The sequence below is a fragment of the Streptomyces sp. NPDC015171 genome (genome assembly GCF_043079545.1).
Taxonomy (GTDB): Bacteria; Actinomycetota; Actinomycetes; order Streptomycetales; family Streptomycetaceae; genus Streptomyces.
Genome location: NZ_JBIBUO010000005.1, coordinates 160566 through 216995, shown reverse-complemented (window position 1 = coordinate 216995; position 56430 = coordinate 160566). Strand labels below are relative to the sequence as shown.

At 73.3% G+C, this 56430-nt stretch carries 51 protein-coding genes and 1 pseudogene (1 of these 52 cut by a window edge); 20 read left to right on the top strand and 32 right to left on the bottom strand.

The window, feature by feature from the left end; genetic code table 11:
• On the bottom strand, positions 1–139 hold the 5' end (the start) of the coding sequence (locus tag ACF073_RS16220; protein WP_392070381.1) for a transcriptional regulator. 1247 nt of this gene lie to the left of the window's left edge; the window shows 139 of its 1386 coding nt (coding positions 1–139); its start codon is at positions 137–139; the stop codon falls past the left edge of the window.
• A gap of 258 nt (positions 140–397) precedes the next feature.
• Here ACF073_RS16220 and ACF073_RS16215 point away from each other — a divergent pair, with 258 nt between their 5' ends.
• A complete protein-coding gene (locus tag ACF073_RS16215; protein ID WP_392070379.1) occupies positions 398–1063 on the top strand; it encodes a bifunctional DNA primase/polymerase in 666 nt (221 codons plus the stop codon).
• Positions 1064–1138: 75 nt separating this feature from the next.
• On the opposite strand, the gene ACF073_RS16210 is transcribed toward ACF073_RS16215, so the two are convergent.
• Positions 1139–2038: an alpha/beta fold hydrolase gene (locus tag ACF073_RS16210; RefSeq protein ID WP_392070377.1), complete on the bottom strand. Its 900-nt coding sequence runs from the start codon at positions 2036–2038 to the stop codon at positions 1139–1141.
• A gap of 270 nt (positions 2039–2308) precedes the next feature.
• On the bottom strand, positions 2309–3001 hold the full coding sequence (locus tag ACF073_RS16205; RefSeq protein ID WP_093475752.1) for a metal-dependent transcriptional regulator: 693 nt from the start codon (positions 2999–3001) through the stop codon (positions 2309–2311).
• A gap of 192 nt (positions 3002–3193) precedes the next feature.
• Between ACF073_RS16205 and ACF073_RS16200 the strand changes: the two genes are divergently transcribed.
• Positions 3194–3949, top strand: coding sequence for an SIS domain-containing protein (locus ACF073_RS16200; RefSeq protein WP_392070374.1), 756 nt, complete (start codon positions 3194–3196; stop codon positions 3947–3949).
• On the opposite strand, the gene ACF073_RS16195 is transcribed toward ACF073_RS16200, so the two are convergent.
• From ACF073_RS16195 to pdxH, 3 genes are all read right to left on the bottom strand, one after another.
• On the bottom strand, positions 3937–5376 hold the full coding sequence (locus ACF073_RS16195; protein WP_392070372.1) for a PAS domain-containing protein: 1440 nt from the start codon (positions 5374–5376) through the stop codon (positions 3937–3939). The genes ACF073_RS16200 and ACF073_RS16195 overlap by 13 nt on opposite strands.
• Before the next feature lie 113 nt (positions 5377–5489).
• Entirely contained in the window at positions 5490–5948 is a 459-nt protein-coding gene (locus tag ACF073_RS16190) for a GNAT family N-acetyltransferase (protein ID WP_392070370.1), read from the bottom strand.
• A gap of 329 nt (positions 5949–6277) precedes the next feature.
• Complete coding sequence (gene pdxH, locus ACF073_RS16185) at positions 6278–6964, bottom strand: pyridoxamine 5'-phosphate oxidase (RefSeq protein ID WP_392070368.1); 687 nt, start codon at positions 6962–6964, stop codon at positions 6278–6280.
• A gap of 177 nt (positions 6965–7141) precedes the next feature.
• Between pdxH and ACF073_RS16180 the strand changes: the two genes are divergently transcribed.
• Positions 7142–8242 (top strand): citrate synthase 2, encoded by a 1101-nt coding sequence (locus ACF073_RS16180; RefSeq protein ID WP_392070366.1) that lies wholly within the window; start codon positions 7142–7144, stop codon positions 8240–8242.
• 61 nt (positions 8243–8303) lie between these two features.
• Here ACF073_RS16180 and ACF073_RS16175 read toward each other — a convergent pair whose 3' ends face one another.
• The 13 genes from ACF073_RS16175 to ACF073_RS16115 all read right to left on the bottom strand — a co-directional run bounded on the left by ACF073_RS16175 (position 8304) and on the right by ACF073_RS16115 (position 26663).
• On the bottom strand, positions 8304–9338 hold the full coding sequence (locus ACF073_RS16175) for an isopenicillin N synthase family dioxygenase (protein ID WP_392070364.1): 1035 nt from the start codon (positions 9336–9338) through the stop codon (positions 8304–8306).
• A gap of 229 nt (positions 9339–9567) precedes the next feature.
• The gene (locus ACF073_RS16170) at positions 9568–10203 is read right to left on the bottom strand and encodes a TetR/AcrR family transcriptional regulator (RefSeq protein WP_392070362.1); all 636 of its coding nucleotides are present in this window, start codon (positions 10201–10203) and stop codon (positions 9568–9570) included.
• Between the two features lie 4 nt (positions 10204–10207).
• Entirely contained in the window at positions 10208–10945 is a 738-nt protein-coding gene (locus ACF073_RS16165) for an enoyl-CoA hydratase family protein (RefSeq protein WP_392070360.1), read from the bottom strand.
• Positions 10942–12510 carry a 4-coumarate--CoA ligase family protein gene (locus tag ACF073_RS16160; protein WP_392070358.1) on the bottom strand — a complete coding sequence of 523 codons (1569 nt, stop codon included), beginning with the start codon at positions 12508–12510 and terminating at the stop codon, positions 10942–10944. The genes ACF073_RS16165 and ACF073_RS16160 overlap by 4 nt, the downstream gene beginning before the upstream one ends.
• A gap of 23 nt (positions 12511–12533) precedes the next feature.
• The gene (locus ACF073_RS16155) at positions 12534–13694 is read right to left on the bottom strand and encodes an acyl-CoA dehydrogenase family protein (protein WP_392070355.1); all 1161 of its coding nucleotides are present in this window, start codon (positions 13692–13694) and stop codon (positions 12534–12536) included.
• A gap of 53 nt (positions 13695–13747) precedes the next feature.
• Complete coding sequence (locus ACF073_RS16150) at positions 13748–15601, bottom strand: biotin carboxylase N-terminal domain-containing protein (protein ID WP_392070353.1); 1854 nt, start codon at positions 15599–15601, stop codon at positions 13748–13750.
• 8 nt (positions 15602–15609) lie between these two features.
• Complete coding sequence (locus tag ACF073_RS16145; protein WP_392070351.1) at positions 15610–17208, bottom strand: acyl-CoA carboxylase subunit beta; 1599 nt, start codon at positions 17206–17208, stop codon at positions 15610–15612.
• Positions 17205–18929, bottom strand: coding sequence for an acyclic terpene utilization AtuA family protein (locus ACF073_RS16140; protein ID WP_392070349.1), 1725 nt, complete (start codon positions 18927–18929; stop codon positions 17205–17207). Before ACF073_RS16140 ends, ACF073_RS16145 begins: the two co-directional genes overlap by 4 nt.
• Positions 18926–19720 (bottom strand): TIGR03084 family metal-binding protein, encoded by a 795-nt coding sequence (locus ACF073_RS16135; RefSeq protein WP_392070347.1) that lies wholly within the window; start codon positions 19718–19720, stop codon positions 18926–18928. Before ACF073_RS16135 ends, ACF073_RS16140 begins: the two co-directional genes overlap by 4 nt.
• Positions 19721–20092: 372 nt before the next feature.
• Complete coding sequence (locus ACF073_RS16130; protein WP_392070345.1) at positions 20093–21076, bottom strand: DMT family transporter; 984 nt, start codon at positions 21074–21076, stop codon at positions 20093–20095.
• Between the two features lie 120 nt (positions 21077–21196).
• On the bottom strand, positions 21197–22333 hold the full coding sequence (locus ACF073_RS16125; RefSeq protein WP_392070344.1) for a lipid II:glycine glycyltransferase FemX: 1137 nt from the start codon (positions 22331–22333) through the stop codon (positions 21197–21199).
• A gap of 86 nt (positions 22334–22419) precedes the next feature.
• Positions 22420–23166 carry a metallophosphoesterase family protein gene (locus ACF073_RS16120; protein ID WP_392070964.1) on the bottom strand — a complete coding sequence of 249 codons (747 nt, stop codon included), beginning with the start codon at positions 23164–23166 and terminating at the stop codon, positions 22420–22422.
• A gap of 500 nt (positions 23167–23666) precedes the next feature.
• Positions 23667–26663: an FAD-binding and (Fe-S)-binding domain-containing protein gene (locus ACF073_RS16115; RefSeq protein WP_392070342.1), complete on the bottom strand. Its 2997-nt coding sequence runs from the start codon at positions 26661–26663 to the stop codon at positions 23667–23669.
• 156 nt (positions 26664–26819) lie between these two features.
• Between ACF073_RS16115 and serC the strand changes: the two genes are divergently transcribed.
• Positions 26820–27938 carry a phosphoserine transaminase gene (gene serC / locus ACF073_RS16110; protein ID WP_392070340.1) on the top strand — a complete coding sequence of 373 codons (1119 nt, stop codon included), beginning with the start codon at positions 26820–26822 and terminating at the stop codon, positions 27936–27938.
• A 232-nt stretch (positions 27939–28170) separates the two neighbouring features.
• Positions 28171–28920, top strand: a complete 750-nt coding sequence (locus ACF073_RS16105) for a hypothetical protein (RefSeq protein WP_392070338.1) — start codon at positions 28171–28173, stop codon at positions 28918–28920.
• Positions 28921–28928: 8 nt separating this feature from the next.
• Here the strand turns inward: ACF073_RS16105 and ACF073_RS16100 are convergent, their stop codons facing one another.
• On the bottom strand, positions 28929–29915 hold the full coding sequence (locus tag ACF073_RS16100) for a WD40 repeat domain-containing protein (RefSeq protein ID WP_392070337.1): 987 nt from the start codon (positions 29913–29915) through the stop codon (positions 28929–28931).
• Between the two features lie 112 nt (positions 29916–30027).
• On the opposite strand from ACF073_RS16100, the gene ACF073_RS16095 reads away from it, so the two are divergent.
• From ACF073_RS16095 to ACF073_RS16085, 3 genes are all read left to right on the top strand, one after another.
• Entirely contained in the window at positions 30028–30711 is a 684-nt protein-coding gene (locus ACF073_RS16095) for an SGNH/GDSL hydrolase family protein (protein WP_392070335.1), read from the top strand.
• Between the two features lie 88 nt (positions 30712–30799).
• Positions 30800–31387 (top strand): Uma2 family endonuclease, encoded by a 588-nt coding sequence (locus ACF073_RS16090; protein ID WP_392070333.1) that lies wholly within the window; start codon positions 30800–30802, stop codon positions 31385–31387.
• A gap of 74 nt (positions 31388–31461) precedes the next feature.
• Entirely contained in the window at positions 31462–32457 is a 996-nt protein-coding gene (locus ACF073_RS16085) for an aldo/keto reductase (RefSeq protein ID WP_392070331.1), read from the top strand.
• Positions 32458–32615: 158 nt separating this feature from the next.
• On the opposite strand, the gene thpR is transcribed toward ACF073_RS16085, so the two are convergent.
• Positions 32616–33188 carry an RNA 2',3'-cyclic phosphodiesterase gene (thpR, locus tag ACF073_RS16080; RefSeq protein WP_392070329.1) on the bottom strand — a complete coding sequence of 191 codons (573 nt, stop codon included), beginning with the start codon at positions 33186–33188 and terminating at the stop codon, positions 32616–32618.
• Between the two features lie 40 nt (positions 33189–33228).
• Here thpR and ACF073_RS16075 point away from each other — a divergent pair, with 40 nt between their 5' ends.
• Positions 33229–33753 carry a GNAT family N-acetyltransferase gene (locus ACF073_RS16075; RefSeq protein ID WP_392070328.1) on the top strand — a complete coding sequence of 175 codons (525 nt, stop codon included), beginning with the start codon at positions 33229–33231 and terminating at the stop codon, positions 33751–33753.
• A 112-nt stretch (positions 33754–33865) separates the two neighbouring features.
• Here the strand turns inward: ACF073_RS16075 and ACF073_RS16070 are convergent, their stop codons facing one another.
• Positions 33866–35203, bottom strand: coding sequence for an MFS transporter (locus tag ACF073_RS16070; protein ID WP_392070326.1), 1338 nt, complete (start codon positions 35201–35203; stop codon positions 33866–33868).
• Between the two features lie 24 nt (positions 35204–35227).
• Entirely contained in the window at positions 35228–35665 is a 438-nt protein-coding gene (locus ACF073_RS16065) for a MarR family winged helix-turn-helix transcriptional regulator (RefSeq protein ID WP_392070324.1), read from the bottom strand.
• A 154-nt stretch (positions 35666–35819) separates the two neighbouring features.
• On the opposite strand from ACF073_RS16065, the gene ACF073_RS16060 reads away from it, so the two are divergent.
• Positions 35820–36002 (top strand): ribbon-helix-helix protein, CopG family, encoded by a 183-nt coding sequence (locus ACF073_RS16060; RefSeq protein WP_392070322.1) that lies wholly within the window; start codon positions 35820–35822, stop codon positions 36000–36002.
• A 16-nt stretch (positions 36003–36018) separates the two neighbouring features.
• Here the strand turns inward: ACF073_RS16060 and ACF073_RS16055 are convergent, their stop codons facing one another.
• On the bottom strand, positions 36019–37470 hold the full coding sequence (locus ACF073_RS16055; RefSeq protein WP_392070320.1) for an NCS2 family permease: 1452 nt from the start codon (positions 37468–37470) through the stop codon (positions 36019–36021).
• Positions 37471–37642: 172 nt separating this feature from the next.
• On the opposite strand from ACF073_RS16055, the gene ACF073_RS16050 reads away from it, so the two are divergent.
• Both ACF073_RS16050 and ACF073_RS16045 read left to right on the top strand, forming a co-directional pair.
• Positions 37643–37909 (top strand): DUF2530 domain-containing protein, encoded by a 267-nt coding sequence (locus ACF073_RS16050; protein ID WP_392070319.1) that lies wholly within the window; start codon positions 37643–37645, stop codon positions 37907–37909.
• A 59-nt stretch (positions 37910–37968) separates the two neighbouring features.
• Positions 37969–40365 (top strand): HAD-IC family P-type ATPase, encoded by a 2397-nt coding sequence (locus tag ACF073_RS16045; RefSeq protein ID WP_392070317.1) that lies wholly within the window; start codon positions 37969–37971, stop codon positions 40363–40365.
• Between the two features lie 130 nt (positions 40366–40495).
• On the opposite strand, the gene ACF073_RS16040 is transcribed toward ACF073_RS16045, so the two are convergent.
• On the bottom strand, positions 40496–41278 hold the full coding sequence (locus ACF073_RS16040; RefSeq protein ID WP_392070315.1) for a calcium-binding protein: 783 nt from the start codon (positions 41276–41278) through the stop codon (positions 40496–40498).
• A 125-nt stretch (positions 41279–41403) separates the two neighbouring features.
• Positions 41404–44532, bottom strand: coding sequence for a sacsin N-terminal ATP-binding-like domain-containing protein (locus ACF073_RS16035; protein ID WP_392070313.1), 3129 nt, complete (start codon positions 44530–44532; stop codon positions 41404–41406).
• Between the two features lie 153 nt (positions 44533–44685).
• Between ACF073_RS16035 and ACF073_RS16030 the strand changes: the two genes are divergently transcribed.
• Entirely contained in the window at positions 44686–45177 is a 492-nt protein-coding gene (locus ACF073_RS16030) for a hemerythrin domain-containing protein (protein WP_392070311.1), read from the top strand.
• 67 nt (positions 45178–45244) lie between these two features.
• Here ACF073_RS16030 and ACF073_RS16025 read toward each other — a convergent pair whose 3' ends face one another.
• Complete coding sequence (locus tag ACF073_RS16025; RefSeq protein WP_392070309.1) at positions 45245–46207, bottom strand: YihY/virulence factor BrkB family protein; 963 nt, start codon at positions 46205–46207, stop codon at positions 45245–45247.
• Between the two features lie 169 nt (positions 46208–46376).
• Here ACF073_RS16025 and ACF073_RS16020 point away from each other — a divergent pair, with 169 nt between their 5' ends.
• Positions 46377–48008, top strand: a complete 1632-nt coding sequence (locus ACF073_RS16020) for an alkaline phosphatase D family protein (protein ID WP_392070307.1) — start codon at positions 46377–46379, stop codon at positions 48006–48008.
• A 2-nt stretch (positions 48009–48010) separates the two neighbouring features.
• On the opposite strand, the gene ACF073_RS16015 is transcribed toward ACF073_RS16020, so the two are convergent.
• On the bottom strand, positions 48011–48256 hold the full coding sequence (locus ACF073_RS16015; RefSeq protein WP_392070305.1) for a DUF397 domain-containing protein: 246 nt from the start codon (positions 48254–48256) through the stop codon (positions 48011–48013).
• Entirely contained in the window at positions 48253–49098 is an 846-nt protein-coding gene (locus ACF073_RS16010; RefSeq protein WP_392070303.1) for a helix-turn-helix domain-containing protein, read from the bottom strand. Before ACF073_RS16010 ends, ACF073_RS16015 begins: the two co-directional genes overlap by 4 nt.
• Positions 49099–49212: 114 nt before the next feature.
• On the opposite strand from ACF073_RS16010, the pseudogene ACF073_RS16005 reads away from it, so the two are divergent.
• Positions 49213–49494 (top strand): annotated as a pseudogene (locus ACF073_RS16005) (ATP-binding protein); the annotation flags it as partial.
• 119 nt (positions 49495–49613) lie between these two features.
• On the opposite strand, the gene ACF073_RS16000 reads toward ACF073_RS16005, so the two are convergent.
• The gene (locus ACF073_RS16000) at positions 49614–50537 is read right to left on the bottom strand and encodes a DUF3027 domain-containing protein (RefSeq protein ID WP_392070301.1); all 924 of its coding nucleotides are present in this window, start codon (positions 50535–50537) and stop codon (positions 49614–49616) included.
• Between the two features lie 290 nt (positions 50538–50827).
• Here ACF073_RS16000 and ACF073_RS15995 point away from each other — a divergent pair, with 290 nt between their 5' ends.
• The 4 genes from ACF073_RS15995 (at position 50828) to ACF073_RS15980 (ending at position 54339) form a co-directional block, all read left to right on the top strand.
• The gene (locus ACF073_RS15995) at positions 50828–52231 is read left to right on the top strand and encodes an MFS transporter (RefSeq protein WP_392070299.1); all 1404 of its coding nucleotides are present in this window, start codon (positions 50828–50830) and stop codon (positions 52229–52231) included.
• A 77-nt stretch (positions 52232–52308) separates the two neighbouring features.
• The gene (locus tag ACF073_RS15990; RefSeq protein WP_392070297.1) at positions 52309–52782 is read left to right on the top strand and encodes a DUF2771 domain-containing protein; all 474 of its coding nucleotides are present in this window, start codon (positions 52309–52311) and stop codon (positions 52780–52782) included.
• Positions 52782–53501 carry a futalosine hydrolase gene (locus ACF073_RS15985; protein WP_392070962.1) on the top strand — a complete coding sequence of 240 codons (720 nt, stop codon included), beginning with the start codon at positions 52782–52784 and terminating at the stop codon, positions 53499–53501. Before ACF073_RS15990 ends, ACF073_RS15985 begins: the two co-directional genes overlap by 1 nt.
• The gene (locus tag ACF073_RS15980; RefSeq protein ID WP_392070295.1) at positions 53491–54339 is read left to right on the top strand and encodes a 1,4-dihydroxy-6-naphthoate synthase; all 849 of its coding nucleotides are present in this window, start codon (positions 53491–53493) and stop codon (positions 54337–54339) included. The genes ACF073_RS15985 and ACF073_RS15980 overlap by 11 nt, the downstream gene beginning before the upstream one ends.
• A gap of 14 nt (positions 54340–54353) precedes the next feature.
• Here the strand turns inward: ACF073_RS15980 and ACF073_RS15975 are convergent, their stop codons facing one another.
• On the bottom strand, positions 54354–54737 hold the full coding sequence (locus ACF073_RS15975) for a cold-shock protein (RefSeq protein WP_392070293.1): 384 nt from the start codon (positions 54735–54737) through the stop codon (positions 54354–54356).
• A 175-nt stretch (positions 54738–54912) separates the two neighbouring features.
• On the opposite strand from ACF073_RS15975, the gene ACF073_RS15970 reads away from it, so the two are divergent.
• Positions 54913–55176: a hypothetical protein gene (locus tag ACF073_RS15970; RefSeq protein WP_392070291.1), complete on the top strand. Its 264-nt coding sequence runs from the start codon at positions 54913–54915 to the stop codon at positions 55174–55176.
• Here ACF073_RS15970 and ACF073_RS15965 read toward each other — a convergent pair.
• Positions 55140–55778: an HAD family hydrolase gene (locus tag ACF073_RS15965; protein ID WP_392070289.1), complete on the bottom strand. Its 639-nt coding sequence runs from the start codon at positions 55776–55778 to the stop codon at positions 55140–55142. The two genes, ACF073_RS15970 and ACF073_RS15965, sit on opposite strands and share 37 nt — an antisense overlap.
• Positions 55779–56430: the final 652 nt, after the last annotated feature.

The window sequence follows — 56430 nt, the reverse complement described above, 5'->3', positions numbered from 1 at the left end:
CGTAGCGCAGGTCGAGGCCGTGCTCGGCCCCGCACATGTTGACCCGCCGGGCCAGCCCGGCGTTCGAGCACCCCGCTTCCTGGATGAGTGCCTGCAGCCGTTCGTTCGGCTGCCTCGCCACGAGAGGCCTTGCGGCCATGAGTTACCCCCTGCGAACCCCTGGAGCGTGACCGTTCGCGAAGATCACTGCCCAGCTGACATACCGTCAATGCGTGACATGTGCGGTTTGCCGGGGTAAAGGCTGATGCCACCCCCCCTCCTGCTTACCCACCCCACGCTCCGCTTCCTCCCGCGCGCCCCCGGACGTGCTCCCGTGCGCCCCGACTGCGGAATCGATGCCCCTCCCCCGCGCGCGCTACAGCCGTAACTCCCGGTGGGCCCGGGAGTTGAGTGACACGTGGAAGAGACGATCGCGGGCGCCCAGGACACTCAGATTGCCGGTCATATTCCGCAGCAGCGCGGGGAATCGCTGCTGGAGACCGCCGTACGCTACGCCGAGGAGCGGCACTGGGACGTGTTCCCGGGCACCTGGCTGGAAGCCGTCGACGGGATGCAGCGCTGCTCGTGCGGCGACGTCTCCTGCCCTGCGCCGGGTGCGCACCCCGCGCGCCCCGACTGGGCGACCCAGGCGACCGGCAGCGCGACCGTCGCGCGCCGGATGTGGCAGAAGCAGCCGACGGCGTCGATCCTGCTGCCGACGGGGCGCACGTTCGACGCGCTGTGCGTCCCGGAGAGCTCGGGGTTCCTGGCGCTGGCCCGGATGGAGCGGATGCGGCTGACGCTCGGTCCCGTCACGCTGGCGCCGGACCGGCGGATGCAGTTCTTCGTGCTGCCGGGGGCCCTGGCGAAGGTGCCCGAGCTGGTGCGCAAGCTCGGCTGGTCGCTGTCGTCGCTGGATCTGGTGACGCTGGGCGAGGGCGCGTTCGTGGCGGCGCCGCCGACGCGGTTCGGGTCCCGGGGGGCGGTGCAGTGGGCCTGCCGGCCGACCCCGGCGAACCGGTGGCTGCCGGACGCGGAGGAGCTGATCTCGCCGCTGGCCTATGCGTGCGGGAGGGATCGGTAGCCGTTCGCCCGCGCGACCGGTCACGAACGGCCCGCACCCGCCGGCGAGAGGCCGGCCCGGTGGACGAAGCGGCGCTCAGCCCCCGGTCAGCGCATCCAGGAACGGCGAGACGGCCGCCCGCCAAGCCGCCGGCCGGTCGTAGTGGGCGAGGTGGCCGGCGTCGGGGACTTCGGCGTAGACGCCGTACGGCAACACGCGGACCATCTCCTGGGCCTCGGCGCGGCCCAGCTCGCCGTCGAGGCCACGGACGACCAGCGTGGGGCACCGCACCTGGGCCAGTTCCTCCCAGTGCGCGTCGTAGACCCACGTCTCACGGGAGCTGAGCATCTGCTCCGGCTCGAAGACGGGCCGCCAGCCGTCCTCGCACTCGTGCATCACCTCGGCGTAGAACGCGCCGCGCGCCGGGCTGGGCCGCTCCACCCAGGGGTCGTGCTCGCCGAACCACGTGCGGACGTCGGCGAGGCTGGCGAACGGGACGGGCCAGGCGCGGAACCAGTCGGTCCACTCGCGCTGCGAGGCCGCGCCGAGCGCCGAGGCCCGCATGTCGCAGATGATCAGGCCGCGCACCAGGTCGGGGCGCTTGGCGGCGAGCTGCCAGGCGGTCAGCGCGCCCATGGCGTGGCCGATGAGAAGAACGGGGGCGAGGCCGAGCTGTTCTACGGCGGCCTCGGCGTCCTCGACGTAGGCCTCGCGGGTGTACGCGGACCGTGCGGGCTTGTCGCTCTGGCCGTGGCCCCGCTGGTCGAGCGCCACGGCACGGTGGCGGCCGGCGAGCCAGCGGGCGGTGGCCGCCCAGTGGGAGGCGCGGCCCATCAGGCCGTGGAGTAACAGCACCCCCGGAGCACCCGGCTCCGCGACGCCGGCCCGGCGCGCTCCCGGAGAGGCCGGCTCGGCGTCCGGCTTCGGCGGGTCGGCGAATTCCCAGGCGGCCAGGCGCACCCCGCCCGTTCCCGTCACATCGATACGCCGTGCCATCGGTCTGGCCCCCCAGCTCCGCCTGCCTCGTCGTTCAGCCGGCTCAGGCTATCGAATGCCCATTCGAAAATTCTGTCTCTGCGGACAACACCCCTCATTCGAGTGACACCTCTCAAGGAATGATCACCGCACCCGAGGGGATCTCTTCTTGCGGGAGGCGGACCGCTCGGGGAAAAACGGTCCGAGGGGATGACCCTGAGAGCTCGGGGCTCCGGGTCAGCAAGGGGAGGACAGGCCCCGGCGCCGCAAGGCGCCGGGGCCTCCACCGTGTCAGCGCTTGGCGACGAACACGTGGGAGGCGACGTCCGCCTCCAGCTCGGCGGCCTCGCCGCCGCTGCCCACCAGCACACCGCCGGCCGACTCCGTCACGCTCACCACCGAGCCGGGCTGCACGCCCGCCCGCCGCAGCGTGTACATCAGCTGCGCGTCCGTCTGGATCGGCTCGCCGATCCGGCGGACCACGACCGTCTTGCCGTCCGTGCCCGGATCCAGGTCGGCCAGCGAGACCATCCCCTCGTCCAGGAACGGGTCCGCGCCGTCCTTCTCGCCCAGCTCCTCAAGGCCCGGGATGGGGTTGCCGTACGGCGACTCGGTGGGGTGCCGCAGCAGCTCAAGCACGCGCCGCTCGACGGCCTCGCTCATCACGTGCTCCCAGCGGCACGCCTCCGCGTGCACCTGCTCCCACTCCAGCCCGATCACGTCGACGAGCAGGCACTCGGCCAGGCGGTGCTTGCGCATCACGCGCGTCGCCAGCCGGCGTCCCTCGTCCGTCAGTTCCAGGTGCCTGTCACTGGCCACGGCCACCAGGCCGTCGCGCTCCATGCGTGCCACTGTCTGGCTCACCGTCGGCCCACTCTGGTCCAGCCGCTCCGCGATGCGGGCGCGCATGGGGACGACGCCTTCCTCTTCGAGCTCGAGGATGGTGCGGAGATACATCTCCGTGGTGTCGATCAGTCCGGACATACGTGCCCCTCGATTACCTCGGCCGGCAGCCCGGCGCGTGCGCTGGCCCTGCAACCAATTCTGCCGGATCCCACTGACAAGCGGGCGATACCCGGGAAACGGGGGCCGCCACTGGATCTTCGGCCGTATTGACACCGCGCTGGTCCAGACCGCACGGTGATCCGCGACACAGACGCTGCGAAGGGGCAACGCATGAGCGACGGCACGCCTGCCGACCTGTTCTTCGACGCCGCCATCGGCCTGCTGCAACGGGTCCGTGACGAGGAGGCCGCGAGCATCACGGCGGCCGGCGCCCTGCTCGCCGACACCGTCGCCGCCGGCGGCCGGCTGTTCGCCTTCGGCGCCGGGCACTCCTCGCTGGCCGCCCAGGACGTCGTCTACCGCGCGGGCGGCCTGGCCCTGATGAACCTGCTCGCCGTCCCCGGTGTCGTCGGCGTCGACGTCACCCCGGCCACCCTCGGCTCCGCCCTCGAACGGGTCGACGGGCTCGCCGGCGCCGTCCTGGACACCTCCCCGGTCCGCGCCGGCGACGCCCTCGTGATCATCTCCCTCTCCGGCCGCAACGCGCTGCCCGTGGAGATGGCCCTCAACGCCCGCGCCCTCGGGCTGCGGGTCATCGGCGTGACCTCGGTGGCGTACGCGGCGGAGACGAAGTCCCGGCACGCCTCCGGCACCTTCCTCAAGGACCACTGCGACATCGTGCTGGACTCGAAGATCGCCGTCGGCGACGCGGAACTCACCCTGGACACCATCCCGGCGCCCTTCGCCCCCGCCTCCACGGTCGTCACCTCCGCCCTGATGCAGGCCGTCATGGCGACCGCCGCCGCCGACCTCGCCGACCGCGGCATCGAGCCGCCGCTGCTGCGCTCGGGCAACGTCGACGGCGGGCACGAGTGGAACGGCCGGGTGATGACCGAGTACGGCGACCGGATCTTCTACCGGCGCTGACCCGGGCGGTCCCCGGGAGGGGCCTGGGGAGGCTCCCCGGGCCGCTCCCGCACCGCCTCGGCCAGGTCGAGGGCCGCCGCGATCCGTACCGCCACGTCCTCCGCGTAGGCCGAGTCGGAGCGCTCGAAGCGGCTGCGTCCCGCGCCGCGCAGGAAGGTCACCACGCCCAGCGTCCGGCCCCGGCTGCGCAGCACCGCGCACAACGCGTGCACCACGTCACCGGGCCACTGCCGCTCCAGCGCCCACTCCCGGGCCCGCTCGGCCGGGACCGACCCCGCGTCCGCGCGCACGGCTCCGGCCCGCTGCACGCACTGGAGCGCCGGATGCCCCTCCTCGTAGCGCACCGGCAGTCCGGCCGCGCCCGTGAGCAGGCTCGGACCCGGTGTCCCGGCGGGCGTGGCGGCCAGCCGGACCAGCCGGACCTGGTCCGCGTCGCCGTCCGCGCGCGGGGCGCCCGCCACGCGGTCGACCAGGGCGTGGTCGGCGAAGCCCGCGAGCGCGAAGTCCAGGTGGACGGTGGCCGCCTCGGCGGGGTTCTCGCACTCGGCGGCGGCCCGTGCCGCCCGGTGCAGCTGGTTCGTCCGGAACCGCAGCAGGGCCGCCTCCTGCTCGCCCTGCTTGGCCTCGGTGACGTCCTGGAACAGCCAGCCGACGCCGAGCGGCACCGGCTCCTCCGCGAGCGGCGAGGCCAGCCGCACGAACCCGCTCCGCCAGCAGCGCCGCTTCTCGCCCTCCGGTGTCCGCAGGGCCACCCACATCTCGGCGGGCGCGGGCGGCGCCCCCTCGGCCAGCACATGCGTCAGCGCGGCCTCCAGCTCCTCCGCGCCCTGCCCGAGCAGTTCGCCCAGCGGCCGGCCCAGTACGGACGTCCGCCCGACGCCCAGCGCCCGGGCCGCGTGCGCGTTCACCACGGCGGGGCGCAGATCGGCGTCGACCAGGACGACGCCCCAGGCGGCGTCCTCGAACAGCGCCTCGCTCAGCGCGATCGACCGCTCCAGGTCGATCTGCGCGTGCACCTCGCTGAACGCGCAGTACACCCCGGCGGGCTTGCCCTCGGGACCGCGTACGGCGGCCGACTGGGTGCGTACGAGCACCCGGCCGCCGTCCTTGGTGACCAGCGCGAACTCGTGCACCTGGCGCCCCGGCGCGTGCATCGCCGACATCAGCCGGGCCTGCACCTCCTCGGCGTCGGCGCTGCGCACCGCCCACCCGGCGAACCCGTGCCGTCCGACGGCCTCGGCGGCCGTCCACCCGAGGATCCGCTCGGCCTCCCGGTTCCAGTGCGTCACCACCCCGTCGGCGTCGAAGGCGCACAGGGCGGCGTCCATGCCGTCGAGCAGCGCGGCGAGCAGATCGGAGCCGCCGGGCTCGCCGGGCTCGTCCGGCCCCAGCTCGTCAGTGGTCCCACTCCGCCGCGAAGCACTCACCTGGACCCCCTGGTAGCCGCGTCCGCGCACGCACGGCGCTCGGTTCGCTCACTGGCCTTCATTCAACTGGAACGTGACGCAGCCCACACCCTGTTCCCGCAAGATTCCGGGAATCAGTCCCGGCCCCTGTCCGAGGAGAGCCGCAGGTCCACCCACTCGTCGCGTTCTCCCTCCAGGACATACCGCTCGACCTCGGCGAACCCGTGCCGCCCGGCGAACCGGAGCCCGTCCTCGTTGGCCGCCAGCACACACGTCTCGATCACCCCGGCGCCCAGCACGCGCGCCCGGGCGAGCGCCTGCTCGTAGATCGCCGTGCCGAAACCCCGCCGCCGGAACTCGGGCAGCACGCGCGCGATGACGGTCGCCACCCCGCCCTCCCCGGCCGGCGGGCGCACGGTGGAGCAGCCGACCAGCACCTCGCCGAGGTACGCGTTCGCCAGCCGGTTGCGCCCCAGCCGCTCCCGGGCCCGCGCGAGGGACATGGCGGCGGGCGGCACGACCGCGTTGTGCACGTGCCGCCACTGGGCGAGCATCTCGTCGCCGACGACGAGCGCTGTTCGAAGATCAGTCACGCAGGTACCTCTACCAGCCATGACGTCCGGCTGTTCGGAGAATCCGGCAGGTACCGCGAGCGGCTCCGAAAAACAGTTGAACCCCGCCCGGCCGCTTCCTAGGCTGTGTCCCACGTACGAAAGGAGGTGATCGGGTACATGAGTGAAACCCGGACGCGCGAGGTGGCTGCGGGCTAGCGGCCCGCCACCACACACAGTGCGGTGCCGGACCAGCGTGTGCGAGACGCACGCGGCCGGCCTAATCCATCGCAGTCACCCGACCCGCGGGCTGCCGGTACGTCCGGCCGGCTCCTCTCCGGAGGAACCCAGCCCGCGGGTCGTCTGCGTCTTCAGGGGCTGAGGCGCTCGACCTTCCAGGTGCCGTTCGGCCGGGTGACGTAGCGCAGCCGGTCGTGCAGGCGGTTGGTGCGGCCCTGCCAGAACTCGATCGTCTCGGGCGCGACGCGGAAGCCGCCCCAGTGCGGCGGGACCGGGACCTGCTCGTCCTCGGGGTAGCGGGTCTCCAGCGCGGCGTAGGCCGTGTCCAGTTCGGCGCGCGAGGCGATCACCGTGGACTGGGCGCTCGCCCAGGCGCCCAGCCGGGAGCCGTGCGGGCGGGTGCGGAAGTAGGCGGCGGTCTCCTCGCGTCCGGTGCGCCGGGCGGTGCCGGTGACGATGACCTGGCGGGCCAGCGGGTGCCAGGGGAAGAGCAGCGAGACGTGCGGGTTCTCCCCGAGGTCACGGGCCTTGCGGGAGCCGTAGTTGGTGTAGAAGACGAAGCCGTCGGTGTCGTACTGCTTCATCAGGACCGTGCGGGAGCTGGGGCGGCCCGCCGCGTCCGCCGTGGAGACGACCATCGCGTTGGGTTCGTACAGCGTGCCGTGCAGGGCCGCCCGGGCGGCGTCCTCGAACCAGCGGGCGAACTGGTCCATCGGGTGTGTGGCGAGGTCCTCCTCGGCCAGCCCGTCGGCCCGGTACTGCTTGCGCATGGCGGCGGGATCGAGGACGGGGTCCGGGAGCGGGTCGCGGTCGGTCACGCGGTCATCCTGCCGTATCGAACGGCTATGGCACTCAGTGTCGCGTGGTCTCCCCAACTATGGCACCGGGAGTTATCGTGCTGGTCCCCTCTGCGGTGGGGAAGACCACGGGTGACCACCGGTCGCGCGGGGCATCACCGGGGTGACCGCCGCCCACACATCACAAGGAGCCGCCTGATGTCCGATTTCGTACCCGGGCTCGAAGGGGTCGTCGCGTTCGAGACGGAGATCGCCGAACCCGACAAGGAGGGCGGCGCCCTGCGCTACCGGGGCGTCGACATCGAGGACCTGGTCGGGCACGTGTCGTTCGGGAACGTGTGGGGGCTGCTGGTCGACGGCGCCTTCAACCCCGGTCTGCCGCCCGCCGAGCCGTTCCCGATCCCGGTGCACTCCGGTGACATCCGGGTGGACGTGCAGTCGGCGCTCGCCATGCTCGCCCCCGTGTGGGGGCTGCGTCCGCTGCTCGACATCGACGAGCGGCAGGCGCGGGAGGACCTGGCGCGGGCCGCCGTCATGGCCCTGTCGTACGTCGCCCAGTCCGCGCGCGGACAGGGGCTGGCGATGGTGCCCCAGCGGGAGATCGACAAGGCCGGCTCGGTGGTGGAGCGGTTCATGATCCGCTGGCGCGGCGAGCCGGATCCCAAGCACGTGGCGGCCGTGGACGCCTACTGGACCTCCGCCGCCGAGCACGGGATGAACGCGTCGACCTTCACGGCCCGGGTCATCGCCTCCACCGGTGCGGATGTCGCCGCCGCGCTGTCCGGTGCGGTGGGCGCCATGTCCGGTCCGCTGCACGGCGGTGCGCCCTCGCGGGTGCTCGGCATGATCGAGGAGATCGAGCGCACGGGGGACGCGGAGGCGTACGTCCGCAACGCCCTGGACCGCGGTGAGCGGCTGATGGGGTTCGGGCACCGGGTGTACCGGGCCGAGGACCCGCGGGCGCGGGTGCTGCGGCGGACGGCGCGGGAGCTGGGCGCCCCGCGGTTCGAGGTGGCCGAGGCGCTGGAGAAGGCCGCGCTGGAGGAGCTGCACAACCGGCGGCCCGACCGGGTGCTCGCCACCAACGTGGAGTTCTGGGCCGCGATCATGCTGGACTTCGCCGAGGTGCCGGCGCACATGTTCACGTCGATGTTCACGTGTGCGCGGACCGCGGGGTGGTCGGCGCACATCCTGGAGCAGAAGCGGACGGGGCGGCTGGTGCGGCCGTCGGCGCGGTACGTGGGGCCGGGGACGCGGCGCCCCGAGGACATCGAGGGGTACGCGGACATCGCCCGCTGAGCGGCGGATCCAGGAGCGCGGGCGCCCGCCGGCCGGTGACGGCCCCGCGCCCCTGGCAAGTTCACGCCGCCGGCGTCAGCAGGCCGCCGTGGTGTCTGCGCGCCACCAGCGGGTGCGCCCTGAGCTTGCCCTTGAGCTCGTTGTAGCCGTACTCGGCGTACAGGGGGTTCGTCGGGTCGGCGGTGATGCCGGGGGCCCCGGCCGCGTGCGGGAAGGGGAGCGGGTCGATCCGCGCGTCGAGGCGCGGGTTGTAGAAGAACGGGACCGAGAAGCGCTCGGTGGCGCCGGGCGGGCTGACCACCCGGTGGTTGGTGGCCAGCAGGTAGCCGTTGGTGGCGACCTCCAGCAGTTCGCCGAGGTTGACGACGAAGGCGCCCTCGACGGGCGGTACGTCGTGGAAGCGGCCGTCCTCGCGCTGGACCTGGAGGCCGCCGACGGTGTCCTGCAGGAGCAGGGTAAGAAAGCCGTAGTCCTTGTGGGCGCCGACGCCCTGGCCGGTGCCGTCGGCCGCGCTGCCGGGGTAGCGGACCAGCTTGAGGTGCGGGTGGGCGTGGTCGCCGAAGACCGGGTCGTAGAAGTCGGCGGGGCCGCCGATGGCGGTCAGCAGCTCGCGCAGCAGGCGCTGGGCGACCGCGCTGAGCCTGTCGATCCAGGCGAGGGCGGCCGTGCGCAGGCCGGGGAGGGCGGCCGGCCACTGGTTGGGGCCCTGCAGCCACCAGTACGGGGGCTCGCCGGGGCCGGGGATCCGGGCGGGGCGTTCGGCGCCTATGTCGAGCTGGTCGCGCCAGTCGCGGGCGCCCGCGGTGCGCTCGTCGCCGGTGCGGGTGTAGCCGCGGAAGTGCGGGGAGCCCATATTGTCCAGGGCGAGCCGGTCGGCCTCGGGGAGGGCGAAGAAGGCGCGCATCGCGGTGACCAGGGCGTCGGTGTCGGCCGGGGTCACGCCGTGGCCGACGAGCTGGAAGAAGCCCACGCCGTGCGCGGCGTCGTGCAGCCGGGTGTGGAACAGGGCCCGCTCCTCGGGTCCGCGGTCGGCGGCCGACAGGTCGATGACCGGGAGCTGGGCGTACGACGGGGTCGTCGTGGTGTGCGTCGTCATGGTGCGTCCGCGGGGTGTACGGGGCACGGGCAGGCCGCCGAGGGTGTGGACGGCCCCCGGGTGCCGGAAAAGGGTGAGGAAGAGAACCGTGAGAACGGTGACGGGGGGCTGGCTCAGGCGGAGAAGCGCCGACAGCCCATGCTCGTGACGCGCACGTAGTCCACGTGGCGTCGGCGAACGAGCATCGGAAGCATGGGCCCAAGGGTAACGCGCCCTCGCGGTTGCTCCCTCAGCCCAGTGCGTCCTCCAGCAGGACCGCCCACTGGGCGACGACGCGGGCGCGGCGGGCGGTGTCGTCGGTGAGGAGGTTGGCGAGGCCGAGGCCGCGGGCCATGTCCAGGAGGCCCTGGACGGTTTCGCGCACGCCGGGGCGGGACTCGTCGGCGCCGAGCAGCTCGACGGCGATGCGGTGGGTCTCGCGGCCGACGCGGGCCTCCAGCTCGGTCACGCGCGGGCGCAGCTGGTCCTCGTTGGAGGCGGCGGCCCACAGGTGCAGGGCGGCCCGGAAGAGGGGGCCCGTGTAGAGGTCGACGACGGCGGCGACGACGGCCCTGCGGTCGGCGGCGCCGTCCGGGAACAGGTCGCGCAGGGCGAGGGAGCGTTCCTCGGAGACGTACTCGACGGCCGCGGTGAAGAGGTCCTCCCGGGTCGGGAAGTGGTGCTGGGCGGCGCCCCGGGAGACGCCGGCCCGTTCGGCGACGACGGCGACCGTGGAGCCCGCCCAGCCGTGCTCGGCGAGGCAGGCCACGGCGGCTTCCAGGAGCCGCTGCCGGGTGGCCCGGCTGCGGTCCTGCTTGGGGCTGCGGTCCTGCTTGGGGCTGCGGTCCCGCTGGGGCGTGGCGCCGCGCTCCGCCGTCGTACTCATGTGGTCACACCACCCATGCCGCGTCCCGCTTCTCCAGGAAGGCCGTCATCCCCTCCCGGGCCCGGTCCGAGGAGAACAGCCGGGCCGAGAGCGCGGTCAGCTCCGCGGCTTCCCGGTCGAATGTCTCCAGCACCCTAGCCGTGAGCAGCCGTTTCGTCTCGGCCAGGGCTTCCGGGGCGGAGCGGCGCAGGCCGTCGAGGACGGGGGCGAGGGCCTCGTCGACGTCGTCCGCCGTCGCCGTCAGCAGGCCGAGGCGGACGGCCTCGGCGGGGTCGAAGCGTTCGCCGGTGAGGTAGTAGCGGGCCAGGGCGCGGGGGTCGGCGCGCGGGATCACCGGGAGGGAGATCACGGCGGGGGCGACGCCGATGCGCACCTCGGTGAAGGCGAAGGTGGCCGCGGTCGCGGCGGCGGTGATGTCGCAGGCGGCCAGCAGGCCGAGGCCGCCGGCGCGGACATGTCCGGTGACCCGGGCGACGACCGGCCTGGGCAGCTCCACGATCTGCCGGAGCAGGGCCACCAGGGCGTCCGGGTCGGGCGGGTCGCGCAGGTCGGCGCCGGCGCAGAAGGTGGTGCCGGTGTGGGTGAGGACGACGGCCCGTACGCCCGGGTCCTCGCCGCAGTCGGCGAGGGCGGCGGCGAGTTCGCCGACGAGCGCGGCCGACAGGGCGTTGCGGGTGCCGGCGGCGTCCAGGCTGAGGGTGGTGACGCCGCGCGTGTGCGCGCGTCCGACCAGGGGTGTCATGTCTGCTCCCTGAGCTCGCGGCGCAGGATCTTGCCGGAGGCGGCGCGGGGGACGGTGTCGACGAAGCTGATCCGGCGGACGCGTTTGTAGGGGGCGACGCGTTCGGCGACGTGCAGCAGGATGTCGTTCTCGGTGAGGTCGCCGGCTTCGGGGCGGCGGACGACGAAGGCGTGCGGGATCTCGTTGCCGTCCTCGTTGCGGGCGCCGACGACGGCGGCGTCGGCGATGCCGGGGTGGGTGAGCAGGAGGGCCTCCAGTTCGGCGGGGGCCACCTGGAAGCCCTTGTACTTGATGAGTTCCTTCACCCGGTCGACCACGAACAGCCAGCCGCCGGCGTCGACGTGTCCGACGTCCCCGGTGTGCAGCCAGCCGTCGGGGTCGATCATGGCGGCGGTGGCCTCGGGGCGGCCCAGGTAGCCCTTCATCACCTGGGGGCCGCGGATGAGGATCTCGCCGGTCTCGCCGGTGCCGAGGTCCGTGCCCGCGTCGTCCAGGGAGACGATCCGCATCTCGGTGCCGGCGATGAGCCTGCCGACGGTGCCGGCGGGGGCCTCGTGCAGCTGGTCGACGGGGACGACATGGGTGCCGGGGGACAGTTCCGTCATGCCGTACGCCTGGCCGATCGGGGGCAGGCCGAGGCGTTCGGCGCAGGCGAGGGCGAGTGCGGCGTCCAGCGGAGCGGCGGCGCTGATGACGTACCGCAGCGAGGCGAGGTCGTAGCGGCTGACCGCGGGGTGTTTGGCGAGGGCGAGGACGATCGGCGGGGCGACGTACAGGCCGGTGATGCGGTGCTTCTCGATGGCGGCGAGGAAGGTCCCCAGGTCGAAGCGGGGCAGCACGACGACGGTGGCGCCCTGGCGCAGGGGCGCGTTCATCAGGGCGGTGAGGCCGTAGATGTGGAAGAACGGCAGGACGGCGAGGATGCGGTCGCCGGGGCCGGTCGGGACGGCCGGTGTCAGCTGGGCGAGGTTGGTGGCGATCTGCCGGTGGGTGAGCATGACGCCCTTGGGGGTGCCGGTGGTGCCGGAGGAGTACGGCAGTACGGCGATGTCCTCGGCCGGGTCGAGGCCGGGCCGCGGCTCGGGTCCGCCGGCGGCGATCAGCTGGGCCAGCGAGCGGTGGCCCGTCGCGCTGTCGCAGACGAAGATCTCGTCGACGCCGCCCGCGAGTTCGGCGGCCCGGCGGGCGGTCTGGAGCAGCGGGGAGACGGTGACGATCCAGCGGGCCGCGCTGTCGCCGAGCTGCTTGGCGAACTCCTCGGCGGTGGCGAGCGGGTGCACGGTGGTGACGGCGGCACCCGCGCGCGTGGCAGCGTAGAAGGCGGTCGGGAAGGCGATCGTGTTGGGGCTGTGCAGGGCGAGGACGTCGCCCTTGCGCAGGCCGGCGGCGGCGAGGGCGGCGGCGAGCCGCCGGTGGAACCGGTCCACCTGGTCGTACGTGAGCGTGGTGCCGTCCGTGCCGTCGATGAGAGCGGGCTGGTCGCCGAAGGCGGCGGCCCGGCCCAGGACGGCCTCGTGGATGGGGAGTTCTACGGGCGGGACGTCTGCGTACGCGCTGCGGAACACGGTTCCTCCTCGCACGGATGCGGTCAGTACGACTTGGGCAGGCCGAGGGACTGGTGGGAGACGTAGTTGAGAATCATCTCCCGGCTCACCGGGGCGATACGGGCCACGCGGGACGCCGTTATCAGCGAGGCGAGCCCGAATTCCCGGGTGAGCCCGTTGCCGCCGAGGGTGTGCACGGCCTGGTCGACGGCCTTCACACAGGCCTCGGCCGCCGCGTACTTGGCCATGTTGGCGGCCTCGCCCGCGCCGAGATCGTCGCCCGCGTCGTAGAGGTGGCCCGCCTTCTGCATCATCAGCCGGGCCAGCTCCAGGTCGATGTGGGCCTGCGCCAGGGGGTGGGCGATGGCCTGGTGGGCGCCGATGGGGGCCTTCCAGACCGTGCGGTCGCGGGCGTACCCGACGGCCTTGGCGAGGGCGTGGCGGCCCATGCCGATGGCGAACGCGGCGGTCATGATCCGCTCGGGGTTCAGCCCGGCGAACAGCTGGAGCAGCCCGGCGTCCTCGTCGCCGACCAGCGCGCCGGCGGGCAGCCGAACGTCGTCCAGGGTCAGCTCGAACTGCTTCTCGGCGGCGTTGAGTTCCATGTCGATGGCGCGCTTGTGGAAGCCCTCGGCGTCCGTGGGGACGATGAAGAGGCAGGGCTTGAGGGAGCCGGTGCGGGCGTCCTCGGTCCGGCCGACGATCAGGACGGCGTCGGCGATGTCGACACCGGAGATGAACACCTTGCGGCCGGTGAGGAGCCAGTCGGTGCCGTCCCGGCGGGCGGTGGTGGTGATGCGGTGGCTGTTGGAGCCGGCGTCGGGTTCGGTGATGCCGAAGGCCATGAGGCGGGTGCCGTCGGCGATGCCCGGCAGCCAGGTCCGCTTCTGCTCCTCGGTGCCGAAGCGGGCGATCACCGTGCCGCAGATGGCCGGGGACACCACGAGCATGAGGAGCGGGGAGCCCGCGGCGCCCAGCTCTTCGAGGACGATGGAGAGTTCGCTGATGCCGCCGCCTCCGCCGCCGTACGCCTCGGGCAGGTTGACGCCGAGGTAGCCGAGCTTGCCCGCCTCGGACCAGAGTTCGGCGGGGGGTTCGCCCGCGGCGACGGTCTGGACGAGATAGTCGCGGCCGTAGCGTTTGCCGAGGGCCGCCACAGCGGACCGCAGGGCCTTGTGCTCTTCGGATTCGATGAGGGTGGTCATGCGATTCCTCCGGGTGCGGGTCGTCTGGGGCTGGGCGCGCGGTTCCCGCGCCCCTAGGGTCGGCTGCTCTCGACCATCGCCAAGAGCGTGCCCATCTCCACTTGCTGTCCAGGGGTCACCGGGAGCGCCGTCAGCGTTCCCGCCGCCGGTGCCGTGATCCGGTGCTGCATCTTCATCGCCTCCAGCCAGATCAGCGGCTGGCCGGCCGCCACGGCGGCCCCCTCCGCGAGGCCCTCGGCGACGCGTACGACCGTGCCGGGCATCGGGGCCAGCAGGGAGCCGGGCGCGATCTGGGCCGTCGGGTCGGGGAAGCGGGGCAGGGCGGTGAGACGGGTGGCGCCCACGTGGACCTGGTCGCCGTAGCGGGCGACGTCGAAGCCGCGCCGCACGCCGTCCGCCTCGAGGACGACCCGGCGCGCGTCGGCGTGCACGACCCGGACCCCGTCGGCCGTGAGGCCCTCCCGGGTGTGCCGGTACGTGACCTCGTACTCCTCGCCGCCCATCGCGTACCGCTTGGCCTGGGGCCGCGAGGGGACGTTGCGCCAGCCGCCGAACCGGGAGCGGCCGTGCGCGTCGGCGAGGGCGGCGGCCAGCGGGGCGAGGGGGTCGGGGGCGGGTTCGGTGAGTGCGTCGAGGTGGCGGTCGTAGAAGCCGGTGTCCATCCGGCCGCTCGTGAACTCCTCGTGGCGCAGGGAGCGGACGAGCAGGTCGCGGTTGGTGGCCGGGCCGTGGAGCGCGGCGGACTCCAGCGCGCCGGCGAGTCTGCGCAGCGCCTCCGCGCGGGTGGGGGCGTGCGCGACGACCTTGGCGAGCATCGGGTCGTAGTGGACGCCGATGGTGTCGCCGTCGGCGTAGCCGGTGTCCAGGCGCACGCCGGGGGCCACGGCGATGCGGTGCAGGGTGCCGGTCTGCGGGGCCCAGCCCCGGGCGGGGTCCTCGGCGTACAGGCGGGCCTCGACCGCGTGGCCCCGCGCGGGCGGGGGCGCGGTCTCCAGGGCGCGGCCCTCGGCGATCCGGATCTGCTCCGCGACCAGGTCGAGCCCGAACACGGCCTCCGTGACGGGGTGTTCGACCTGGAGCCGGGTGTTCATCTCCAGGAAGTGGGCGCGGCCGTCGGCGACCAGGAACTCGACCGTGCCGGCGCCGACGTACGAGACGGCACGCGCGGCGCGCACGGACAGCGCGCGCAGCTCCTTGGCGAGTCCCTCGGTGAGGCCGGGGGCCGGGGCCTCCTCGATGACCTTCTGGTGGCGGCGCTGGAGGGAGCAGTCGCGGGTGCCGAGCGGCCAGACCGTGCCGTGGGTGTCGGCGAGGATCTGCACCTCCACATGGCGGCCGTGTTCGAGGTACGGCTCCACGAAGACCTCGCCGTCGCCGAAGGCGCTCGCGGCCTCGGCGCGCGCGCCCTCCAGCGCGTCCCGCAGCTCCGCGAGGCGGCGCACGATCCGCATGCCGCGCCCTCCGCCGCCGGCCGCCGCCTTCACCAGGACCGGCAGGTCGGCCTCGGTGACCTCGGCCGCTTCGAGGGGTGCGAGGCCCATCAGCCGCTTGGCGCGGGTCTTGGACGCCATGGCCTCGATGGCCTCGGGGGGCGGCCCGATCCAGATCAGTCCGGCGTCCGCGACCGCGCGGGCGAAGCCGGCGTTCTCGGAGAGGAAGCCGTAGCCCGGGTGCACGGCGTCGGCGCCGGCCGCGAGGGCCGCCTTCACGATCAGGTCGCCGCGCAGATAGGTCTCGGCGGGCGCCGCGCCCGGCAGCCGTACGGCCGTGCCGGCCACGCGCGCGTGCAGCGCGCCCGCGTCGGCGTCCGAGTGCACGGCGACCGTGCGGATGCCGAGGTCGGCGCAGGTGCGGAAGATGCGGCAGGCGATCTCGCCGCGGTTGGCGACGAGCACACTGGAGATCACGTGATTCCTCACATCCGGAAGACGCCGAAGCCGCCGCGCGCGCCCTCGTAGGGCGCGGTGTGCAGGGCGGAGAGGCACAGGCCGAGGACGGTGCGGGTGTCGCGGGGGTCGATGACGCCGTCGTCGTACAGCCGCCCGGACAGGAACATGGGCAGCGACTCGGACTCGATCTGCTGCTCCACCATGGCGCGCAGGGCCGCGTCCGCGTCCTCGTCGTACGGCCGGCCCTTCGCCGCAGCCGACTGGCGGGCGACGATCGACAGCACGCCGGCCAGCTGCTGCGGGCCCATGACGGCGGACTTGGCGCTGGGCCAGGCGAACAGGAAGCGCGGGTCGTAGGCCCGGCCGCACATGCCGTAGTGCCCGGCGCCGTACGAGGCACCCATGAGGACCGACAGGTGCGGGACCCGGCTGTTGCTGACCGCGTTGATCATCATCGCGCCGTGCTTGATGATCCCGCCCTGCTCGTACTCCTTGCCGACCATGTAGCCGGTGGTGTTGTGCAGGAAGAGCAGCGGGATGTCGCGCTGGTTGGCGAGCTGGATGAACTGGGCGGCCTTCTGCGACTCGGCGCTGAAGAGGACCCCCTGGGCGTTCGCGAGGATGCCCACCGGATAGCCGTGCAGGGCCGCCCAGCCGGTCACCAGGCTGGTGCCGTACAGCGGCTTGAACTCGTCGAAGTCGGAGGCGTCGACGATCCGGGCGATGACCTCGCGCGGGTCGAAGGGGGTCTTCAGGTCGCCCGGGACGACCCCGAGCAGCTCCTCGGGGTCGTGCTTCGGCGGCTCGGCCGGGCCCGGATCCTCGTACGCCTTGCGGTGGTTGAGGCGGGCCACCACCCGCCGGGCCTGCCGCAGGGCGTCCCGCTCGTCCACGGCGAAGTAGTCGGCGAGACCGGACACGCGCGCGTGCATCTCGGCGCCGCCCAGCGACTCGTCGTCGCTCTCCTCGCCGGTGGCCATCTTCACCAGCGGCGGCCCGCCGAGGAACACCTTCGCCCGCTCCTTGACCATGATCACGTGGTCGGACATGCCGGGGACGTAGGCGCCGCCGGCGGTGGAGTTGCCGAAGACGACGGCGACGGTCGGGATGCCGGCCGCCGAAAGCCGGGTCAGATCCCGGAAGACGGCGCCGCCCGGGATGAAGATCTCCTTCTGGGAGGGCAGATCGGCGCCGCCGGACTCGACCAGGCTGATGCAGGGCAGCCGGTTGGCGAGGGCGATGTCGTTCGCGCGCAGCGCCTTCTTCAGGCTCCACGGGTTGCTCGCGCCGCCGCGCACGGTCGGGTCGTTGGCGGTGATCAGGCACTCCACGCCCGCGACCACGCCGATACCGGTGACGAGCGAGGCTCCGACCGGGTACTCGCTGCCCCACGCCGCCAGCGGGGACAGCTCCAGGAACGGGGTGTCGGGGTCCAGCAGCAGTTCGATGCGCTCGCGGGCGAGCAGCTTGCCGCGCTCGCGGTGCCGCTGGACGTACTTCTCGCCGCCGCCCGCCAGGGCCTTGGCGTGCTCGGCCTCCAGCTCGGCGAGTTTGGCGAGCATGGTGTCGCGGTGGGCCCGGTAGTCGGGCCCCGTGGGGTCGAGAGCGGTCTGCAGAACCGTCACAGCAGGGTCTCCGGTATGTCCAGGTGGCGGGAGCGCAGCCATTCGCCGAGGGCCTTGGCCTGCGGGTCGAAACGGTGCTGGGCGGCGACGCCGGCGCCGAGGATGCCCTCGACGACGAAGTTGAGGGCGCGCAGGCCCGGGAGCGGGTGCCGGGTGACGGGCAGGTCCCGGGTCTCCGGGAGCAGCTGCCGGAACCGGTCGGTGGTCAGCGTGTGCGCGAGCCACCGCCAGGCCTCGTCGGTCCGCGCCCACACGCCCACGTTGGCGTTCCCGCCCTTGTCCCCGCTGCGCGCCCCGGCGACCAGGCCCAGCGGCGCCCGGCGGACCGGCCCGTCCGGCAGGGGCTCGGGGAGCGGCGGGGCGGGTACGGCGTCCAGGGGCCGGGTCTCCCGGGGCGCCGGCACCGGGATGCGGCGCCCGTCGTCGAGGACGGCCCGGTGGCCGACGTCCCCCTGGGGCACGTACACCTCCTCGAACACCCCGTAGGGGGCGCCCTTTCCCGGTGGGGCCAGCACATGGAAGCCGGGGTAGCTGCCCAGGGCCAGCTCCACGGCGGCCCCGCTCAGCGCCCGTCCGGCCACCTGCTGGTCCGGGTCCCGTACGACGAGCCGCAGCAGCGCGCTGGCCGTCTCCTCGGTGTCGGCGTCGGCCCGGTCGGTGCGCACCAGGTCCCACCGGACCTCCTGCGGCGGTGACTTGGCGAGCGCGCCGGCGAGCTGCTCGCGCACCAGGGCGGCCTTGGCCTCGATGTCGAGTCCGGTGAGGACGAAGACGACCTCGTTGCGGAAGCCGCCGAGCCGGTTGAGCCCGGCTTTGAGGTCCGGCGGCGGCGCCTCCCCGCGCACCCCCTCGATCCGCACCCGGTCCGGCCCGTCCTGGCTCAGCCGTACGGTGTCGAGCCGGGCGGTGACGTCGGGGCCGGCGTACCGGGCGCCGCCGGTCTCGTACAGCAGCTGCGCGGTGACCGTGCCGACGTCCACGAAGCCGCCGGTGCCGGGGTGCTTGGTGATGACGCTGCTGCCGTCGGCGTGGATCTCGGCGAGCGGGAAGCCGGGACGGCGTACGTCGCCCTCCCCGAAGAACGCGTAGTTCCCGCCGGTGGCCTGGGTCCCGCACTCCAGCACATGCCCGGCGACGACCGCGCCCGCGAGCCGGTCGTGGTCCTCGGGCCGCCAGCCGAAGTGGGCTGCGGCGGGCCCGGTGACCAGGGCCGCGTCGGTCACCCGGCCGGTGATCACCACATCGGCGCCGGCCCGCAGGCAGGCGGCGATGCCGAAGCCGCCGAGGTAGGCGTGGGCGGCCAGGGTGCCGGCGGGGACACCGCCCGGCAGGGCGGCGCCCAGGTCGTCGCCCTCGACGTGCGCGACCTTCACCGGGATCCCCAGCCGCTCCGCCGACGCCCGTACGGCGGCGGCGAGTCCGGCCGGGTTGAGGCCGCCCGCGTTGGTGACGATCCGCACCCCCCGCTCCCGGGCGAGGCCGAGGCAGTCCTCCAGCTGGCGCAGGAACGTGCGGGCGTACCCGGCGGCCGGGTCCTTCAGCCGGTCGCGGCCGAGGATGAGCATGGTGAGTTCGGCGAGGTAGTCACCGGTGAGGACGTCGATCTCCCCGCCGGTGAGCATCTCGCGCAGGGCGTCGGAGCGGTCGCCGTAGAAGCCGGAGAAGTTGCCGATGCGCAGCGGGCCCGGCGGGCTCGGGTGCTCCGGGTTCACCGCGTTCACCGGGTGGCCTCCTTCGGCGGGCGGCCGGTGCCGGGCGGGCCGGCGAAGGCCTGGGCGATGTCGAGCCAGTGGTCGGCGTCCGGGCCCACGGCCGTCAGGGCGAGGTCGTCCCGGTGGGCGCGCTGGGTGACCAGGAGGCAGAAGTCGAGGGCCGGCCCGGTGACCCGCTGGGCCGCGTCCTGCGCGCCGTACGTCCACAGCTCGCCCGAGGGTGCGGTCAGTTCCACGCGGAACTCGGCGGCCGGCGGGGTGAGTCCGTGCACCCCGTAGGAGAAGTCGCGGGTCCGCACCCCGATCCGGGCCACATGCCGGAGCCGGTCCGTGGGGGGCCGCACCACACCCAGGGCGTCGGCGACATCCATCGCGTGGGCCCAGGTCTCCATGAGCCGGGCCGTGGCCATGGAGGCGGCCGACATGGGCGGGCCGTACCAGGGGAAGCGAGCGCCGGGCGGCGCCGCGCGCAGGGCCTCGGCGAGCGCGGTACGCCCGGTGCGCCAGGTGGCCAGCAGCTTCTCGGGCGGGAGCGCGGCACCCTCCTCCGCACCCTCGTCCACGAACGAGTCGGGGGCGGCGAGCGCCGTCTCGATCAGCGCCTGGAAGGCCCCGGCGTCGGTGACGGCGACCAGCGCCGAGCGGTCGGTCCAGGCGAGGTGCGCGATCTGGTGAGCGACGGTCCAGCCGGGCGCGGGAGTGGACAGGTCCCACTGCTCGGGGCTCAACTCGGCCACGAGCAGGTCGAGTTCACCGCTCTCGGCACACAGGTCGTCGATGACGGGCGTCGGGTCGGCCATGGGGGGAGCATGGCAGCGGGGTCAGAAACAATCAAGCGTGCTTGCATTAATTCGGCCGGGTTCGCTTCGGCCGACGCCCCCGCGCCGGACCGGCGTCACACCGCTTCGACCGGCGGGTACACGGGCTCCCAACGGGCCGCCCGGATCAACCGCCAGGGCGGGCCGCTCTGCCGGGGCGGGCGCCCTGCCCGGGCGGTGCGCGACGGACGCGGGGCGGTGGCCGAAGGGGGGCGCCCGAACGCGGGGCGGCGGTGGCTGGACGCGGGCGCCCGCCGCAGGCCGCCGGCGACCGGGCCGCCGGCGACCGGGCCGCAGGTGAGCGGGGCGCAGGTAACCGGGCCGCAGGTGACCGGGGCGGTCAGGGGGTGGGGCTCACTGGCCCTCGACCGGAAGCGGGGGTGTCTTCGCCCGGCCCACCTGGGTGCGTACCGCGCCGATGCTCGCCGCGATGACCAGGGCGATCGCGGCGGCCTCGGTGGCGGACAGGGCCTGGTCGAGGATGAGGAAGCCGGCCGTGGCCGCGATCGCCGGTTCCAGGCTCATGAGGATGGCGAAGGTGGAGGCGGGCAGCCGGCGCAGGGCCAGCAGTTCGAGGGTGTACGGCAGGACCGAGGAGAGCAGGGCCACCGCCGAGCCGAGGGCGATGGTGACGGGGTCCAGCAGCCGGCTGCCGGCCTCGACGATGCCGAGGGGCAGGAAGAGCAGGGCCGCGACAGCCATGGCCAGGGCCAGGCCGTCCGCCTGCGGGAACCGGCGGCCGGTACGGGCGCTGAAGACTATGTAGGCCGCCCACATGGCGCCGGCCGCCAGGGCGAGGGCGACACCCACGGGGTCCATGTCGCTGAAGCCTCCGCCGCCGAGCAGGAAGACGCCCGCGAGGGCGAGGCACGCCCAGACCGCGTTGACCGCTCGGCGGGAGGCGAGGACGGAAAGGGCCAGCGGGCCGAGGACTTCGAGGGTGACCGCAGGGCCGAGCGGGATGCGGGCGACCGCCGAGTAGAACAGGCCGTTCATCGCGCCCATGGTGATGCCGAAGACGATCACCGTGCCCCAGTCGGCGCGTGAGTGACCGCGCAGCCTGGGGCGGCACACGACCAGGAGCACCACGGCCGCCGCGAGCAGCCGCAGCGTCACCACGCCCAGCGCGCCCGCCCTGGGCATCAGGGTGACGGCGAGGGCGCCGCCGAACTGCACCGAGATACCGCCGGCCAGCACCAGCCCGACCGGGCCGAGCGAGCCGGGCGAACGCAGCGCGCCGAAGCGGCGGTGCCCGCCGGGCGGCGTGACCTGGGGCGGCGTGGTGGTGCTGGGCGTGGTGGTCACGGGCGGTCCTGATGCTTGACGGGGTGGGTTCATCGGGATGTACTGGCAAGTCCAGGGTAATGGACTTCGTCAGGTGCGTGAACCCTTCAAGCAACTGTCCCGCATGCTGGGACCGGACGCCAGGCCAGACCTCCTCGCCACGGCAGGCCACGCTCAGCGCCTGGACATGTAGGCGTCGAATGCCCTGTGCAGCAGCCGGTTCAGCGGGAAGTCCCACTCCCCCGTGTACTCCACCGCCTCGCCGCCCGCGCCGACCTTGAAGCGGAGCAGGCCGAGCAGATGGTCGGACTCCTCCAGGGTGTCGGTGATGCCCCGGAAGTCGTAGACGCGGGCGCCGAGTGCGTGGGCGTCGCACATCATCCGCCACTGCATGGCGTTGTTGGGCTGCACTTCGCGCTTACGGCTGGTGGAGGCGCCGTAGGAGTACCAGACGTGCCCGCCGACGACCAGCATGGTGGCCGCGGCGAGGACGTCCCCGTCGTGGTGGGCGAGGTAGAGCCGCATCCGGTCGGGGTGTTCGGCGGTGAGCGCGGTCCACATGCGCTGGAAGTACGGCAGCGGGCGCGGGAGGAACCGGTCGCGTTCGGCGGTCTCGGTGTAGAGGTCGTAGAAGACGGGCAGGTCGTCGTATCCCCCGCGGACGACCTTCACGCCCGCCTTCTCGGCCTTCTTGATGTTGCGCCGCCACTGCTGGTTGAGCCCGCCGTGGAGGTCCTCCGGCGTCCGTCCCGCACAGGGGACCTGGCACACGTACCGCGGCTGCCCGGCGGCGAAGCCGTCCGCACCGCCGGGCCCGGACTGCCGCCAGCCCATGCGGCGCAGCCGGTCGGCGAGGTCGAGGCCCGGCTCGTACGACGTCGCCGGGACGTCCCGCAGCCGGTGCGCGCCGGGATCGGCGATCGCGGCCTTGACCGCCTCGGGGCTCCAGCGCCGGGTCACCACGGGTGGGCCCATCTTCACCGAGAAGGCGCCCCGGGCCCTGAGGTGGGCCAGCATCGGCTCCAGCCAGCGCTCCAGGTCGGGCGCGTGCCAGTCGATGACGGGCCCCTCGGGGAGATAGGCCAGGTACCGCTTCACCTTGGGCAGCGGTCGCAGCAGCACCAGCCCCGCCCCCACGAGCCGCCCGCCCTCGTCGAACCACCCGAGGCTCTCCGCCCGCCAGTCGGGTTTCACGTCCCCCCACGACGGCACCTGCATATGACTGACCGAGTACGCCGAGGACGACGAGGACACCCAGGCCACGAAGGCGAGGTGCTCGGCGCGGGGGACGGGGCGGAGGGTGAGCGACATGGGCGGGGCTCCTTCGGGGACGAGGCATGCTCCCCCTGTTCGGCGGCCCGGCCGGTCTGCCGGTGAAGAGCGCGAGTCGGTTCGCCTTACGAAGTGTCCCGCCCGTCCTTCGGTCCCCAAACCCCCAGCACCTCCGTGTCCGTCGCCCGGGCGTGGAGGAAGTAGTCGGCCCACTCGGCGATGTCCGGGTAGGCGCACTCGCGGGTCAGGCGGGCGACGGCCGCCGGGATGTCGTACGGCGTCACCCGCAGGTCGGTGCCCGGGCCGAGCAGGCACCAGTGGGCGCCGGGGCGGCCGTAGGGCATGCCGACGCTGCCGGGGTTGACCACCAGGCGGCCGTGGGCCAGGCGGACGTAGGGCATGTGGGTGTGGCCGCAGACGACCGTGCCGATGCCGGGCGGCAGGCCGGTGAAGACCTCCGCCCAGCGGGCCGGGCGGGAGTCGACCAGGACCAGTTCCTCGTCGTCGCGCGGGGTGGCGTGGCAGAACAGCACCGTGCCGAGGCCGCGCACGCGCAGGGTGCGGGTCCTGGGGAGGGCGGCGAGGAAGTCGACCTGCTCGGCGCGGAGCGCCCGCGCGGCGAACGGCCCGATGGGATCGGGGATCCCGGTCCGCTCGCCCCTGCGGTACTCCACCAGTTCGCGGTCCGCGTTCCCCCCGATCCACAGCACCCGCTCGCCCTGCTCCCGCAGCAGGTCCAGCACCTCGGCCGGCTGCGGGCCCGCCGTGATGTCCCCGGTGAGGACGATCCGGTCGGCGGCGGCCACTTCGGGCTCCGCCAGCACCGCCTCCAGGGCGGGCAGCACACCGTGGATGTCGGAGAGGACGGCCAGGCGGGTGTACTCCTCCCCGGCAGCCCGGTCCCCGGCCGCCGGGTCCCCGACCGCCGGGTCCCCGACCGCCCGATCCCCGGCCACCCGGCCCCCGACCGCCCGGCCTCCAACCGCCCGATCCCCGGTCACCCCGTCCCCGGCCGCCGAGCCCCCGACCGCCCGATCCCCGGTCACCCCATCCCCGGCCGCCAAGTCCCCGACCGCCCGATCCCCGACCGCCCGGTCCCCGACCGCCCGGCCTCCAACCGCCCGGCCTCCAACCGCCCGATCCCCGGTCACCCCGTCCCCGGCCGCCAAGTCCCCGACCGCCCGATCCCCGAATGCCCGGCCTCCGACCGCCCGATCCCCGACCGCCCGGTCCCCGAATGCCCGGCCTCCGAATGCCCGGCCTCCAACCGCCCGATCCCCGGTCACCCCGTCCCCGGCCGCCGAGTCCCCGACCGCCCGGTCCCCGCCTGCCCGGTCCCCGACCGCCCGGCTTCCAACCGCCCGATCCCCGGTCACCCCGCTTCCCCGTCCGACGCGTCCAGCGCCTGTGCCAGCACCTCCGCCAGATGCTGGCCCCGGACCCCGCCGAGCTGTTCCAGCTGGGTACGGCAGGAGAAGCCGTCGGCGAGGATCACGGTGTCCTCGGATGCCTGGCGCACCGACGGCAGGAGCTGTTCCTCGGCGCAGGCGCGGGACACCTCGAAGTGGCCTTTCTCGAAGCCGAAGTTGCCCGCCAGACCGCAGCAGCCGCCGGCCAGCTCGCCGGTGAGCCCCGCGGCGGCGCGCAGCCGGCGGTCGGGGGTGTCGCCGAGCACCGCGTGCTGATGGCAGTGGGTCTGGCCGGTGACCGGGCGGTCGACGACGGGCGGGGTCCAGTCGGGGGCGTGCTGCTCCAGGGCCTCGGCGAAGGTGCGGACCGCGGCGGCCAGCCGGGCCGCGCGGGGGTCGTCGGGCAGGAGTTCCGGCAGGTCGGTGCGGAGGGCCGCGGCGCAGCTCGGTTCCAGGACGACCACCGGGACCCCGGCCCGCAGCACCGGTTCCATCAGGTCGAGGGTGCGGCGCAGCACCGTGCGGGCGCGGTCCAGCTGGCCCGTGGAGATGTAGGTCAGGCCGCAGCAGACCCGGGCCCGGCGGGCCTTGAGCAGCGCGGTCGCCGCCCGGGTGGCGCCGTCGGCGATCGCTCCCCGGCGCGGCAGCAGCGTCGGCGGGAGGGCCACCCGCAGCCCGGCGGCCTCCAGCACCCGCACGGCCGCCTGGCCGACGGACGGCGACAGGTGCTCGGTGAAGGTGTCCGGCCACAGCACGACCAGGTCCCCGTCACCTGGAGCCGGCGACCGACCCTCCTCGACGCCCTCAGCCGCCGACGGACCCCCCGCGCCCCCGGCCGACGGACCGCCCGACCCCTGAGCCGGCAGGCTCCCCGCACCCCCCGTGTCCGGTGCCGGCTTCCGTCTCCCCCACCACCCCGTGAACGTCTCCGTCGCCAGCCGCGGGATCTCCCGTTCCGGTGCTATTCCGCCCAGGCGTTTGCCGGCGCGGGCCAGCGGGCCCACCGCCGCGAGGGCGTTGAGGAGGGGGGCCGTGCGGGTGCGGGCGGCCCAGCGGAGCCACTCCGGCAGCCGGCCCATGCTGTGGTGGGCGGCGGGGCGGCGGCGGCCGGCGTAGTGGTGGTGCAGGAACTCCGCCTTGTAGGTGGCCATGTCGACGCCCACCGGGCAGTCCGAGCGGCAGCCCTTGCAGGACAGGCAGAGGTCCAGGGCCTCCTTGACCTCGGGCGAGCGCCAGCCGTCGGTGATCAGCTCGCCCGCGAGCATCTCGTGCAGCAGCCGGGCCCGGCCGCGTGTGGAGTGCTGCTCCTCGCCGGTCGCGCGGAAGGAGGGGCACATCACGGCGGGCCCGGACACCGTGGTCGTACGGCACTTGGCGACGCCGACGCAGCGGCGCACGGCCGCGGTGAAGTCGCCGCCGTCGGCCGGGTAGCCGAAGGCGACGTCGACCGGTTCGCGGGGCAGCACCGCGAAGCGGAGGTTCTCGTCCAGCCGGGCCGGGCGCACCAGCATGCCGGGGTTGAGCAGGTCGTCCGGGTCCCACACCGCCTTGGCCCGCTCGAACAGCGCCACCGTCCGCGCCCCGTACATCCGCGGCAGCAGTTCCGCGCGGGCCTGGCCGTCGCCGTGCTCCCCGGAGAGCGAGCCGCCGTGCGCCACCACCAGGTCGGCCAGTTCCTCGGAGAAGTGCCGGAAGCGGCCGATGCCCGCCTCGGTGAGCAGGTCGAAGTCGATGCGGACGTGGATGCAGCCGTCGCCGAAGTGGCCGTACGGTGCACCGCGCAGCCCGTGGGCCGAGAGCAGGGAGCGGAAGTCGCGCAGATAGCCGCCGAGCCGGGCGGGCGGCACCGCGCAGTCCTCCCAGCCGGGCCACGCCTCGCTGCCGTCGGGCATCCGGGTCGCCGTGCCGCTCGCGTCCTCGCGGATCCGCCACAGCGCGCGCTGGGCCGCCGCGTCGGTCACCACCAGCGCGTCCACGACATCGGCGGCGCGCACGATCTCCGCCGCGTGCGCGCGGGCCTGCGCCGCCGTCTCCCCGCCGGTCTCCACGAACAGCCAGGCGGCTCCAGCGGGCAGCGCCGCGCCGGCCGGCACCAGGTCGGCGGCCATGCCCTCCACCGTGAGCGGGCGCAGCGGCAGCAGGCCCGCCGCCGCGTCCGCCGCCGCGCTCTCGTCGGGGTAGCCCAGCACGGCGAGGGCACGTGCGCGAGGGGCCTCGACCAGGCGGACCACGGCCTCGGTGAGAATGCCGAGCGTGCCCTCCGAGCCGCAGAAGGAGCGGGCGACGTCCGCGCCGTTCTCCGGCAGCAGCGCGTCCAGCGCGTAGCCGGAGATGCGGCGGGGCAGGTCCGGGAAACCCGTGCGCAGCCGGGCCAGTTCGCTCTCCGCCAGCTCCCGGAGCCCCTCCGGGGCGCCCGCCCAGCCGGGGCCGAGCCGCAGCCGCCGCCCGCGCGCGGTGACGACGGACAGCTCCCGCACGCTGTCCGCCGTCGTGCCCCAGGCCACCGAGTGGGAGCCGCACGAGTTGTTGCCGATCATGCCGCCGAGCGTGCATCTGCTGTGGGTGGAGGGATCGGGGCCGAAGCGGAGTCCGTGCGGTGCCGCCGCCTCCTGGAGGCGGTCGAGGACCAGCCCCGGCTGCACGACCGCCGTACGGCTGCCCGGGTCGAGCTCCAGCACGCCGTTCATGTGCCGGGTGAAGTCCAGCACCACCCCGGTGCCCGTCGCCTGCCCGGCGATCGACGTGCCGCCGCCGCGCGCCACCACCGGAACTCCGCGTGCCCGGCACACCTCCAGCACGGCCGCCACGTCGTCGGCGTCCGCCGGGGCCACCACCCCGAGCGGGACCCTCCGGTAGTTCGACGCGTCCATCGTGACCAGGGCCCGGGCGGTGAGGTCGAAGCCCACCTCGCCACGGACGGCCTTGCGCAGTGCGCCCCCGAGATCCGCAAGATCTGTCATGCGTCCAGGATGCATCCGATCACGGACAGTCACCGCACGTTTTCCACAACCCCGTGCGTATTGTCGTACGACATCACAACCCCGCGTCCCGGTGATCTCGTCTCATCGAACGGACAACCCTCCACCCCGCTTTCCGCCACCGGTTAACCTCCTCACGTGGCCGACATCCAGATTCCCGCTGACATCAAGCCCGCCGACGGACGCTTCGGTGCGGGCCCCTCCAAGGTGCGGACCGAGGCGCTGGACGCCCTCGCCGCCACCGGCACGTCCCTGCTGGGCACCTCCCACCGTCAGGCGCCGGTCAAGAACCTGGTCGGCAGGGTCCGCGAGGGCATCTCCGAGCTGTTCTCGCTGCCCGAGGGCTACGAGGTGATCCTCGGCAACGGCGGCTCCACCGCCTTCTGGGACATCGCCACGCACGGCCTGATCGAGGAGAAGTCCCAGCACCTGAACTTCGGTGAGTTCTCCTCGAAGTTCGCCAAGGCGGCCAAGCTCGCCCCCTGGCTGGCCGAGCCCACCGTCGTCGCCGCCGACCCCGGCACCCACCCGGAGGCACGGGCCGAGCAGGGCGTCGACGTCTACGCCTTCACCCACAACGAGACCTCCACCGGTGTCGCCATGCCGATCCGGCGCGTGGCCGGCGCCGACGAGGGCGCGCTCGTCCTCGTGGACGCCACCTCCGGCGCGGGCGGCCTGCCGGTCGACATCGCCGAGACGGACGTCTACTACTTCGCCCCGCAGAAGTCCTTCGCCTCCGACGGCGGCCTGTGGATCGGCGTCTTCTCGCCGGCCGCGATCGAGCGCGCCGAGCGGATCCACGCCTCCGGGCGGCACGTCCCGGAGTTCTTCTCGCTCCCCACCGCGATCGACAACTCCCGCAAGAACCAGACGTACAACACCCCGGCCCTCGCCACGCTCTTCCTCCTGGGCGAGCAGCTGGAGTGGCTCAACGGCCAGGGCGGCCTGGCCTGGTCCACGGCCCGTACGAAGGACTCCTCGACCCGCCTGTACAGCTGGGCGGAGGAGTCGAAGCACGCCACCCCGTTCGTCACCGACCCGGCCAAGCGCTCGCAGGTCATCGGCACGATCGACTTCTCCGACGAGATCGACGCCGCCGCCGTCGCCAAGGTGCTGCGCGCCAACGGCGTCGTGGACACCGAGCCGTACCGCAAGCTCGGCCGCAACCAGCTGCGCGTCGCGATGTTCCCGGCGATCGACCCGGCGGACGTCGAGGCGCTGACGAAGTGCGTCGACTACGTGATCGACAAGCTGTAGCCGCACCGGCGGTACAGGGAAAGGGCGCCCGGCGGACCACCGCCGGGCGCCCTTTCTCGTCCTCACTCCCCGCCGGACCGCTCCTCTGCCCCGGCAACAGAGATCCGCGTTCCCCTTCCCACCGATATCTCGTGACAATGGGGGTATGGGTGTGTTCGTTCGGATTGCCTGTCGTCTTCTCGTCGTCTCCCGTGTCCCGCGCACGTCCGCGCACGCTTCGAGGAGTCCCTCCATGCCAGCCATGCCTGCCATGCCTGTCGTGTCCGCACGCCGCCACCGCCGTACCCCGCTGACCGCCTCGGTCCTGCTGACCGCGCTCGGCGCCACCGCCGTACTGCCGGTGGCGACCGCCGCCGCGACCGCCGCCGCCGCGCCCGCCGCCGCCGAGGCCACCGCGGACGCCCGCTACGCCGGGAAGGCCGTCGCCATCGGCAAGGACCTGGTCGCCGTCCTGCGCGACGACCCCGGGGCGGGCGGCCCCGAGGCGTGGATCCGGGCCGTGCCGCCGCACTGGCGCTCCGGTGACGCCTACCTGTACCGCGTCCTGGACAAGCTCGACCGGGGGCACCCGGCCGCCGTCCAGCGCGGTCTCTCCCTGCGCCTGGCCGGCGCGGGCGGCTCCGCCCCCGAGCTGCGGGTGACCGGCGCCGGGGGCGGCGAGCACAGCTACCCGCTCCCGAAGGCCGGCACCCCCGACGCCCGGGGCTGCACCATCGTCAAGGAGAACTTCATCGGGGCCGGGGTGGTCGCCGTGCTGAGCAACGGGCCCGAGGGGCCGTCGGCGTTCTTCAAGGACGCCGGTGACGGCACGCGCTTCGGCGGCGTCGTCGACCGCGCCCACCCCTCGTTGCCCAGGAGCGCCGGGTTCCTCGCCCGCATCGTCGGCCCCGACGGCTCCGCTCCCCGGCTCCTCACCACCATGGAGGGCGGCGGACACCCCGTCGGCACCACCGCGTTCCCGGAGCCCGGCTGCCGGAAGTAGCGCTCCGCCTACCGCCGCCGCAGCCGCCGCAGTCCCAGCACCGCGGCCACCCCCACGGCGGCGATCACGACCCCGGCCTTGAGGCCCGCGCCCCCGCCCGTGCCCCCGCCGGCGTCCGGACCCCCGCTCGCCGAGGGCGACTTCGCGTCGGGCCGGTCGGGGGCGTCCTCCGCCTTCACCGCGCTGCCCGCGCCCTCGCTGCCGTACATCAGCTTGGTGCCGTCGGCGGAGTACGACACGGACTCGCCCTGCCCCTGCAAGGGCACGTCCAGGCTCCCCTTGCGCTCGATCCGGCCGCCGTTCCAGTCGTAGTGGATGCCGCCGAAGTAGCCGCGCACGGCGAGGTGCCGGCCGTCCGGGGAGAAGGCCGCGTCGGTGGCCCACAGATCGACGGCGGCGACGGGCTTGAAGACGTTCGCGCCCGACGTGGAGAGGGTGGCCGGGCCCTCGTACAGGTGCCCGCCGTCCTCCTTCTTGTCGATGATGTAGACGCGCCCGGTCTTCGGGTGGACCATCAGCGACTCGGCGTCCCGCGGCCCGTCCGCGTACTTCACGACGTACTGCGTGGCCGTGATCGTCTGGTCCGTCAGCCGCTTCGGCTCCGGCAGCCGGTATATCCACACGTACGGCCATCTGCCGCCGAGGTTGTCGCCGATGTCGCCGACGAAGATCTCGTTGTGCGGGCCGACGGAGATGGCCTCGACATCGCGCGGCGAGCCGATGCCGCGCAGGGTGATCCGGGCGACGGTCCTGCCGGTGGCGCTGTCCACGGCGTACAGGTACGGCCCGTCGTCGCTGTCGTTGTGCGTCCAGTAGATCCCGGGGTGCAGCCGGGAGGCGGCGAGCCCGCTGGACTCGGTGATCCGCGGATCCTTGAGGGTGAACCCCTGGTCACCGGCGGAGTCGCCGGCGAAGGAGCCGTCGGCGGCGGAGGCGGGCAGCGCGCAGGCACCGGTGAGCAGCGCTCCGGCGAGGACGGCGAACGATCGACGCATGCCCCAAGCCTGCCATTCCCCCCGGGGGTTCGGCCGGGGCGATCCCGCGGCACCCACCGGACGTGGCGGGCGTCACATCGCACGGCCGCGCGTGATCGTCCATCATGAGCGGATGCTCAGATTCATGCCCGTGGGTGACTCCATGACGATCGGGAGCGCGGGCGAGCACACGTGGCGTTACCGGCTGTGGCGCCACCTGTGCACCTCGTACGGCGGCCCCTTCACCTTCGTCGGCCCGCGCGAGGAGCTGTACGACAAGTCGTCCGACGCCCCCGTCTCGCTCGCCTACGCGGACCCCGACTTCCCGCGCGCCCACCTGGCCGGCTGGGGCGAGGGCTGGCTGCACATGGCGCCGCTGATCGGCGAGGCCGTGCGCCGGCACCGCCCGGACGTGCTGCTGGTCTCCCTCGGCCTGATCGACCTGGGCTTCTACACGAACGCCGAGCAGACGGCGGAGAACGTCCGCGCCTTCATCGCTCGGGCGCGGGAGGCCGACCCGCGCATCCGCCTGGTGCTGCTGCCGGTGATACCGAACATCCGGGCCGCCGCCGACGCGGACTTCGCCGAGCAGGTGGACCGGTTCAACGTCCTGCTCGCGAAGGCGGTCGCCGACCTCGACGAGCCCCGCTCCCCGGTCCTGCTGGCCTCGCCGCCCGGCTGGTACGACATCCACACCGACACGTACGACGGCACCCACCCCAACGAGAGCGGCGAGCACCGGATCGCGGAGGCGTTCGCGGCGGCGATGTGGGAGGCGTGGGGGCTCGGACAGGCGTACGCGGCCGGAACGGACTGACTGGTTCACGTGGTATCCCGGTGACCGTGCGTATCGTTGAACCGCGCGGCCGCGTCTGTCCACGGGGCGGCCGGGGAGGAGCGCCACGATGACCGTCCTCGAAGACAGGATCGAGATGGCCGAGGAGCCCGGAGAGCCGACGCTGGACGACATGTTCGAGTCGCTCGAGCGGACCACCCCCGAGGGATACAAGGTCGACATCGTCGAGGGGGCCATCTTCATGACGCCGCAGCGGGACACCCACTGGGAGATCATCCTGGACATCGTCGAACAGCTGCGCACCAAGTATCCGCGCAAGCGCATCAAGTCGGACGTCCGCATCGACTATCCGGGCCATCTCAACGGCTTCGCGTCTGACGTCACCCTCGTGGCCGAGGACGCCGAGAAGACACCCGCCGGCCGCTGGCTCTGCGACGACGTCACGTTCGTCGCCGAGGTCATCTCGAAGGGCACGGCTCACAACGACTACGGCCCCAAGAAGGCCGCCTACGCCACCGCCGGGGTCCCCGCCCTCCTGGTCGCCGATCCCTACCAGGGCAAGTGCCACCTCTACAGCCAGCCCAAGGACGGGGAGTACCTCAGCGAACTGACGGTCGTCTTCGGGGCGGACGTCGACCTGACCGGCACCGGCGTGGACCTGGTCCTCACGACCGGCGACTTCCCGCGCGACAAGTAGCGGCCGCGCCACCCGCTGCCCTTGCGCCGCGAGCCCTTGCATAGAGCGCACTCCAAGCCGTTGGCTGGTGGACCATGGAGTACACGCAGCTCGGACGCACGGGGCTCAAGGTCAGCAGGCTCGTCCTCGGGACGATGAACTTCGGCCCGCAGACCGACGAAGCCGACAGCCACGCGATCATGGACGAGGCGCTGGCAGCGGGCATCAACTTCTTCGACACGGCCAATGTGTACGGCTGGGGCGAGAACAAGGGACGGACCGAGTCCATCGTCGGCGACTGGTTCGCCCAGGGCGGCGGCCGGCGCGACAAGGTCGTCATCGCCACCAAGGTGTACGGCAACATGGGCGCCGACGGGCAGCCCGCCTGGCCCAACCACGACAAGCTCTCCGCGCTGAACATCCGGCGCGCGGTGGACGCCAGCCTGAAGCGGCTGCGGACGGACTACATCGACCTCTACCAGTTCCACCACATCGACCGGGACACCCCGTTCGACGAGATCTGGCAGGCGATCGACGTCCTCGTCCAGCAGGGCAAGATCCTCTACGCCGGCTCCAGCAACTTCCCCGGCTACAAGATCGCCCAGGCCAACGAGACCGCCGCCCGGCGCGGCGGCACCATCGGCCTGGTCAGCGAGCAGTGCCTGTACAACCTCGCCGAGCGCCGCGCCGAGATGGAGGTCATCCCGGCCGCGCGGCAGTACGGCCTCGGTGTCATCCCGTGGTCGCCGCTGCACGGCGGTCTGCTGGGCGGGGTCCTCAAGAAGGAGGTCCAGGGCGGTCGCCGCGCCTCGGGCCGGGCCGCCGACACCCTGAACGACCCGGCGGCCCGCGCGCAGATCCAGGCGTACGAGGACCTGCTCGACAAGCACGGCCTCGCACCCGGTGAGGTGGCACTGGCCTGGCTGCTGACCCGGCCCGGGGTGACAGGACCGATCGTCGGCCCGCGCACCGCCGAGCAGCTCCGGTCGGCCCTCAGGGCGACGGAGCTGGAGCTGAGCGAGGAGCTGCTGAGCGGCCTTGACGACGTCTTCCCGGGCCCGGGTCCGTCCCCGGAGGCGTTCGCCTGGTAGGCGCCGAGGCGCGCGTCGGCGTCGAGGGGCGGCGCTCCGGCGGGAGCGGCGCCCCTCACCGCTATCTGACGGCCGACGCCACGGCCACCACGACGAACATCAGCACGAGCGCACCGGCCATGATCCGGTTCCGGGTCTTCGGGTCCACGCGGTCGAGCCTAGCTGCCCGCGCCCAGCGCCCAGCGGTCGGCCACCTCGTACCGCGGCTGCTCCCCCGGCACCCCGGACCCCGGCAGCACGCTCCGCACCAGCGCCGCCTCGGTGACGGTCCAGCTCCGGCCGGCGAACGCGTGGAGCAGCTCCACGCAGGGGCGCACGTCCACCGCGTCCCGGCTGCGGGCCAGGGTGAGATGGGCCTTGTAGCGGCGGTGCTCGCCCATCGGCACCCCGGCCTTGCGTGCCGCCGCCTCGGCCCGGTCGGCGAGCAGCCGCAGCGCCTCCGTTCCGCCCCGGGCGCCCGCCCACAGCGTGCGGCCCTGGCCGAACTGGCCGCCGCCCGCGACGGCGAGCGGGAAGGGTTCCGTGCGGCGGGCCGCGCGGGCCAGGCGGTCCGCCAGGGCGGGGACCAGGTCGTCGGCGACCTCGCCGTAGAAGGCGAGGGTGAAGTGCCAGCCGGGGCGGCCCGTCCAGCGCAGCCGGTCGGCGCCGGGCAGCCGCCGCAGCCGGTCCACCTCGGCGGCGAGTTCGTCCGCGACGTCCTCGGGGGGCAGTACGGCGGCGAAGAGTCTCATGGGCCTCACGATCCCAGAACCGGGCGGGCATGATGGGGCGATGACGATCACCCTGCGCGAAGGCGGCCCCGACGACCTGCCCGTGCTGCTCGGCATGCTCGACAGCAGCGTGGAGTGGCTGGTGGCACAGGGCAGGACCGCCCAGTGGGGCACCCGGCCCCTGTCACGGAGCGAGGGGACGGTGGCGGCGGTGACCCGGGCCATGGCGGAGGGCACCACGTACCTCGCCGAGGTCGACGGTGCGCCGGCCGCCACGCTCACCCTCACCGACGGGCCCGGCGCCTATCTGTCCCACCTTCCGGCACCCGGCGAGCCGGAGCGGTACATCCACTGGCTGGCCTCCGACCGCCGCTTCAAGGGGCTGGGCGCGGGCAGCGCGCTGCTCGCGCACGCCGCCGAGGAGACCCGGCGGGCCGGGGTGGGCCTGCTGCGCGTGGACTGCTACGCGGGCGGCGACCGCCGGCTCGTCGCCTACTACGAGGCCAACGGCTTCACCCCGACCCACACCTACACCCACGGCCCCGACGACTGGCCGGGACAGGTACTGGCCCGAAGGGTGCGCTAGGAAGCACCGGGCCCCTCCGGGACGTTCACGCGGGCCGCCCCGGGCCGCCGGTACCGGCGCAGGCTCCGGTACGGAGGGTCCGCCGGGAAGACGGCGGGACCCTCCGGGACGTTCACGCCGCCGTCGCCAGCTGCTCCCGGTCGCGCGGGACGAAGGCGACCCGCGGATGGCCGCGGTGCCAGCCGACCGAAAGGCGCAGGCCGCCGATGCGGACCAGGACCAGGCCGATCGTGCCGGCCGCGAGGGCCGACACCAGGCCGCCGGCCGCGAAGCCGACCCGGGCGCCGTAGGTGTCGGTGATCCAGCCGACCACCGGGGCGCCCAGCGGTGTGCCGCCGACGAACACCATCATGAACAGGGCCATCACCCGGCCGCGCATGGCCGGATCGGTGGACATCTGCACGGTGGTGTTCGCGGTGACGTTCACCGTCAGGCCGAAGATCCCGATCGGCACCATGAGCAGCGCGAACAGCCAGTACGACGGGGCGAAGGCGGCCACCGTCTCCAGGATTCCGAAGGCCGCCGCGGCGCCGATCAGGACGCGCAGCCGGGCCGTGCCGCGCCGGGCGGCGAGCAGGGCGCCGACCAGGGAGCCGACGGCTATCAGCGTGTTGAAGAGGCTGTACCCGCCGGCGCCCGCGTGGAAGACGTCGTCCGCGTAGGCCGACAGCCACACCGGGAAGTTGAAGCCGAAGGTGCCGATGAAGCCGACCAGGACGATCGGCCAGATCAGCTCGGGCCGCTTCGCCACATAGCCGAGGCCCTCGCGCAGCTGGCCCTTGCCGCGCGGTGTGCGCTCGACCACGTGCAGCTCGCGGGCGCGCATCAGCAGCAGGCCCGCCATCGGCGCCGCGAACGAGAGGCCGTTGGCGAGGAACGCCCAGCCGGTGCCCACGCCGGTGATCATCAGACCCGCGACGGCGGGGCCGACGAGCCGGGCGGACTGGAAGTTCGCCGAGTTCAGGCTGACCGCGTTCTGCAGCTGGTCGGGGCCGACCAGCTCGGAGACGAAGGACTGGCGGGCCGGGTTGTCGATCACCGTGGCCAGTCCGACGGCGAAGGCCGCGACGTACACGTGCCAGACCTGGACATGGCCGGACAGGGTCAGCGCGGCGAGCAGCAGACCGGTGACGGCCATGGCGGACTGGGTGACCAGCAGGGTGGGCCGCTTGGGCAGCCGGTCCACGAGGACGCCGCCGTACAGACCGAAGAGCAGCATCGGCAGGAACTGCAGGGCCGTCGTGATGCCGACGGCCGCCGAGGAGCCGGTGAGGCTGAGGACGAGCCAGTCCTGGGCGATGCGCTGCATCCAGGTACCGGTGTTGGAGACGACCTGGCCGAGGAAGAAGAGGCGGTAGTTGCGGATCCGCAACGAGCTGAACATCGAGGACTTACGGGGGTGGGGGACGGTCGGTGCGGGGGCGGAAGGTATTCCGGATCCCGGACTCAAGACGGTTCGCCTCCTCGGGCAGGGTTACAGGTGTGCGAGCTTCTCCAGCACGGGGGCGGCGGCACGCAGGGCGGCCCATTCGTCCTCGTCGAGGCCCTCGGCCAGACCGGCCAGGAACGCGTTGCGCTTGCGGCGGCTCTCTTCGAGCATGGCCTCGGCCTGCTCGGTCTGGCTGACGACCTTCTGGCGCCGGTCGTCGGGGTGCGGTTCGAGACGGACCAGCCCCTTGGCTTCGAGCAGCGCGACGATACGGGTCATCGACGGCGGCTGGACGTGCTCCTTGCGGGCCAGTTCACCCGGGGTGGCCGAGCCGCAGCGGAAGAGGGTGCCGAGCACCGACATCTCGGTGGGGCTCAGCGACTCGTCGACGCGCTGGTGCTTGAGCCGACGGGACAGCCGCATCACGGCGGAGCGGAGAGCGTTCACGGCGGCAGCGTCGTCGCCATGGGAAAGGTCCGGCATGTTCTTTAGAGTAACTCATTACCCTGACTAAAGACCACCGGGACACGCCGCGATGCCCGTGACGCCCGCCACCGAACCCTCCGATCACCCGTATGAGTGAGCCGGTTCCGGAAAGCGACGCACCGGGCGGCCCGGTATGGCGACCCTCGTACGCATGGGGACCAGTGTGCTCAGCCTGCGGATAGACGGGGAGCTGCTCGAAAGGCTCCGGCACCACGCGGCCAGAAGAGGAATGAGCGTCCAGGACTATGTCGTCCGGACGCTCATTCGGGATGACTTCGACGAACGGTTCCAGACCGCCGTCGAGGAGACGGAGAAGTTCTACGGGGTCACCTGAGGCCCCGCGGGCGGGCTCAGGTCAGGCCCAGGGCCGGCATCAGGTAGTAGAAGGCGAAGACGGCCGAGACGGCGTACATCGGCACCGGGATCTCCCGGGCCCGCCCGGCGACCAGGCGCAGCACGGTGAAGGTGATGAAGCCCATGCCGATGCCGTTCGTGATCGAGTAGGTGAACGGCATCATCAGCATCGTCACGAAGGCCGGGATCGCGATGGTGTAGTCGGCCCAGTCGATCTCCTTGATGGAGTTCGACAGGATCAGGAAGCCGACCGCGATCAGCGCCGGGGTGGCCGCCTGGGACGGGACCATCGTGGCGATCGGGGTGAGGAACAGCGACACGGTGAACAGGCCGCCGGTGACGACGTTCGCGAGACCGGTGCGGGCGCCCTCGCCGACGCCCGCCGTGGACTCCACGAAGGCGGTGGTGGCCGAGGAGGAGGCGGCGCCGCCCGCGGCGACCGCGAGGCCGTCGACGAGGAGGACCTTGTTGATGCCGGGCATGTAGCCCTGGGCGTCGGTCAGCTTGGCCTCGTCGCTGATGCCCATGATCGTGCCCATCGCGTCGAAGAAGCACGACAGCAGGACCGTGAAGACGAAGAGGATGCCGGTCAGCACGCCGACCTTGGCGAAGCCGCCGAACAGGCTGACCTGGCCGACCAGGCCGAAGTCCGGGGTGGAGACCGGGTTGCCCGGCCACTTCGGGACCGTCAGGCCCCAGGACGGGATCGTGGCGACCGCGTTGACGATCACCGCGAGGACGGTCATGCCGACGATGGAGATGAGGATCGCGCCCGGCACCTTGCGGACGATCAGCGCGAAGGTGAGCAGCGCGCCCAGGATGAAGACCAGCACCGGCCAGCCGGTGAGGTGGCCGCCGGTGCCCAGCTGGAGCGGGACGGTGGTCTGGGCGGCGTCCGGCATCCGGGTGACGAAGCCGGAGTCGACCAGGCCGATCAGCATGATGAACAGGCCGATACCGATCGAGATCGCCTTGCGCAGGCCGAACGGCACCGCGTTCATCACGCGCTCGCGCAGGCCCGTGGCGACCAGCAGCATGACCACGAAGCCGGCCAGCACGACCATGCCCATGGCGTCCGGCCAGGACATGCGCGGGGCGAGCTGGAGCGCGACGACCGAGTTCACGCCGAGGCCGGCGGCGAGCGCGATCGGCACATTGCCGATGACACCCATCAGCAGCGTGGCGAACGCGGCCGTCAGCGCGGTCGCCGTCACCAGCTGGCCGTTGTCCAGGTGGTGCCCGTACATGTCCTTCGCGCTGCCGAGGATGATCGGGTTCAGCACGATGATGTACGCCATCGCGAAGAAGGTGGCGAAGCCGCCGCGGACCTCGCGGGCGAGGGAGCTGCCCCGCTCGGAGATCTTGAAGTAGCGGTCGAGGGCGCCGTAGGCGGGAGAACCGCCCGGCCTTTCGGGGGTGGGGGCCTTGGCAGGTGCCGAGGTGGACATGCGGATCCTCATCACCAGCGGGGTTCCCCCGAGCCCCGTTGGAGTTTCATACGAATGGAAGTGGTCATAGACAAACGGTTTCAGTATGAACGTATGACTGCGACTGCGCTATCTCCGCGCGTAGACCTGATCGGCTCGTGAGCGGCCCCCCGGTGGCCCATAAGCTGTCCCCATGGCCAAGTGGACCCCCAAGCACGAGGCGCCCGAGCCCCTGGAGGGCCCCGTGGTCGCCACCATCACCGGCGGCACGATCGTGTGGTTCGTGCTCTTCCTCGTCCAGCTCCCCTTCTACGGCTGGTACGCGGACCACGACCACCTGGTGTGGCTGTGGACCTGCCTCGCGGGCGGCGGGCTCGGCCTGATCGGCATCTGGTACGTGCGCAGGCGGGACGCCGCGATCAAGCGCGCGGCGGCCCTGGGGTCCTCCCTGGCGGAATGACGGCGCGGACCGCCAATTCCGGTGGGCGGGTGGGCAAATCCACACGTACCGTCGAATGCATGACCCATATAGACGCGGGCGCCGAACTCGACCCCGTCCACCCCGTGGCGCTGCCCGCGAGCCGCTCGGCGGGGCTGACCGGCGCCGAAGTGGCGGAGCGGCGCTCCCGCGGGCAGGTCAACGACGTTCCGGTGCGCAGCAGCCGGTCGCTGGGGGAGATCGTCCGGGCGAACGTCTTCACCCGGTTCAACGCGATCATCGGCGTGCTCTGGCTGGTCATGCTGTTCGTCGCGCCGATCCAGGACAGCCTCTTCGGCTTCGTGATCCTCGCCAACACCGGTATCGGCATCGTCCAGGAGTGGCGGGCCAAGCAGACCCTGGACTCGCTCGCGGTGATCGGGGAGTCCCGGCCGACGGTGCGCCGGGACGGCGCGGCCACCGAGGTGGCCACCGACGAGATCGTGCTGGACGACCTCATCGAGATCGGCCCGGGCGACAAGGTCGTCGTCGACGGGGTGTGCGCGGAGGCGGACGGTCTGGAGATCGACGAGTCGCTGCTCACCGGTGAGGCCGACCCCGTCGTCAAGCACCCCGGCGACCCGGTCATGTCCGGCAGCTTCGTGGTCGCGGGCGGCGGCGCCTTCAAGGCCACCAAGGTCGGCCGCGAGGCGTATGCCGCCCAGCTCGCCGAGGAGGCGTCCCGCTTCACGCTCGTCCACTCCGAGCTGCGCTCCGGTATCTCCACGATCCTCAAGTACGTGACGTGGATGATGGTCCCGGCGGCCGTCGGGCTCGTCATCACCCAGCTCGTGGTCAAGAACAACGGTCTCAAGGACGCCGTGGCGCGCACGGTCGGCGGGATCGTGCCGATGGTCCCCGAAGGCCTGGTGCTGCTCACCTCGGTGGCCTTCGCGATCGGGGTGATCCGGCTCGGCCGCAAGCAGTGCCTGGTGCAGGAGCTGCCGGCCATCGAGGGCCTGGCCCGCGTCGACACCGTCTGCCTCGACAAGACCGGCACGCTCACCGAGGGCGGCATGGACGTCACCGAGCTGCGGATGCTGGACGGGGCGGACGAGACGTACGTGCGCAAGGTGCTCGGCGCGCTCGGCGAGTCCGATCCGCGGCCGAACGCCTCCCTCCAGGCGATCATCGACGCCTACCCGGACAGCGTGGACTGGCGCTGCGTCGAGTCGCTCCCCTTCTCCTCGGCCCGCAAGTACAGCGGGGCCGCCTTCAGCGAGGGGGACGGCGAGAGCAGCACCTGGCTGCTGGGCGCCCCGGACGTGCTGCTCGCCGACGGGGACCGGGCCCTGGCCGAGACCGAGCGGCTCAACGAGCAGGGGCTGCGGGTGCTGCTGCTGGCCCGCGCCCGCCGCGACCTGGACGACGCCGAGCCGGCCCGGGGCGCCCTGCCGACCGCCCTGGTCGTGCTGGAGCAGCGGCTGCGGCCCGACGCCTCCGACACCCTGCGCTACTTCGCCGAGCAGGACGTGCGCGCCAAGGTCATCTCCGGGGACAACGCGGTGTCGGTCGGCGCGGTCGCCGCGAAGCTGGGCCTCGCGGGTACGGCGGTCGACGCCCGGCACCTGCCCGAGGACCCGCCCGCGATGGCCGAGGCGCTGGACGAGGGCACCGTCTTCGGGCGGGTCACCCCGCAGCAGAAGCGGGACATGGTCGGCGCGCTCCAGTCCAACGGGCATACGGTCGCGATGACCGGGGACGGCGTGAACGACGTCCTGGCGCTGAAGGACGCGGACATCGGGGTCGCCATGGGCTCCGGTTCGGAGGCCACCCGCGCGGTCGCCCAGATCGTGCTGCTGGACAACAGCTTCGCGAGCCTGCCCTCGGTGGTCGGCGAGGGCCGCCGGGTGATCGGCAACATCACGCGCGTGGCGACGCTGTTCCTGGTGAAGACGGTGTACTCGGTGCTGCTCGCGGTGCTGGTGGTGTGCTGGCAGGTGGAGTACCCCTTCCTGCCCCGGCACCTGACCCTGCTGTCCACCCTCACCATCGGCGTCCCGGCCTTCTTCCTGGCCCTCGCGCCCAACAAGGAGCGGGCCAGACCGCACTTCGTGCGCCGGGTGATGCGGTACGCGGTCCCGGGCGGTGTGCTGGCGGGCGCGGCGACCTTCGCGACCTATCTGCTCGCCCGGCACCACTACAGCGGCAGCGGCGCCCTGGACGCGGAGACCAGCGCGGCCACCCTGACCCTGTTCCTGATCTCCATGTGGGTGCTGGCGATCATCGCCCGCCCCTACACCTGGTGGCGGGTGGCGCTGGTGGCCACGATGGGCGTGGCCTTCCTGCTCGTCCTCGCGGTCCCGGCGCTGCAGACCTTCTTCGCGCTGAAGCTGGTCGGCATGGCGATGCCGTGGACGGCGGTCGGCGTGGCGGTGGCGGCGGCGGCCGTCCTGGAGTACCTGTGGCGCTGGGTCGGCCGGCGGTTCCCCGACTGAGCCGGCGGTTCCCGACTGAGCGGACGTCCGGCCGAAAAAACGTTCCGCCCCCGGAAGCGCCGGGCGCGTCCGGGGGCGGAACGGGCGGAACAAGCTGGGCGGGCGGAACGGCGCCGCCCGCTCGGCTCGTCTACTGCACGTCGATGAAGTCACCGGCGGCGCTGACCGCCGGGGTGGTCGACGTGCCCGCGAAGGAGTAGCGGTAGTAGCCGTCGGCCGAGGCCGTCACGGTGGTCTTCAGGTTGCCCTTGGAGTCCGTGTTGACGGTCTTCACCGTGCTGTAGGTGCTGGAGTCCTTCTTGCGGAACTGGAGCTTGACCGGCTGCGCGGTGTAGCCGGAGTACGTGCCGGCGTCCCAGTTGGCGCGGGTGAGGGCGCCCGTGACGGTGATCGTCTTGCCCTTCTTCACCGGCTCCGGGGCGGCGTTGACCGTGAGCTTGGACAGCCGCTGCGCCTGGAAGGACTTGACGTTCTCCTTCAGGACGTAGTCGTTGTCCTTGCCCTGGGCGATCGCCCAGACCTTCCAGCCGCCGGCCACGGAGTTGATCAGGTTCTCCTGGGCCGTCAGGGTGTAGGTCGCCTTGCAGGTCGCGGTGGTGGCGTCGACCTTGGTGCAGGCGGAGCGGCCGTCGCTGGTGTTGGCGACGGCACCGCTGTCGGAGTGGTCCATGTCCGTGCCGTGGTACAGGATCGCCTGCGCCCAGGCGATCCCGGAGTTGTCCGTGGCGGTGAAGGACACGGTGATGGTCTTGGTCCCGGTCGCGCTCACGACGACGGGCTTGCCGCCGTTGACCACGACGTTCGAGATCTTGGTGTCGCCGCGGCTCTCGTCGGCGGCCTGGGCGGCGGGGACCGCCAGGACGGACAGCGCCAGAGCGCCGAGGACGACGGTGCCTGCGACTCGCGTACGCATTGGGTGTGGTTCTCCCCGTGATCATGAAGACGGTTGCCGCATGATCAGATCCACGACCCCGCGCAGAGGTTGTACGCGCTTGAAGTAATTTCCGGACTTGTGTCCGACGTCACACGCGGTCGCGTTCAGTCGAACCAGCGGTCCCTGGCCAGCTCCTCCGTCCGGGACGGGTCCTCCAGCAGCGCGGCCACCTCGAACCGCCTCGGCCACTGTCCCGCCGCCCAGGCGAGCCCCGCCGCGACCCCCTCCAGGGTGGCCGCGTGCGGCACCCCGTCGTCGGTGAGCCGCCAGTCGATCTCCACGCCGTCCACGACCAGTTCCTCGTGCTCGACGTACGTCCGGGGCGTGCCGGGCCCGAGCAGCACCCGCACCGGCTCCGGTACGTCGTGCTCGGTCCCCTCGGAGTGCACCTCGCCGGAGACGGACTCGCTCAGCCGCCGCACCTGGAACAGCTCGGCCAGTTCGGCGGCCAGCGCGGGCCGCACCGGCAGCAGCGGCATCCCGGCGGTGAACGGCAGCAGGTCCGGGGAGTCGACCACGACGGCCGCGCCGGCGTCCACGACCTCCACCCGCCCGTCCACCACGGCCCGCAGCTCGTCCGGCAGGGTGACCCGCTCGGGGTCGAGTTCGGCCAGCGCGCCGTACAGCGCGTGCAGCTGGCCGGAGGTGACCGGGCGGTCCGGGTCGGCGAGCCGCTCCAGCAGCTCGGCCGCGCCGCCGGGCTCGTCCAGCAGCGCGCCGACGGAGGTGCGCACGCCGAGCGCCCGCAGCACCTGCTCGTCCTCGAACCCGGTGGCGTCGGCCTCGTCGTAGAGCCCGCGCAGCAGCGGGTCGCCGCCGGCCGCGAGGAGTCCGGCCGGGCGCCGCCCGTCGAGCACCGGGTGGCCGCGCAGCCACCAGGCGGTGTACGGGCGGACGACCTCGTGGGTGCCGTCGGGCAGCAGGACGCGCACCGGCTGGATCAGGGCGTCCCGCAGCGGCGGCCGGGCCAGCAGGGAGAGCGCCTCGGGCCAGTGGTCGTCGTCCACCAGGTCCAGGTCGCGGACGGCGACGAGTTCGGTGGCGACCGGCGGCACGGGGCTGTCCGGGAACCGGTCGAGGATGTCCTCGGACCACACGTCCACGGCGTCCAGCAGTCCGGCGTCGTCGGGCTCGGCGTAGTCGCCCTCCCGGGGCTCCAGCTCGTCCGGGTCGAGGACCACGTCGGTGGCGCGGACCAGCGCGAAGTCGGCGAGCACCCCGCACGCGGCGAGCGGCTGCTCGCCCCACTTCTCGGCCAGGCCGGCGTCCACGGCCGCCAGTTCGCCCTCCCGGATGACCCGGGCGAAGGGGCTGCCGGGGAAGACCAGCTCACCGGCGGGCGCCGGTTCCCCGTCCTCGTCGGGCAGCGCGAGGGCGCCGAGCCAGGGCTCGTCGCCGGGTTCGAGGCCCGCGCCCTGTACCAGGGCGAGCACGGTGTCGGCCAGTTCCTCGGCGTCCGGCGCCTCCTGCTCCCAGTCGAGCCCGCCGTCCTCGTCGAGGGAGGCCGCCACGGCGGCCCGCACCTGCGGCGTGGTCAGCACCGCGCGCGGGGTGGCGGGCAGCGCGCCCAGCTTCTCCAGCAGCGGATGCGCGGCGTCCGCGTGGGCGACCTTCAGCCCGAGCCGGGCCAGGACCTCGGGGTCGGTCAGGGCCGTGTCCGGGGCGGGCAGCAGCACCTGCCGGGGCCCGATGGTGGTCCGCCCGTCCGCGAGGGGCACCGGCAGCCCGGACAGCCGCTCGGGGTCGACCCCGGCGAGGCTGTCGTAGAGCCGCCACCACCACTCGGGGTCCTTCTCCAGACCGGCGAGCCGGTCGACGGCGTCGGCCAGCGGCAGCCGGGCGACCCCGAGGGTGCGCAGCTCGACGCGGCGTTCCAGACCGGCCGGGAGCAGGGTGGGCAGCACCTCGGCCAGCACCCGTACGGTGTCGGCCCCGGCGCCCTCCACGATCTCGGCGTCCCGGGGCCGCAGGGCCTCCGGCAGCTCGTCGTCGCCCCGCAGCTCGACGGCCGGCGGCAGGAAGGCGGTGCGCGGCAGCCGCTCCAGCACGGCCTGCCGCAGCGCCCCGTCCAGCTCGCCCTTGCCGAGCGGCCCCGGCACCAGGTCGATGATCTGGTGCGTCACCGGCCGCCAGGCGGCGAGCAGTTCGGCGTAGGCGTCGGCGGCGCGCTGCACCAGGTGGTCGGTGAGGGGGCCGGGGACCGCGTGGCGCCGGGCGGTGTCCAGCGGGAAGGAGGCGATGAGCAGCGCGGGCACGCCCAGCGGCTCGTCGCTCGGGGTGGGCGCGTGCACGACCGGGCTGGTGCGGGGCCGGACCGGCGCCCCGTACGCGTCGACGGGCACCGCCCAGGTCACCGACCAGTGGGGCCGCAGCCGCTCCTCGACCGGGCGGCCTTCGAGCAGGTCCGGGGTGAGCGGCCCGTGCGCCGAGGCGGTGCGCCAGTGGGTGACGCCCTCCCGGGAGTCCTCCACGACCGTGAAGGCGCCGTCGGTGCGGCGGCTCAGCGTGCGCGGCGCCTGCCCCTCGATCTCCACGACGACCTCGGCGAGCCCCGGCAGGGCGAGCAGCAGGGCGTCGTCCACGCCGCCGAGCAGCCGCTCGGCCAGATCGGCGGCGGCGGTGTCCCGCAGGGGCAGGATGACGGCGGTGTCGTACGGCTCGGGCGCGGTGCCCTCGGCGGCGAAGGGCAGCCGCAGCAGCGGTACGTGCCCGTCCCGGCGGCGCACCTCGTCGCCGAGCCCTGGGCTGTGCCGGGCGGTGTCGGCGGCCAGCTCCCGGGCCTCGGCGAGCGACCAGCGCACCCCGCCGTGCCGCCCCACGATCGCGGGCTCGTCGGTCACCGCGAGGACGGCGGCGAAGCCGACGCCGAACCGGCCCACCGCGCTCCGCGTCGTCTCGTTCTCCCGCTTGGCGGAGGCCCGCAGCGTGGACAGCGACTCGACGCCGGCCGCGTCCAGCGGCGCCCCGGTGTTCGCGGCGACCAGCACGCCGTCACGGAGGGTGAGCCGCAGCCGTCCGGGCGTCCCGGCCCGTGCGGCGGCGTCGGCGGCGTTCTGGGCCAGCTCGACGACGAGCCGGTCCCGGTACCCGCCGAGGACGAGGTCCTCCTCGGCGTTGGCGTCCTCCCGGAACCGGGCGGGACTGGTCGCCCACGCGTCGAGCACACCGCGACGCAGACGGGCGGTGCCGAAGGGGTCGGCGCCCTCGGCCGCCGGCCGCACGAACTTGCTCACGTTGACTCTCCTCTACGACGTGAGGTCGAAGGTACAGCGCGAGCGGGCCCGGGGCCGAAGGGGTGCGCCGGCCACGAGAGCCGGGGCCTTCAGGGGGTAGGCGGTAGGGGCTGGACCCCGTCACGCGAAAGACCCGAAAGAGGTGCCGTCAGCATGGCCAGGACACAGGACGTCGTCGAGCTGATCCTCCAGGACCACCGGCGCATGGAGGAGCTCTTCCACCGGATGCGGAGCGTCGAGGCCGACCGGGCCGCCGCGCTGGAGGAGTTCTCCCAGCTGCTGATCGCCCACGCGCAGGCCGAGGAGTCCGAGGTGTATCCCGCCCTCAAGCGGTACCGGAACATCGACGACGAGGAGGTCGAGCACGGCGAGCACGAGCACGACGAGGGCAACAAGGCGCTGCTCGACCTCCTCCAGGTCGAGGAGGTGGGCTCCGAGGAGTGGGACGAGAAGCTGGAGGAGCTGGTGAAGGCCGTCAACCACCACACCGACGAGGAGGAGCGCACCATCCTCAACGGGGCCCGCGAGAACGTGGCGATGGAGCGGCGCGAGGAGCTGGGCGCGGCCTTCCTGGAAGAGCGCGGCCGTCAGCTGAAGGCCGGCTGCGGCTCGCTGGACAACGTGCGCCGCGTCGTCGGCGCCTGACCCGCGCCGCCCGCCGGGGCCGGCCCCCGCCAGGCCCCGAGAGCCCCGCCAGGACCCCCGGCCGGTGTCAGGACCCCGGCCCGGGGTCCGGCCGGACGGGCCGGCCCACGTCCGCGCGGGCCGCCTCCAGCTGCGCGGCGAACGCGATGCCGAGGAAGAGCGCGATCCCCGTCAGGTTGGCCCACAGCAGCAGCGCCACGAAGGCCGTGAGCGGCCCGTACACCGCGCCGAAGGAGCCGCTGCGGGAGACGTACAGCGCCAGCAGCAGGGTCGCGGCCACCCACAGCACCAGGTGGACGGCGGAGCCGAACGCCAGCCAGGTGTAGCCGGGCTGGTCCCGGCGCGGTGACCAGCGGAAGATGACGGCGGAGGCGATCCAGGCCAGGACCGTGCCCACCGGGATCTCCAGGGCGCCCCACCACGCCGGGGGGTGCGCCCGCCCAAGCGCCTCGGCCGTCGCGGCACCGACGGGCTGCCCCGCGACCAGTACCAGGAAGCCCAGCACCATCGGCAGCCCGGCGGCGACGGCGAGCAGCACGGCACGCCCGTACTTGCGCGGGAAGGGCCGGTCCCGCTCGATGCCGTAGATGCGGTTGGCGCCCCGCTCGACCTGCCCCATGGCCGACGCCAGGTTGACGACGGAGAAGAGGAGGCCGAGGCAGAGCGCGACCGTGCCCCAGGTGCCGGAACCGGCGGTGCGGCGGGTGCCGCGCAGGGCGTCCTGGACCACGTCCGAGCCGCCGCCCGGCACGATCCGGCCGAGGGTCAGCTCGATGACGCGCCCCACGATCTCGGTGTGCGCGGCCGAGGCGAGGCCGACCAGCGCGATGGTGAACGGCATCATGCCCAGCACGATCTGGAAGCCGAGGGCGCGCGCGTTGGTGAAGCCGTCGGCGTAGCGGAACCGGGAGAAGGCGTCGAGCAGCAGCCGTACGCCCCCGTAGCGCCGCAGCGCGGCGAACGCCTCGTCGCCGGAGAGTTCCTCCCCGATCATGTCCCGTGTCTGCGGTACGTGCTCCGCCGTCCCCATGGTCTGCTTCTCCCTCCCCGCGGGCGGCGTCCGCCCGCCTCTGTGCGCATGCCCGCGCCGGACGGTGGCAGACGCGGTACATGCCCGGCGGGCTCCCGCGGACCGCCGGGCCGGTACGGTCGGCACGGCCGTTCCTTTCCGGACTCCGCGAGACAGGAAGGCGGATCGCGTGGCCGAACTGCGCCTTGGACCCGTGCTCAGATACACCGACGGCTCGTGCGCGACCGTGTGGGTCGAGACGAGCGGCCCCTGCACCGCCCGGGTGGTCTGCTCGGACGGGGCGGGCGGCGCGGCCCCCACGTTCCAGGTGGCCGGGCACCACTACGCGCTGGTCACGGTGACCGGCCTCGCGGCGGGCGGCTCACCGTCCTACGAGGTGTTCCTCGACGACACCCCGGTCTGGCCGCTGCCCGACTCCCGTTTCCCGCCCTCCGTCATCCGGACGCCCGGCACCGGCGAGGCCCTGCGGGTCACCTTCGGCTCGTGCCGCTGGGCCGCGCCCCCGGCGGACGGCAAGGACCCGGTCGGCCCCGACGCCCTGGACACCCTCGCCATCCGGCTCGCGGCCGACCCCGGGGCGGAGCGCCCGGACGTCCTGCTGCTGCTGGGCGACCAGGTCTACGCGGACGAGACCTCCGAGGAGACCCGGCGCTGGCTGGCCGGCCGCCGCGATCTCGACCGGCCGCCCGGCAGCCAGGTCGCGGACTACGAGGAGTACTGCCACCTCTACTACGAATCGTGGCTGGACCCCGAGGTCCGCTGGCTGCTGTCCACCGTGCCCAGCTTCATGATCTTCGACGACCACGACATCGTGGACGACTGGAACACCTCCGCCGCCTGGCTCGAAGACATGCGCGCCACCGACTGGTGGCAGCGGCGGCTGCTGAGCGGCCTGATGTCCTACTGGGTCCACCAGCACCTGGGCAACCTCTCCCCCGCCGAGCTGGCCGAGGACCCGACCTGGGCGGCGGTACGCGCCGCACCGGACGGCACGGACGCGCTGCGCGCCTTCGCCGAGCAGGCCGACGCCGACTCCGCCGCGGTCCGCTTCAGCTACCGGCGCGACTTCGGCCGGGTCCGGGTGGTGATGGTCGACTCCCGGGCCGCGCGGGTCCTCGCCGAGGAGAGCCGCGCGATGCTCGACCCGGGCGAGGCCGACTGGCTGCGCGCCCAGGTGCTGGACGACGAGGGGGCCTACGACCATCTGCTGATCGGCACCTCGCTGCCCTGGCTGCTGCCGCACCTGGTGCACGACGCCGAGGCGTGGGACGCGGCCCTGTGCGCCGGGGAGCGGGGCCCGCGCTGGGCCCGCTTCGGCGAGTGGCTGCGCCGCGCCGCCGACCTGGAGCACTGGGCGGCCTTCCCCCGCTCCTTCGCCGACCTCGCCCACCTCATCGCGGAGGCCGGGTCGGCGCCGGGCGCCCCGGCGAGCATCAGCGTGCTCTCCGGGGACGTGCACCACGGCTACGTCGCGCGGGCGTCCTGGCGGTCCGGTGACCCCGGGATACCCGTGCACCAGCTCACCTGCTCACCGGTGCACAACTCGGTGCCCCGGATGATGCGGGTCGGCTTCCGCTTCGGCTGGAGCGGGGCGGCCCGCCTGCTGGGGCGGCTGGTGTCCCGCCACGGCCGGTGCGGGCGGCCTCCGGTCCGGTGGCGCAAGCGGGGCGGTCCCTGGTTCGGCAACCAGCTGATGACGCTGACCCTGGACGGCCGTACGGCCAGGCTGCGCCTGGAACGCACCGGCTCCGACAAGACCTTGCACATCGTGCACGAGGCCGAGCTGACGGAGGGGTCCTGAGTTCAGTTCCGGGCGGCGTACGAGACGAAGTCCGACCAGGTGGCAGGGGCGACGGTGAGGACGTCTCCGCCGGTCTGCTTGGAGTCTCTGATGTGGATGGTGGTGGGGGTGGGGGCGATGGCTACTTCGATGCAGGAGTCGCCGTCGGGGCCGTCGCTGTAGCTGCTCTTGAACCAGTCCAGGCCGAGTTCGACGCAGGAGTCGCCTTCATTGCCATCGCTGTAGCTGCTCTTGAACCAGCGGATCATGTCTCTCCCAGCAGGTGCTCGATGAGGGCTGACGACTCCCCCGGCGGAAGAGCCTGCGCCCGGATGGTGCTGTACCGCAGCTCAAGGACGCGCAGCTCACGCAGATTCGAAACCGGACGACCGTTGAACGCGCCGTCGGAGCGGCCGACAGCCGTGCCGTCCTCGAACTTGAGCAACTCGATCCTTCCGCTCATGCCAGGGTGCGGCGGGCTGTCCAACGGCATCACTTGAAGCACGACGTTGTTCAACCGCCCAATCTCCAGCAGGCGTTCGAACTGCTGTTGCCGCACCATTGTGCCCCCAACCTTGCGGCGCAACGTCGTCTCCTCCAGGACGAAGCTGAGGGCGGGCGCAGGCGTCCGCTCGAAGATTGATTGGCGAGCCATGCGAGCAGCTACTCGTCGCTCAAGATCCTTGGATGAATACGGAGGCTGCCAGCACTCCAGCAGGGCTCGTGCGTGCTCCGGCGTCTGCAACAAACCGTGAACGCTGCTGCAGACGTACACCCCGATCTCAACCGCCTTCGCCTCCACCTCCGCCAGGTCCCGCACCTTCTTCGGATACCGGACCTTCTCCACGTCCTCCTTCATCGCCGCCAGCAAGCCGCCCGCCTTCAAGACCCCGTCGGCCTTGTCCAGGTACTCCGGCCTGGGAATCCGCTTCCCGGACTCCACCTTGTAGACCATGTCCTCGCCGTACCCCACGGCCTTGCCGAAGTCCGCCGCGCGCATCCCCACCGCCTCCCGGCGGAGCTTCAGCTGGCGTCCCACCGTCGCGGTGACCGCGAGCCCCCACTCGTCGTCCGGCTCGACCTCCCAGCCCGGCTCCTCTTCCTCACTCACGCCGCCGCACCCCTTTCGACAGTCGGGACACCCCCGGACAACGCCAGGACAGTGACCGTACGCAACCGCTCCGTGACTTTTCACAGGTAAGCAGGGGCGGCCACGCTGAGTGATGTGAACCAGGAAATCTCCACCCCCATCCCGAACTTCACGGCACGGCTGTCCGCCACGCCCCACGGCGCACGGCAGGCCAGGCTGCTCGCGGTCGAGCAACTCCGGTCCTGGGGGCTGCCCTTGGACCCGGCGGAGCTGATCGTGGCGGAATTAGCCGCCAACGCGGCCAGTCACGGCCGGGTGGCCGGGCGGAACTTCCGGCTGACGCTGTACGCGGTCGGCGGGACCCTCCGCATCGAGGTGACGGACACGCGCGGTGACCGGCTGCCCGAGCGGAGGCGTGCGGGGGCCGAGGACGACTCGGGGCGGGGGCTGATCCTCGTGGACACGCTGGCCGAGCGCTGGGGTACGGCGCTCGGCCCGGCCCCGCGGAAGACCGTGTGGGCCGAGGTCCGCGTGGGTCAGGAGTGGCCCAGCTCCGCCGTCTCCTCGTCGCCCGCCTCCGGGACCGAGCCCGAGTCACGGGCCGGGCGCAGCGGGAACGCGTCGACCTTCATCTCGTCGATGACCGGCGGCGCGGGCTGCGGGGGCTTGGGCATGACCGCCGCCTCCGAGTGGCCGCCGCAGCCGTAGGACAGGGAGACCACGCGGCCGTCGGCCGGGGCGAACTCATTGGCGCAGACACCGAAGGCCTGGCCGAGGGAGCCGCCGATGGGGGTGAGGAAGCCGCAGGTCAGACAGGTGGCCGGGGCCGCCTGGGCCATCGCCGTCTTGGGGCCGAAGGCCTCTTCCCAGCGGTCGGCGGCGGTGTACAGGCCGTAGCGGGACAGGACGCGGGCGCGGCGCAGGCCCAGCTCCTCGGCGATCGCGGCGATCGAGCCGCGCTTCGGCGTCGGCTGGACGGCGGGGGCGCCCGCGGTGACGTCGGCGTCCTCGGCCTCCGCCAGCTCCCGCATCTCCTCGGAGACGACCGAGTTCGGCGGCGGCTCCTCCTCGCCCGTGTAGCCGGGTTCCAGGCGCAGGTCGTCCTGGTCGGTGGGGAGCAGGTCGCCGGGGCCGAGGTCGCCGGGGCGCAGCCGCTCGCTCCACGGCACCCACTCGGGGGCCAGGAGGGCGTCGGGGCCGGGCAGGAGGACCGCCTCGTCCAGCGTGACGATCTTGGCGCGGGAGGCGCGGGCCACCGTCACGGCCCAGCGCCAGCCCCGGTAGCCGAGTTCCTTGCAGGCGAAGAAGTGCGTGACGACACGGTCGCCCTCCGACACCAGGCCGGCGTGCTCGCCGACCACGCCGGGTGCGGCGGCCTCCTCGGCGGCGGCGCGTGCGAGGTCGACGGCCTCGGCGCACAGGCGGTCGGGGGTGCGGCTTCGCGTGGTCGCTGCGCTCACAGGTATCGCTTCTCTCCTACGCCGTCTCGTCGAGTGCGGCTGCCTCCGGCGGTTTCGCGGACGGAGCGGACCTGGGGACCGCATCGACGTCTGCATCCGCACGCCTGGGCGCACCTCTGCCATCTATTCTGCGTTATGGCTGAGATAGGCACGCTACACCGGACGAGATTCGTCGTTTTTCCCACCCGCCCACCAGCCGGGTCCGACCGGAACCCGCGGGGGCCCCGGCGGGGATCCTGACGCGGCCGTACGCGCCGGATCCGCGCTATACGGCCGGATCTCGGGGCACTATGAACGTCGTGGCAGCCGCGGACAGGGCGAGTGGTCGGGGCGGCGGGTCGGGCCGGGTGGGCGGTGCCGTCCGCGCGATGGGCCGTGCCCTGCACTTTCCGTTCACCGGCGCGGCGCGCGGGATCCGCAAGGCCACGCACGCGCACGGGGCCGGCGAGTCGGGCCTCGGCAAGCTGATCGAGCTGCACGCGGTGAACGGCGCCGGGGACGTCATGATCACCGTGGCGCTGGCGTCGACGGTGTTCTTCTCCGTGCCGACCGACGAGGCACGCGGGCGGGTCGCGCTCTACCTCGCCATCACCATGGCGCCCTTCACGGTCCTCGCCCCGGTCATCGGGCCGCTCCTGGACCGGCTGCCGCACGGGCGGCGCGCGGCGATGGCCGGGGCGATGCTGGCGCGGGCACTGCTCGCGCTGATCATCTCGGGGGCGGTGGCGAGCGGCAGCCTCCAGCTGTATCCGGCGGCGCTGGGCGTCCTGGTGGCGTCCAAGGCGTACGGCGTGGTCCGCAGCGCCGTCGTACCGCGGCTGCTGCCGCCGCGGTTCTCGCTGGTGAAGGCCAATTCCCGGGTCACCCTCGCCGGACTGCTGGCCACCGGGGCCGCCGCGCCGGTGGCGGCCGGGCTGCATGTGCTCGGCGATCCCTGGCCGCTCTACGGCGCCTTCGTGATCTTCGTCGGGGGTACGTTCCTGTCGTTCTCGCTGCCGCCCGCCGTGGACTCGGCCAAGGGCGAGGACAGGGCGCTGCTCGCGGCCGAGGAGGGCCGTCCGCGCGGGCCGCTGCCCGGGCAGCAGGCCAAGCGGCCGGGGCTGCGGACGGTGGGGCCCGCCGTCACCCACGCGCTCGGCGCCAACGCCGCCCTGCGCTGCCTGTCCGGCTTCCTGATCTTCTTCCTCGCCTTCCTGCTGCGCGAGCACCCGCTGACCGGGCAGAGCGCGGCGGTGTCGCTGGGCATAGTCGGGGTCGCGGCCGGCACGGGCAACGCCCTGGGGACGGCCGTGGGAGCCTGGCTGCGCTCCCGCGCCCCGGAGGTCATCATCGTGACCGTCGTCGCGGTGGTGCTCGGTGCCGCGGTCGTCGCCGCCCTGTTCTTCGGGGCGTTCCTGGTGGCGTGTCTCGCCGCGGTCGCCGGGTTCGGGCAGGCGCTGGCCAAGCTGGCGCTGGACGCGCTGATCCAGCGGGACGTGCCGGAGCTGGTGCGCTCCTCGGCGTTCGCCCGCTCCGAGACGCTGCTCCAGATGGCGTGGGTGTTCGGCGGCGCGGTCGGCATCGTGATGCCGCTGAACGGCACGGTGGGACTGCTGGTGGGAGCCGCGTTCGTGGCCGTCGGCTGGCTGGGCACGCTGCGGGGGCTGCTCGCCGCGGCACGGCACGGCGGCCGGGCACGGCCCCGGGTGGCCTGACGGCACCTGGCGTAACGAACCGGGCACGCCGCACCCCACGTGGGCGGACCGCTCCGGGCGCCCGATAGCCTTCCGCCATGACCACGCTGCAATCCGTTGTGCGACGCCGCCGCGCCGTCGCCGTCGCCGGTGCCGTTTCCGCCGGACTGCTCGTCCTTTCGGCCTGTGACAAGCCGTCTCCCGTCGCGACGATCACCGTCGACGGGACCTCGGTCAACTCCGAGGCCCTCTGCTACAACGACGGCAAGGCGCTGGACGCCAAGTCGCTGGACAAGTGCGTCAAGAAGGCCGGTGACGCGAAGTCGATCAAGGTCGGCCAGGACGAGACCGTCCGCATCGGCGTCGACCCGAAGATCGCGGACGCGGGCTGGGTCGTGCTGGTCAACGGCCGCCCGTTCAGCGACATCAGCAAGCAGACGTACCGCACGCTCCCCTACGGGGCGTTCTTCTCGGAGCAGTACGGCACGGGCGGCTCCACCAACACGCTCACGATCCAGATGGGCGACAAGGCGAGGCAGGGCTTCTGGGCCTTCAAGCTGAAGAAGGGCTGATCACGACGTCCGCGCCGGTCCTTGTCGCCACCGCCGTCCCCGTCGAGCGGGACGCGGTGGCCCGGGCGCTGCCCGGACCCGCCGAGGACGTACCGCTGCCGGGCGCGGCGCTGAGCCGTACGCCGTCCGGCTGGGACCTGCTGGCCGCCGGGGTCGGCCCGGCGCTCGCCGCCGCGAGCACCGCCTCCGCCCTGACCGCCGCCGCGCTGGCCGGCCGCCCCTACGGGCTGGTCGTCTGCGCCGGGATCGGCGGCGGCTTCGCGCCCGACGCGCCCGTCGGCTCGCTCGTCGTCGCCGACGCCGTCACGGCCGCCGATCTGGGCGCCGAGACCGCGGACGGCTTCCTCGCCGTCACCGAACTCGGTTTCGGTACCGTCACCCACCGCCCGCCGGAATCACTCGTACGAGTCGTGTCCGAGGCCACCGGAGCCCGTACCGGCACCATCCTGACCGTCTCCACGGTGACCGGCACCGCCGGCCGCGCCGCCGCCCTGCGCGCCCGCCACCCGGGCGCGCTGGCCGAGGGCATGGAGGGGTTCGGGGTGGCGGAGGCCGCCGCCGCGCACGGGGTGCCCGTGCTGGAGATCCGCGCGGTCTCCAACCCGGTCGGGCCCCGCGACCGCGCCGCCTGGCGCATCGGCGACGCCCTGGCCGCCCTCGCCGAGGGGTTCGGGAAGCTCGCGCCCGCACTGGAGAGTTGGAACCCGTATGACCACTGAGCCGCTGCAGATCGCGTACTCCCCCTGCCCGAACGACACCTTCGTCTTCGACGCCCTGGCCCACGGCCGGGTCCCCGGCGCCCCCGCGCTGGACGTGACCTTCGCCGACATCGACCTCACCAACGGCATGGCCGAGCGCGGCGAGTTCGACGTGCTGAAGGTGTCGTACGCCGTCCTGCCGTACGTCCTCGGCGAGTACGCGCTGCTGCCGTGCGGCGGCGCGCTGGGCCGGGGCTGCGGGCCGCTGGTGCTCACCCGGGAGCCCGGGACCGACCTGAAGAGCCGTACGGTCGCGGTGCCGAGCGAGAAGTCGACGGCCTATCTGCTGTTCCGCCTCTGGGCCGCGCAGACCGTGCCGGGCGGGGTCGGCGAGATCGTCGTCATGCCGTTCCACGAGATCATGCCGGCCGTGCGGGACGGCAAGGTGGACGCGGGCCTGGTGATCCACGAGGCCCGGTTCACCTACCAGAACTACGGGCTGCACAAGCTCGCCGACATGGGCGAGCACTGGGAGCGGACCACCGGTCTCCCGATCCCGCTGGGCGCCATCATCGCCAAGCGTTCACTGGGCGCCGGGGCGCTGACGCTGCTCGCCGACTCCGTCCGTACGTCGGTGCGGGCCGCCTGGGACGACCCCGAGATCTCCCGGCCGTACGTCATGGCCCACGCCCAGGAGATGGACCCGGCCGTCGCCGACCAGCACATCGGGCTGTACGTCAACGAGTTCACCGCCGACCTCGGCGAGGACGGCTATGCGGCGGTCCGCGGGCTGCTCAGCCGTGCGGCGGCCGAGGGGCTCGTTCCGCCCCTCGGCCCGGACGCACTCGCTTTTCCCTGAGGTTTCTCCGGAGGTCACACGTCCAGCTGGTCGGCGACCGCGCGGAGCAGGCCGGCGATCTTCCCGCCGGAGGCCTTGTCGGGGTAACGGCCCTTCTCCAGCATCGGCGTGATGTTCTCGAGAAGGGTCGTCAGATCCTGCACGATCGAAGCCAGCTCGTCGGGCTTCTTGCGCTGGGCGGCGGCGACCGAGGGCGTCGGGTCGAGCAGGATCACCGACAGGGCCTGGTCACCGCGCTGACCGGCGACGACACCGAACTCCACGCGCTGGCCCGGCTTGAGTACATCGACTCCGTCGGGGAGAACAGAGGAATGGACGAAGACGTCGCCGCCGTCGTCGCGGGAGAGAAAGCCGAAGCCCTTCTCACTGTTGAACCACTTGACCTTGCCGGTAGGCACGTCTGTCCTCGTCCTCGTACTCGTCGGGAAAACTACTTCGGAAACGGCTCTTGATAGCAGTAGAGCGGGTCGACCATGACCCGCCGCTACCAAGCGCTACCAAGGCTAATGGTCTTCGGGCGGGTGACAAGACGTCCCCCGGTTGTTCTCTCGGGCAGGGAACTACCCTGGTCCGGTGCGTGACAAAACCCAAACGAATTCCGCCGCGCCCGGTGACCGGCTGATCCGCGCCGGTGCGGTCGTCTTCTTCCTCGGAGCCGTGGCCACCCTCGTCACGGTGGCCCCGCTGTTCTTCGGGGCGAAGCCTTTTCCGACCTACATGTTCGGTCTGAGCATGCTCATGGCCGTCGGTTTTCTCGTCGCGGGCGCAGGTGTCCTGCGGTCCGTCGCCGCCGGGCGGCGTCAGGCGCGGGGGGTGTCCCCGGGCGCCTCGCGGTAGCCGCTGAGCCACGCCGGGAAGGCGGACAGGTCCGTCAGGACCACGTCCGCGCCGGCCGCGTGCAGCTCGTCGGCGGGGCAGGGGCCGGTCGCCACGGCGACCGAAAACGCACCCGCGGCGCGGGCTCCGCGCACGTCTCCGACGTGGTCGCCGACGTACACGGCGGCGCCGTGCTCGCGCAGCGCCGCCGCCTTCTGCTCCGCCCACAGGTCGCCGACGACCACGTCCGGCTCGATGCCGAGGTGGGCCAGGTGCAGCTTGGCGTTCGGCTCGTACTTCGCGGTGACCACCATCGTCCGGCCGCCGGCCGCCCGCACCGCGTCGATCGCCTCGCGGGCGCCGGCCATGGCGGGCGTCGCGGCGATGGCTATGGACGGGTACATCTCCCGGTACAGACCGGCCATCGCCGGCACCTGCTCGGCCGGGAACCAGTGGATCAGCTCATCGGCGAGCGGCGGCCCGAGGCGGGTGACCGCGAGATCGGCGTCGATGTACGCGCCGGTGCGCTCCGCCAGTGCCAGGTAGCAGGCACGGATGCCCGGCCGGGAGTCGATGAGCGTCATGTCGAGGTCGAACCCGACGGTGAGGGTGGTGGAGGCCATGGGGGCCATTCTGCCGGGTACCGCCCGGCGGGGGGCCGGCTGCTCGATCGCCGGGCGCGGGCCGGTGGGGGCCGATCGCGCAGTTCCCCGCGCCCCTAAAAGCGGGGCCACGCCGCGAGGACGAACGCCGGATCCCCCGTGCCGGACGGCGGGGGCTGATCGCGCAGTTCCCCGCGCCCCTAAAAGCGGGGCCGCGCCGTGAGGGCGAGCGGCCGATCCCCCGTGCGGACCGTGGTCGGCTGGTCGCGCAGTTCCCCGCGCCCCTGGGTGGGACCGGCTGGCTCGGCTGAAAAGCGGGCGACCCACAAGCGCCCGAAGGGGCGCGGGGAACTGCGCGGGCCGGAGCCACCGGGCCGCAGGCGGGAGCAGGGCCCCAACCCCCGCGGCGGACAGCCGGGCCGCCCGCAGGGCGCCAGGGGCGCGGGGAACTGCGCGAGGCGGAGCCACCGGGCCGCAGGCGGAAGCAGACCCCCAACCCCCACGGCGCACAGCCGGGCCGCCCGCAGGGCACCAGGGGCGCGGGGAACTGCGCGGGACGGAGCCACCGGGCCGCAGACGGAAGCAGACCCCCAACCCCCACGGCGCACAGCCGGGCCGCCCGCAGGGCACCAGGGGCGCGGGGAACTGCGCGGGACGGAGCCACCGGGCCGCG

Bases quoted from the DNA above. Each gene is read 5' to 3' on its own strand.
- ACF073_RS16210 (WP_392070377.1), bottom strand. From the start codon at position 2,038: ATGGCACGGCGTATCGATGTGACGGGAACGGGCGGGGTGCGCCTGGCC.
- ACF073_RS16205 (WP_093475752.1), bottom strand. From the start codon at position 3,001: ATGTCCGGACTGATCGACACCACGGAGATGTATCTCCGCACCATCCTC.
- ACF073_RS16200 (WP_392070374.1), top strand. From the start codon at position 3,194: ATGAGCGACGGCACGCCTGCCGACCTGTTCTTCGACGCCGCCATCGGC.
- ACF073_RS16180 (WP_392070366.1), top strand. From the start codon at position 7,142: ATGTCCGATTTCGTACCCGGGCTCGAAGGGGTCGTCGCGTTCGAGACG.
- ACF073_RS16175 (WP_392070364.1), bottom strand. From the start codon at position 9,338: ATGACGACGCACACCACGACGACCCCGTCGTACGCCCAGCTCCCGGTC.
- ACF073_RS16170 (WP_392070362.1), bottom strand. From the start codon at position 10,203: ATGAGTACGACGGCGGAGCGCGGCGCCACGCCCCAGCGGGACCGCAGC.
- ACF073_RS16165 (WP_392070360.1), bottom strand. From the start codon at position 10,945: ATGACACCCCTGGTCGGACGCGCGCACACGCGCGGCGTCACCACCCTC.
- ACF073_RS16155 (WP_392070355.1), bottom strand. From the start codon at position 13,694: ATGACCACCCTCATCGAATCCGAAGAGCACAAGGCCCTGCGGTCCGCT.
- ACF073_RS16135 (WP_392070347.1), bottom strand. From the start codon at position 19,720: ATGGCCGACCCGACGCCCGTCATCGACGACCTGTGTGCCGAGAGCGGT.
- ACF073_RS16130 (WP_392070345.1), bottom strand. From the start codon at position 21,076: ATGAACCCACCCCGTCAAGCATCAGGACCGCCCGTGACCACCACGCCC.
- ACF073_RS16125 (WP_392070344.1), bottom strand. From the start codon at position 22,333: ATGTCGCTCACCCTCCGCCCCGTCCCCCGCGCCGAGCACCTCGCCTTC.
- ACF073_RS16115 (WP_392070342.1), bottom strand. From the start codon at position 26,663: ATGACAGATCTTGCGGATCTCGGGGGCGCACTGCGCAAGGCCGTCCGT.
- ACF073_RS16105 (WP_392070338.1), top strand. From the start codon at position 28,171: ATGCCAGCCATGCCTGCCATGCCTGTCGTGTCCGCACGCCGCCACCGC.
- ACF073_RS16100 (WP_392070337.1), bottom strand. From the start codon at position 29,915: ATGCGTCGATCGTTCGCCGTCCTCGCCGGAGCGCTGCTCACCGGTGCC.
- ACF073_RS16095 (WP_392070335.1), top strand. From the start codon at position 30,028: ATGCTCAGATTCATGCCCGTGGGTGACTCCATGACGATCGGGAGCGCG.
- ACF073_RS16090 (WP_392070333.1), top strand. From the start codon at position 30,800: ATGACCGTCCTCGAAGACAGGATCGAGATGGCCGAGGAGCCCGGAGAG.
- ACF073_RS16085 (WP_392070331.1), top strand. From the start codon at position 31,462: ATGGAGTACACGCAGCTCGGACGCACGGGGCTCAAGGTCAGCAGGCTC.
- thpR (WP_392070329.1), bottom strand. From the start codon at position 33,188: ATGAGACTCTTCGCCGCCGTACTGCCCCCCGAGGACGTCGCGGACGAA.
- ACF073_RS16075 (WP_392070328.1), top strand. From the start codon at position 33,229: ATGACGATCACCCTGCGCGAAGGCGGCCCCGACGACCTGCCCGTGCTG.
- ACF073_RS16065 (WP_392070324.1), bottom strand. From the start codon at position 35,665: ATGCCGGACCTTTCCCATGGCGACGACGCTGCCGCCGTGAACGCTCTC.
- ACF073_RS16060 (WP_392070322.1), top strand. From the start codon at position 35,820: ATGGGGACCAGTGTGCTCAGCCTGCGGATAGACGGGGAGCTGCTCGAA.
- ACF073_RS16055 (WP_392070320.1), bottom strand. From the start codon at position 37,470: ATGTCCACCTCGGCACCTGCCAAGGCCCCCACCCCCGAAAGGCCGGGC.
- ACF073_RS16050 (WP_392070319.1), top strand. From the start codon at position 37,643: ATGGCCAAGTGGACCCCCAAGCACGAGGCGCCCGAGCCCCTGGAGGGC.
- ACF073_RS16045 (WP_392070317.1), top strand. From the start codon at position 37,969: ATGACCCATATAGACGCGGGCGCCGAACTCGACCCCGTCCACCCCGTG.
- ACF073_RS16040 (WP_392070315.1), bottom strand. From the start codon at position 41,278: ATGCGTACGCGAGTCGCAGGCACCGTCGTCCTCGGCGCTCTGGCGCTG.
- ACF073_RS16030 (WP_392070311.1), top strand. From the start codon at position 44,686: ATGGCCAGGACACAGGACGTCGTCGAGCTGATCCTCCAGGACCACCGG.
- ACF073_RS16025 (WP_392070309.1), bottom strand. From the start codon at position 46,207: ATGGGGACGGCGGAGCACGTACCGCAGACACGGGACATGATCGGGGAG.
- ACF073_RS16015 (WP_392070305.1), bottom strand. From the start codon at position 48,256: ATGATCCGCTGGTTCAAGAGCAGCTACAGCGATGGCAATGAAGGCGAC.
- ACF073_RS15995 (WP_392070299.1), top strand. From the start codon at position 50,828: ATGAACGTCGTGGCAGCCGCGGACAGGGCGAGTGGTCGGGGCGGCGGG.
- ACF073_RS15990 (WP_392070297.1), top strand. From the start codon at position 52,309: ATGACCACGCTGCAATCCGTTGTGCGACGCCGCCGCGCCGTCGCCGTC.
- ACF073_RS15980 (WP_392070295.1), top strand. From the start codon at position 53,491: ATGACCACTGAGCCGCTGCAGATCGCGTACTCCCCCTGCCCGAACGAC.
- ACF073_RS15965 (WP_392070289.1), bottom strand. From the start codon at position 55,778: ATGGCCTCCACCACCCTCACCGTCGGGTTCGACCTCGACATGACGCTC.